This window comes from Variovorax sp. N23 (assembly GCF_025486315.1).
Lineage (GTDB): Bacteria > Pseudomonadota > Gammaproteobacteria > Burkholderiales > Burkholderiaceae_C > Variovorax.
The window spans coordinates 226,089-282,240 of the sequence record NZ_JAOOPY010000003.1 but is presented as its reverse complement, the minus strand read 5'-3'; the positions used below and the strand labels follow the sequence as shown (position 1 = coordinate 282,240).

The window sequence follows — 56,152 nt, the reverse complement described above, 5'->3', positions numbered from 1 at the left end:
AATGTAATACTTTTTATTGATTACTACAAGGCCGCAGGGCCGTCGACAACCCTCAGTCGTAGATGACAGCCGCCCTCCCGGCCTCGGCCTGCGCGGTCCAGCTGGCCAACGCGGCATCCGTCGGGAAAAATTTGGCGCTTTCGCCCAGCTGCAGCTCCACCTGCGCGCCGTTGCGCGCCAGCGAAAGGCGCACCGGCAGGCCGTTGCGCAACTCGCCCGCTTCGCTCATCTCGATGCGCGGCGGGAAGTCCTTCACCAGCCGGGCGATGTCCGGCGCCTTGCCGTTCACCGCCACCCGCAGGAACTTGCCGAAGCGGCAGCGCGCCGCCGCCAGGTCCCAGACCTGCTGCACCTGGAAGCGCGCCTCGAAGCCGCCGCGGCCGGGCTGCAGCCGCCCGCTGACGATGACGAGTTCGTCGTCCTTGAGCGTGTTGCGGTTGGCGTCCAGCACGGCCTGGTCGGCCGTTGCCTCGATCGAATCGGACTTGTCGTCGAGCTTGAAGATCGCCAGCCGGCCGCGCTGGCCGTTGATGACGCGCAGGTCGCTCACGATGCCGGCGATGACCTGCTGCTCGCGGCTGTCCATCAGTTCGTCGATCGGCCGCTTGCAGAAGCGCCGCACCTCGTGCGCCACCTCGTCGAACAGGTGGCCCGACAGGTAGAAGCCGACGGCGGTCTTCTCGTAGGTCAGGCGCTCCTTCACGCCCCAGGGCGTGGCTTCGACCAGGTCCGGCTCCTGGGTGGCCGAACCGTGTTCGCAGTCGCCGAAGATGTCGACCTGCGCCGCATTGGCTTCGGTGGCGGCCGCGAACTCGAACGCGCGGTCGATCGATGCGACCAGCGATGCACGGTTCTGCTGGATGGCGTCGAAGGCGCCGGCCTTGATCAGCGCCTCGACCGTGCGCTTGTTGATCCGCTGGCGGTCGATGCGCACGCAGAAGTTGAACAGGCTGGTGAACGGGCCGCCCTCTTCCCGCGCCTTGACGATGGCCTCGACTGCCAGTTGCCCCGTGCCCTTGACCGCGCCGAGACCGTAGCGGATCACCTTGTCGGTGACCGGCTCGAATCGGTAGCGGCCGCGGTTCACGTCCGGCGGCTCGAAGGTCATGCCGAAGTTCTTGGTCGCGTCTTCGAACAGCACCTTCAGCTTGTCGGTGTCGTCCATTTCCACGGTCATGTTCGCGCAGTAGAACTCCGCCGTGTAGTGGACCTTGAGCCAGCCCGTGTGGTACGCCAGCAGCGAGTACGCGGCGGCGTGCGACTTGTTGAAGCCGTAGCCCGCGAACTTCTCCATCAAGTCGAAGATCTCGTCGGCCTTCTGCTGCACGATGCCGTGGGTCGCGAGCGCACCGGCGCGGAACTTCTCGCGGTGCTCGGCCATTTCCTCGGCCTTCTTCTTGCCCATCGCGCGGCGCAACAGGTCGGCGCCGCCCAGGCTGTAGCCGCCCAGGATCTGCGCGGTCTGCATCACCTGTTCCTGGTAGACCATGATCCCGTAGGTTTCGCTGAGCATCTCGGCCACGGCCGGGTGCGGGTACTCCACCTCTTCGCGCCCGTGCTTTCGCGCCACGAAGCTGGGGATCAGGTCCATCGGGCCCGGTCGGTACAGCGCGTTCAGCGCGATCAGGTCTTCCAGGCGCGTGGGCCGTGCATCCTTGAGCATGCCCTGCATGCCGCGCGATTCGAACTGGAACACCGCCTCGGTCTTGCCGTCGGAAAAGAGCCGGTAGGTCGGCACGTCGTCGAGCTTGATGTTCTCGTACGCGAAATCTTCCTGGCCTTTGTGGCGCTTGGCGATGAACTCGCGCGCGATCTCCAGGATGGTGAGCGTGGCCAGGCCCAAGAAGTCGAACTTGACCAGGCCCACCGCCTCCACGTCGTCCTTGTCGTACTGGCTCACGGCCGAGTCGCTGCCGGGCTGCTGGTAGAGCGGCGTGAAGTCGGTGAGCTTGCCCGGCGCGATGAGCACACCGCCCGCGTGCATGCCGATGTTGCGGGTCATGCCTTCGAGCTTCTGGGCCAGCTCGACCAGCATGCGCACTTCCTCTTCCTTCTCGATGCGCGCGGCCAGCAGCGGCTCGGCGGCGATCGCGTACTTCTCCTTGTCGGCTTCCGACAGGTTGGGCGGCGGATACTGGATCGTCACCGGCTTGCCCGGCTTGTTCGGGATCAGCTTGCTGATGCCGTCGCAGAACATGTAGCTCATGTCCAGCACGCGGCCCACGTCGCGGATGGCGGCGCGCGCGGCCATGGTGCCGAAGGTGGCGATCTGGCTGACGGCGTCGCGGCCGTACTTGTCCTTCACGTAGTCGATCACGCGGTCGCGGTTGCCCTGGCAGAAGTCGATGTCGAAGTCGGGCATCGACACCCGCTCCGGGTTCAGGAAGCGCTCGAACAGCAGGTTGTATTCGAGCGGGTCGAGGTCGGTGATCTTCAGCGCGTAGGCCACCAGCGAGCCGGCGCCGGACCCCCGGCCCGGGCCGACCGGGCAGCCGTTGAGCTTGGCCCAGTTGATGAAGTCGCCCACGATCAGGAAGTAGCCGGGGAAGCCCATCTTCAGGATCGTGTTGATCTCGAATTCGAGCCGCTCGACGTAGCGCGGCCGCTCGGCATCGCGCTTCTTCTCGTCGGGGTAGAGGTGCGCCAGCCGCACCTCGAGGCCCTCGAAGGACGCGACCCGGAAGTACTCCTCGATCGGCATGCCGTTGGGCGTCGGGAAGTTGGGCAGCTGCGGCTTGCCCAGCACCAGCGTCAGGTTGCAGCGCTTGGCGATCTCGACCGTGTTGGCGATGGCGCTCGGCACGTCGGCGAAGAGCGCCTCCATCTCGGCGGCCGACTTGAAGTACTGCTCGCGGGTGAACCGGCGCACGCGCCGCGGGTTGCCGAGGATCTCGCCCTCGGAGATGCAGACGCGCGCCTCGTGCGCCTCGAAGTCGTCGGGTTGGGCGAACTGCACCGGGTGCGTGGCGACGACCGGCAACTTGAGCCGGGCGGCCAGTTGAACGGCCGCGATCACATGTGGCTCGTCTTCCGGCCGGCCGGCGCGCTGCAGCTCGATGTAGAAGCGATGCGGGAACAGGCCGGCGAGCTGCAGCGCAACCTCAGCCGCACGCTCCGCCTGGCCCTGCAGCAGCGCGGCGCCCAGCGGGCCGGCCTGCGCACCCGACAGCGCGATCAGGCCGCCGTTGAGCTCCTGCAGCCAGACCAGCTTGCAGGCCGGCTGCGCCTGTCCGCGACCGACGTTCTGTGTCCACGCGCGCGCCAGCAACTCGGAGAGGTGCAGATAGCCCTCGGTGTTCTGCACCAGCAGGATGATGCGGGTGAGCACGCCGGGCTCGCCCAGCCCGTCGACGAAGACTTCGGCGCCCAGCACGGGCTTGACGCCGGCGCCCCGCCCTTCCTTGTAGAACTTGACGCCGCCGAACAGGTTGTTCAGGTCGGTGATGGCCAGCGCGGGCTGGCGGTCGGCCTTGGCGGCCTCGACGACTTCGTCGATGCGGTTGGTACCGTCGACGACGGAAAATTCGGTGTGGAGACGCAGGTGCACGAACATCGCGTCATTGTAGGAAGCCGCCCGCCCCAGCGGGGTGCACCGGCCTGTGTTAAGGCCCCGCTCGACGCTGACCCATCGCGTGCCGACGTGGTCATTTCGCATCGGACGAAAGCGATACCCCCAGGGGGCGTGAACTTATGCCGAAGGCGGGCCGCACGCCCCGGCAAAGCCATCCAGAATCACCGGCACGCCGAGGCATTTTCTCGGCGCGGCGATGCGGGAAGGCGCTGCAGGTCGGCGCGGTCCAACCCACGAGGAACAGGCGATGCTCGTTCGGTGCTATTGGCTGCTGCGAACCCTCGCGCTCCACGTCGGTGGCGCCCTGGCGCTGTGCATCGCGATGCACACGCTCCTGCGCACCGCGGACGACACCTCTGCCCCGGTGCTGGGGCTCGAGCTGCTCGGCATCGGCTGCACCGCGGTGCTGGCTGTCGTCCATGGGCTGTTCTGCGCGCACGGCGATCCGAAGTCCATGACGTTCCTGCTGATGCGGGAGAACACCGCCGAATGTGCCGCCATCGTCTGGGCCCTCTTCTGCGGGCTGACGATCTGGGCCGCGCTCTACGACCCGATGGCCCTGCCGCTCACCGCGGCGTCGGCGCTGGTCGCCGTGAGCTGGTGGCGCATGGCCCGCAAGACGCACGGCCTGGTGGACAGCGCCGTGCGCACCGGCTTCGCCGTCACGACAGAAGGTTTCTGACCGCCGCGTACCGTTCGCGGCGCCGATCAGCCCGCGCCGTCGATGCCCAGCCGCGCCGCCAGGTCCGCCAGCGCCTTCCAGCTCCCCTCGCCCAGTTCGATGTACGCCGCATGCCGCTCGCGGTTGCGTGCCTCGTACTCGCCCGGGTACTGCACCCTCTCGCCGCCGGACTGCGGCGGGCACGACAGCAGGTAGTCGATGAAGGCGCCGGCCTCGTGCGCCTGCCAGGCCGCCGTACCGGCCGACGCCGGGTCGAACAGCAGGGCGAACAGGTTGTTGGTGGCGAGGCCGGTGCGCGGATGCTCGGGCTGGATGGTGCCGCCTCCCGACAGCACCCCGGCCAGCAGTTCGGCCACCACCCCCAGCGCGTAGCCCTTGTGGGCGCCGAAGGGCAAGAGCGCACCGGGCGGCTTGGCGAACATCACGGCGGGGTCGCAGGTCGGCAGCCCCTGCGCATCGATCAGCGCGCCCGCCGGCGCCGATTCACCGTTGTCGGCCAGCACGCGCGCCTTGTTGAGCGAGATGGTGCTGGTCGCCATGTCGAGGATCAGCGGCGGTCGGCCGTCCGGCAGCGGGCTGGCGAAACACAGCGGGTTGGTCGTGAGCCGCGCCTCGGCGCCGCCGAAGGGCGCGACCGTGGGTGGCCGGTTGGTCACGTTGGTGAAGGCGACGAAGACCATGCCCGCCGCAGCCGCCTGCTCGCCGTAGTGGCCCATGCGGCCCAGGTGATGGCTGTCGCGCAGCGTCACGACGCAGTGCCCGTGGCGGCGCGCGGCGTCGATGGCGGCCGCCACCACCTGCTTGCCGACATGCTGGCCGAAGCCATGATGGCCGTGCCAGGACTGGAAGGCGCCGCTGTCGGTCAGCCGTTCGGGCCGCGCCGCGCCAACGAGCTGCCCGTCGGCCAGCGCCTTGGCGTAGCCCGGCAGGATGGAGATGCCGTGGCTCGCATAGCCCACGCGGTCGGACTCGATCAGGTGCGCAGCGACATCGTGCGCGATGTCCTCGGGCACCTGCTGCTTCTGCAGGAGCTTCTCCACCAGGCGAAGGGCATCGGGAATGGCGAGGCGGATGCTCATGCAGGGATCTTCCGTGGAAAAAGAGGAATGAAGCCGGAGGCCGCCGAACGGTCACGCGGGATGCTAGGCGATCGATCGCGCCAAGGCTTGCGCACCATCAACCGAGGGGCCTGCGCCTGCGGCCCGGGTGGCGCGCGCACTTCTACAATCGCGCCCGTGCTTCCCATCCTCAACATCGCCGCTTATCTCTTCAGCGCCATCGAAGACCCCGCCACCCTGCGCACCACGCTGCTCGACGCTGCCCGCTCGCGGCAGCTCATGGGCACGATCCTCCTCGCGCCCGAAGGCATCAACCTCTTTCTCGCCGGCGCACCGGACGCGGTCCGCGGCTTCGTCGACGAACTGCGTGCCGACCCGCGCTTCGCCACGCTCGAAACCAAGGAAAGCTGGTCGGTCTCGCAGCCCTTCCGCCGCATGCTGGTGAAGGTCAAGCGCGAGATCATCCGGATGGACCACCCGGCGATCCAGCCCGAAGCCGGCCGCGCGCCGGGGGTCGAAGCCGCCACGCTCCGGCGCTGGCTCGACCAGGGGCACGATGACGCGGGCCAGCCGATCGCGCTGCTCGACACGCGCAATGCCTTCGAGGTCGACCACGGCACCTTCGAAGGCGCCATCGACTGGCGCATCTCGAAGTTCACCGAATTCCCGCCGGCTCTGCTGGCGCACAAGGACGAACTGGCCGGCAAGACGGTGGTGAGCTTCTGCACCGGCGGCATCCGCTGCGAGAAGGCGGCCATCCTGATGCGCGAAGCCGGCGTCGAGAACGTGCTGCAGCTCGAGGGCGGCATCCTCAAGTACTTCGAGGAAGTCGGCGGCGCGCACTACCGCGGCGACTGCTTCGTGTTCGACGGCCGTCGCGCCCTGGCGCCCGACCTGAGCGCGACCGGCAACGCCGCCAGCGCCCGGGCCGCCGAAGACCCGGACCTCGCGCGCAAGCACTGAGCGCGGGGGCTCAGACCGGCGTGGTGCCGGTGTCCGGTTCGGGGCTCTGCACCTTGAACGGGTGCCCCGGCAGCGGGATGAATTCGGTTTCGCCGGGCACCTGGCCCATGCGCTGGGCGGCCCAGTCGTCGCCGGCCTGCAGGATGCGTTCGCGCCGGCTCGAGACGAAGTTCCAGGTGATGAAGCGCGGGCCGTCGAGCGGCGCGCCGCCGATCACGACCAGCCGCACGGCTTGCGCGGCCGTCAGCGTGGCGCCCTGCCCGTCCGGCAGCGCGACCATGGTGTGGACGTCCACCGGCGTGCCGTCGATGGCGAGGCGGCCATCCACGACATAGATCGCAAGTTCGGCCGCCAGCGCGGGCAGCACGAAGCTGGCACCGGGCTGCAGGGCCACATCGAGGTACACGGTGGGTGCGAAGGTCTTCACCGGCGACGCGACGCCGAAGGCTTCGCCGATCAGCACGCGCACCTGCGCGCCCTGCACGTCGAGTTCGGGGATGGCACTGGCCGCCGTGTGCGCGAAGCTGGGCGCGACCTCCTCGAAGGCCTGGGGCAAAGCCGCCCACAGCTGCAGGCCATGGTTGACGTACGTGTCGCCCATGAGGCGCTCGGGCTTGCGCTCGGAATGCACGATGCCGCGGCCGGCGGTCATCCAGTTGATGGCGCCGGGCAGGATCTCCTGCACGCTGCCGAGGCTGTCGCGATGCATCATCGCGCCCTCGAAAAGATAGGTGACCGTGGCCAGCCCGATGTGCGGATGCGGCCGCACGTCGTGCTGGCTGCCGGGCGTCTCGGTGGCCGGCCCGAAGTGGTCGAAGAAGACGAAAGGCCCCACTGAACGTCGCTTCGCGGCCGGCAGCAAACGCCGAACCTTGAAGCCACCACCGAGGTCCTTGTCGTGGGGCTGGAGGACGAGCAGTTCGTTCATCATGGGGCGGCGCGGCTCGGGCCGCGCATCGAGGTGTGGATCAGCCGTGCAGCTTAGCCGCGATCGCAGCCACGCGCGCGCCGTAGAGCTTGGCGGTGTCGAGGTCGCCCTGCGGGACTTCGGCAGCGCTGGCGTCCGACGGCGACTGCACCAGCAGGCCGACCGAACCGCCCAGGTTGTTCACGTCGTTGCGCGTGGCGGCCTTGGTGTTGGCCGGCGGCAGACCCAGGCTGACCCACAGGCCACCATGCTGCGATGCCAGCGTGTTCAGGTACTGCAGCGTGACCTGCTTGTCGCCGTTGAAGCTGGCGCTGTTGGTGAAACCGCCGAAGACCTTGTCCTGCCAGCCGCGGGTGAACCAGACCTTGGACGAGGCATCCGCGAACTTCTTGAACTGCCAGCTGGCGCCGCCCATGTAGGTGGGCGAGCCGAAGATGATGGCGTCGGCTGCGTTCAGCGTCTCCCAAGCGCCTTCGGGCAGGTTGCCGTCGGCGTCGATGGCGATCAGTTCGGCGCCCGCGCCGTCGGCGACGGCTTGTGCAACGCGTTGCGTGTGGCCGTAGCCGGAATGGAAAACGATGGCGATCTTGGACATGTGTAGGTTCTTTTCGTCAAGGGTTCAGGGATTCGGTCGAATGCTCAGCGCTTGTCGATGCTCAGGCGGCCCGGGCCGAAGGCAGCAAAGGCGAGCAGGCCGCCGGCAATGGCGATGTTCTTGTTGAAGTTGATCTGCTGCATCATCTTCATCGCATCCGGTGCCGACCAGTACTTGTGGAAGAACAGCGCGGTCGCCACCGTGAACACAGCCAGCACGATGGCCGAGATGCGGGTCTTGAAGCCCAGCAGGAAGGCAATGCCGACGCCAAGCTCGATCACGATCGCGAGGGCTGCACCGACTTGCGGCAACGGCAGGCCGCTCGATGCGACATAGCCGACGGTGCCCGCGAAACCCATGAGCTTGCCGATGCCGGCGGGGATGAAGAGATAGGCGACCAAGATCCGGCCGACCAGGGCGATGACGTCCTGGGTCGAGGTGGTGGTCACGCCGGTGGTGCCTTTGGCGGTGAGAGTGGACATGGAAATACTCCTGCGGTTGATGAAATAGGGGAACAAGGAAAAGCCGCTGCCCGAAGGCAGCGGCGGGAAATCAGGCGGCGAGGTCGAACACCAGCACCTCGGCATCGTTGCCGGCGGTCAGTGCGAGTTGCGTCTCGCCTTCGAGCATCGCTGCATCGCCGGTTGCCAGCTTCTTGCCGTTGACCTCGAGTTCGCCACGCACCAGGTGCACATAGCTCTTGCGCGACGGGTCGAGCGACAGCGATGCCTTCTCGTCACCGTCGAGCAGGCCGGCGTAGAGCCTGGCGTCGGCATGCACCGTCACCGAGCCATCGCTGCCGTCGGGCGACGCCACCAGGCGCAGGCGACCGCGCTTGTCGGCCGCGTCGAACCGCTTCTGCTCGTAGCCGGGCTCGATGCCCTTCACGTTGGGCTGGATCCAGATCTGCAGGAAGTGCGTGGTCTGGTCGGCCTTGTGGTTGAACTCGCTGTGCATCACGCCGCGGCCGGCGCTCATGCGCTGGACGTCGCCGGGCGGAATGCTCTCGACATTGCCCATGCTGTCCTTGTGCGCCAGTTCGCCCGACAGCACGTAGCTGATGATCTCCATGTCCTTGTGGCCGTGGGTGCCGAAGCCCGCACCGGCCGCCACGCGGTCTTCGTTGATCACGCGCAGGTTGCCGTAGCCCATGTGGGCCGGGTCGTAGTAGCCGGCGAACGAGAAGCTGTGAAAGGACTTGAGCCAGCCGTGATCGGCGTAGCCACGTTCCTGGGATTTACGAATCGTCAACATCGTTGAACTCCTTGCCCCATCGGGGCTCTTCAGGTGCCACGCCGTATGCGTAGCGAATGGAGAGAACTTTAGGGCGGCCGACCGCACTGAAAGTGGTCCCCATTTGATGGCATCATTCTATTTTTTTGAATGAAGGATCGGCCATGCCCAGCGCCCGCGACGTGCTGACCCCCGACGCCCTCGCGATGCTCCAGACGGTGGTGAGCGCGGGCAGCTTCGCCGGCGCCGCCCGCGCGATGGACATGGTGCCCAGCGCCCTGAGCTACCGGGTGCGGCAGATCGAGGACGCGCTCGACGTGCTGCTGTTCGACCGCAGCGCACGCCAGGCGCGGCTCACCGAAGCCGGCGCCGAGCTGCTGCGCGAGGCACCGCGGCTGCTGTCGGACCTCGACGCGGTCGCCAACCGCGTCAAGCGCGTCGCCACCGGCTGGGAGCCGCTCTTCACCATCGCGATCGACAGCGTGATCGCCCGTGACCCGATGCTCGACCTGGTCGGCGCCTTCTACGCGCTGGAGCCGCCCACGCGCCTCAAGCTGCGCGATGAAACCCTGCTCGGCACCATCGAGGCGCTGGCCCGCGGCGAAGCCGACCTCGCGGTGGGCTCGGTGCTCGACGCATCGAGCCTCGGCTTCACCGCACCGGGCATCCGTACCCGGCCGCTGGGCGAACTGCGCTTCGTCTACGCGGTGGCGCCGCACCACCCGCTCGCCCGGCTGCCGCAACCGCTCAGCGACGCCACGCTGCGCAGCCATCGCGCCGTGGCCGCGGCCGACTCCTCGCGTGCCGGGCCGACGATGAACGTCAACCTGATCGGCGGGCAGGACGTGCTCACCGTGCCGACCATGCAGGCCAAGCTCGCTGCGCAACTGCACGGCCTGGGCAGCGGCTTCCTGCCCGAGCCTCTGGCACGGCCCTACATCGAGGCCGGCCACCTGGTCGAGCTGCAGACCGAACGCGCGTTGCCGGTGGGCCAGATGCACCTGGCGTGGCGGGTGCGCACCGCCGCACGGCCGGGCCGCGCACTCGAATGGTGGCTCGCGCAGTTCGAGCACGAGGGCACACGCCGCGCGCTGCTCGAGCAGCACCGGGGCCGCTGAAAGCCGATGTAGAGTCAACGGCCATTCCGCCCTGCCCGCCCGTCAAAGAAAGAGACCCGTCATGACCACGTCCGCACCGACCGCCCGCCACCGAAGCCCCAGCCCGGCGCCCAAGCACTTCGCCATCGTCGGCGCGGGCATGGCGGGCATCGCCTGCGCACGCACGCTGGTGCAGGCCGGCCACGAGGTCACCGTGTTCGAGGCCGAAGCGGGCGCCGGCGGCCGCATGGCCAGCGAGTCGACCGCCTTCGGCCGCTTCGACAGCGGCGCCCAGTACTTCACCGTGCGCGACGAGCGCTTCGCCCTGGCGCTGCAGACCGTGCCCAAGCTCTGCCGGCCCTGGAGCGCCAACCTCGTGCGCGTGCTCGACCCGCACGGCCGCGTGGCCGAAGCCGCCCTGCCATCGCTCGAACCGCACTACGTGGCCCAGCCGGGCATGGACGCGGTGGTGGCGGCCTGGGCCAAGCCGCTGGGCGACCGCCTGGTGACCGGCGTGCAGGTGACGCAGATCGAGCCCGACGCGCTCGACCGCCGCCGCTGGCAGCTGCACACCGACGGCGGCCCCGGCGTGCCGGTCCATTCCGGCTTCGATGCCGTGCTGCTGGCCATCCCGCCGGCGCAAGCGCGGCTGCTGCTGGGCCGCAGCAAGGTCTCGCCCACGCTCGAGCGCAACATCGCCAAGGTGCATGCCTCGCCCTGCTGGACATTGATGATCGCCTTCCCGCAAGCCAACCAGCCGACCATGTCGCACCTGGGCCCGCAGTGGAACGCGGCGCGCAGCACGCACCACCGCGTCGCTTGGCTGGCACGCGAATCGTCCAAGCCGGGCCGCGATCCGATCGAGCGCTGGACGCTGCAGGCCAGCCCGACCTGGTCGCAGGAACACCTGCGCGACGACGCGCCGCGTGTCGAGGCCAAGCTGCTGCGCGCCTTCGCCGAGATCACCGGCATCTACGCCACGCCCAACTACGCCCGCGCCCGCTGCTGGCCCGAGGCGCAAACGCAGGCGCCGCTGGGCAAGCCGCACCTGTGGGACGCCAAGGCGCGCATCGGCCTGGCCGGCGACTGGTGCATGGGCCACCGCGTCGAAGACGCCTTCCTCTCCGGCCTGTCGCTGGCCCTCGCTGTGGTGTGACGGGTGGCGTGACGCCGACCGGCCGGTTCGCGCCCTCGCCCACCGGACCGCTGCACGCGGGCTCGCTGGTGGCGGCGCTGGCCAGCTGGCTCGACGTGCGGGCGCGCGGCCCGCAAGCCCGCTGGCTGGTGCGCATCGAAGACGCCGACACCGAGCGCTGCCTGCCCGGGCTGGGCGAACACATCCTCGGCCAGCTGGCGGCCTGCGGCCTGGTGCCGGACGAGACACCCCTCTGGCAGACGCAGCGCACCGCGCGCTACCAGGCGGCGCTGGACGCCCTGATCGCAGCCCACCGCGCCTACCCCTGCGGCTGCTCGCGCAAGGACATCGACGCCACCCTGGCTGCCCGCGGCGTGACACACACGCGCCACGGCGAGCGCGTCTACCCCGGCACCTGCCGCCAAGGCCTGCACGGCCAGGCCGCGCGCGCCTGGCGCTTCGCCGTCGAGCCGCTGGCGCCGCCGCCCGACCTGTGCGTGCACGACCTGCACTGGACCGATCGCCGACTCGGCCCGCAACGCCAGGATGTGGCGGCCGAGGTCGGCGACTTCGTGCTGCGCCGCGCCGACGGCCCCTGGGCCTACCAGCTCGCCGTGGTGGTCGACGATGCCGACCAGGGAATCACCGACGTGGTGCGCGGCGAAGACCTGGCCGACAACACGGCGCGCCAGATCCTGCTGCAGCGCGCGCTCGGTCTGCCGACGCCCAGCTACCTGCACACGCCGCTGGTGCTCGCGCCGGACGGCCAGAAGCTCTCCAAGCAGAACGGCGCGACGGCACTCGACCTGGGCACGCCGGCCGCCGCACTGCGGGCACTCGCCACGGCCGCGCAGGCGCTCGGACTGCCCGCCACGACAGCGGCCAACACTGCCGATGCGCTGGCCGGCTGGGTGGCCGCCTGGCGCGATCTCTACAATTCGCGCCCGTGATGAACCTGCCCGCGACCGCCCCTCCTCCCGACGTACCGGGCCCCACCGACTCTGCCGACGCCGCCGACCCGGCCGCGACCACCCCGCGAAACCCACGCTATGGCCAGCGCCTCAAGAGCTTCGTGAAGCGCGGCGGCCGCACCACCGACGGCCAGCAACGCGCCTACGACGAACTCGGCCCGACCTATTTGCTGCCCTACCGCGCCGAGCCGCTCGACTTCGCCGCCACCTTCGGCCGCGAGGCGCCCACCGTGCTGGAGATCGGCTTCGGCATGGGCGAGGCCACGGCGCACATCGCCGCGCTGATGCCCGAGACGAACTTCCTCTGCTGCGAGGTGCACGAGCCCGGCGTGGGCGCGCTGCTCAAGCGCATCGGCGAGCAGGGCCTGACCAACATCCGCATCTGCGCGCACGACGCGGTCGACGTGCTCGACCACATGCTGCCGACCGGCACGCTGGCCGGCATCCACGTTTTCTTTCCCGACCCGTGGCACAAGAAGCGCCACAACAAGCGCCGGCTGATCCAGTCGCCGCTGGTGGCCAAGCTGGCCGATCGGCTGCAACCCGGCGGCTACCTGCACTGCGCCACCGACTGGCAGCCCTATGCCGAGCAGATGCTGGAGGTGCTGTCGGCCGAGCCGATGCTGCGCAACAGCGCCGACGGCTGGGCCGAGAAGCCGCACTACCGGCCGCTCACCAAGTTCGAGAACCGGGGCCTGAAACTGGGCCACGGCGTGTGGGACCTCGTTTTCATCAAGCGCTGAATTCCCGCCTGTGAAGCGGGATCGCCCCGAGGCGACGCCGCAGCAGACGGCATTCCGTGGATTTATCGGCAGCTGCAGCCAAAAGTTGAGGGGCGTCATCCCACAGCCGGCACGGTCATTGCGTACGATTTGTTACCAATAGATTCCTGGGGTCGTACATGGCTTTTTCACGCAGGCAGTGGTTGGCTTTCGGCGGCGGCTGCATCGCCTCCGGCATTGGCGGTCCACTGCGCGCGCAGACGGCGCCCGCCCCGGCGCCCCGCCGCATCGTGTGGGGCCAGTCGGTGCCCCTGACCGGCGCCGCCAGCGAAATCGGCATGGCCTTCGCCGGCGGCGCCAAGCTCTATGTCGACGCCTTCAACGACGCCAACCCGGCCCAGCACATCGAGCTGCGGCAGGTCGACGACGGCTTCGACCCAGCGCGTGCGGGCGCCAACGCCGTGAAGCTGCTGGCCGAAGGGGCCGACCTGCTGTTCGGCTTCGTGGGCACCGGCAGCAGCAATGCCGGCGCCAAGGTGGCGCAGGAGAAAGGTGCGCTCTTCTTCGCGCCCTTCGGTGCGGCGGATTCGCTGCGCGACGCAGCGCACGCCAACGTCTTCCACGTCCGCCCCAGCATGGCCGACGAGGCGTTCAAGATGGTGCGCCACTGCGCCACGATCGGCCAGTCGCGCATCGCCGTGCTGGCCGAGGACAACGCGCTGGGCCGCGCCGGCCTGCAGGCGGTGAACGACGCCATCGCCGAACTCAAGCTGCCGCCGCTGGTCGGCTCCGCCTTTGTACCGGCCGGCAGCACCCAGGTCGACGCCGCCGTGGCGAGCCTCACCAGGCTGCAGCCGCAGGTGGTGATCCAGGCCGCGCTGTTCCAGACCACGGCCGCGGTCATCCAGGAGATGCGCAAGGCGGGTTACGTCGGCCTGTTCATGAACTACTCGGTGGTCGGCCTCAACCCCCTCTTCCTGGCGCTGGGCAAGGACATCCGCGGCGTGGTCATCTCGCAGGTCGTGCCCTCGCCGCGCAGCACCTCGATCGCCGTGGTGCGCGAGTACAACGCCGCCATCGACAACTCCGACCAGACGCCGACCTACGAAAGCCTCGAAGGCTTCATCGCCGCCAAGGCGCTCGCCGAAGGCATCCGCCGCACCGGCCGCAATTTCACGGTCGCGGCCCTGCAGCGCACCCTCTCGGGCATGACGGCCTACGACGTCGGCGGCTTCCGCATCAACCTGCGCGCCGGTGCGCGCGACGCGGCCTGGGGGATCGAGCTGGTGACCGTGACGGCGGACGGGCGGGTGGTGCGCTGAGGGGATGGCTTGCACGCGACCACGCCTCGTGCGCAGTCAGAAACTTGGATCAGAACAAACAAGGAGAGTTGGATGACTAATGTAGTTCGACCGCCAGTTCGGCAAATGGTCAAAGAGGCAGTACAGCAAATAGGCGGTGAATGCTCATACCCGGCTATCAAGGCAAAAATTAGGTCAATGTATGGGGACGGCGTCAACGACAGCTCAATGACGTGCAGCATTATTTCCGGTGCTGTGAATCATCCATCTCGCATTCACTACAACGAGAACAAAAGACCTCGGATTGCTGACACCGAGTACGACTACCTATTCAACACTGGTCGCGGCAAGGTAGTTTGGTATGAGCCGGAAAAGCAAGGTGTGTGGGAAATAGCCAAGGCGACGGATGGCAGCCTCGTTGTTCGTCTCGCGGAGGGTGTGGGCGAGAACCTAGGCCCCGCAGTTGAAGCCGCCGAGCCTGCCTCTGACGCATACGGGGTGTTTGCCCTTGAAGCGCATTTGCGCGACTACCTTGCGAAGAATTTACCGAAGCTCCCTAGTCATGACGGCGCGCTCGTCCTTTATCGAACGGACGACCGAGACGGTGTGGAGTTTCAGACCGATGTTGGTCCGATCGACATTTTGGCGACTGGCAACGGCGATTTCTACGTGTTCGAGTTGAAGCTAGCTCGCGGGCCAGACTCCGCCCTTGGCCAGATCCTGCGATACATGGGCTGGGTAAAGAAGCACCTCGCTGGCGAGAACAATGTCTTCGGCGTCATAGTTGCGTCGGACATTAGCGAGAAGCTGAGGTATGCGGCGACGCAGGTTCCGCATGTTCGATTGATGGAATACGAACTCAAAGTCGATCTACATGCGGTAAGCCTTGACACTTAGCAGGCTGCTGAAATACTCCCCACCAGTCGGCCAGCGATACAGCACAAGCGTTGGAAGTTGATCCCCCGACAGTTGCAAGACAAGACCCAGACGATGCGCGGAGCCGACACCTTCACCGAGAGCCTGTTCACCATGCGCCGCCTGGAGGACTTCGTACCGGCGGATCACCCGCTGCGCCCGATCCGGGCCATGGTCAACGAAGCACTGCTCAAGATGGACGGCCTGTTTGCTGGCATGTACGAGGCCGACATCAAGGGCGGGCGTCCCAGCATCGCACCGGAGAAGCTGCTGCGCGCGATGCTCTTGCAGATTTTCTTCAGCGTGCGCTCGGAGCGCCAACTCATGGAGCAGACCCAATACAACCTCTTGTATCGTTGGTTCATCGGCTTGGCCATGGACGACGCCGTCTGGGTGCCCACGGTGTTCACCAAGAACCGCGAGCGACTCATTGCGCACGACGCCATCATCGAATTGTTCAACCACATCGTGGAGACGGCCGAGCGCAAGGGCTGGTTGTCGGGCGAACACTTCAGCGTGGACGGCACCCTCATCCAGGCGTGGGCCAGCCACCGCAGCTTCGTGCGCAAGAACGGCGCCGGCGATGAAGACGACGACGGCAATGACGACAACACCGGAGCCACCAGCTTCAAGGGCCAGACCCGCAGCAACGACACCCATGAATCCAGCACCGACGCGGATGCGCGGCTGTACCGCAAGGGCAAGACGGCCAGCCAGATGCGCTACATGGGCCATACCCTCTCTGACAACCGCCATGGCCTGATCGCCAACGCGATGGTCAGCACCGCCGACGGTCATGCCGAGCGGGAAGCTGCCAAGGTCATGATCCATGGGGCTTGCGAGGCGGCAGCCGATGACACGATCAGCATCACGCTGGGCGCGGACAAGGGCTATGACGCCAAGGAATTCATCGATGCATGCCGGGACATGGGCGTGATACCGCACGTGGCACAGAACAAGTCAGGGCGTCGCTCGGCAGTACCCGACGCCATCGCAGCCAGCGAGGGCTACGTGCTGTCGCAGCGAAAGCGCAAGCTCATCGAGCAGGGCTTCGGCTGGGCCAAGACGGTGGGGGGCATTCGCCAGGTGATGGTGCAAGGGCTCAAGCGCGTGGACCATCTGTTCGTGTTGACGATGACGGCGTACAACTTGACGCGCATGCGCTCGCTGGGGCAAATCCGCCCGCAGTCTGCGTGAGGCCCGAAAAGAAGCTCGAGAAGCTTCGGCAATCAGAAAACCGACTCGAAACGCCGTCCCGCAGCTCGCCATGTGAAAAGCAGCCCTCGCCGAAGGAACGGGCTCGTCCGCAGGGGAGTATTTCAGCAGCCTGTTAGGCCCGCGGAGCTGCGTCGGTGCTGAAGACGGTGGCCCCTAGCTGTTCAAGCTCCCTGCAACTGCACGGCGCGTGTCAACGACGTGTAGACGAACCAGTAGAGACCGCGCTGTCGCGCGCTAGATCATTCGCAGCATAGATGCAAGATTGCGCCAAGGCGGTTTCGCCATCGCCTCATCGATACCGGTTGACGGTCTCCTCGTTCGGAATCCCCTCGATCGGCGCCTCGGCCGTGCCGACGGTGCTGCGCGTGAAGGACTCCACCCGCTCGCGCGTGCCCTGCGGGTCGGCGATCCACTGGCGGTAGAACTCGTAGGGGCAGTCGGCCACGCCCTTGTCGCCGTCGCCCGAGTTGATGAGACCGGTGTAGCCGCGGTGCACCAGCTTGAAGAGGTGGTTCTCCGACTGGCCGTGCCGGCGGAAGTCGCGGATCAGGCTCTTGCTCAGCGCCGCGTACTGGATGCCCATCTCTTCCTCGCCGCATTCGCCCAGCGTGCGGCCGTCGAAACCGATCAGCGCGGAGTGGCCGAAGTACGAGTACACGCCGTCGAAGCCGGCCGCGTTGGCCACCGCCACGTAGGTGTTGTTGGCGAAGGCCATGGCCTTGCTGATGAGGATCTGCTGCTCCTTCGCCGGGTACATGTAGCCCTGGCAGCGCACGATCAGTTCGGCGCCCTTCATCGCGCAGTCGCGCCAGATCTCGGGGTAGTTGCCGTCGTCGCAGATGATGAGGCTGACCTTCAGCCCCTTCGGCCCGTCGCTCACGTAGGTGCGGTTGCCCGGGTACCAGCCCTCGATGGGCGTCCACGGCATGATCTTGCGGTACTTCTGGACGATCTCGCCCTGGTCGTTCATCAGGATGAGCGTGTTGTAGGGCGCCTTGTCCGGATGCGCCTCGTGCCGCTCGCCGGTCAGCGAGAACACGCCCCACACCTTGGCCTTGCGGCAGGCCTCGGCGAAGATTTCGGTCTCGGCGCCGGGCACGCTGGCGGCGTTCTCGTACATCTCGCCGCTGTCGTACATGATCCCGTGCGTCGAGTACTCGGGGAAGATCACCAGGTCGAGCCCCGGCAGGCCGGATTTCATGCCGACCACCATCTTCGCCATGGCCTTGCAGTTGTCGAGCACCTCGGCTTTGGTGTGCAGGCGCGGCATCTTGTAGTTGACGACCGCGACACCGACGGTGTCCTTGCTGCTTGAAATATCGCCGTGGATCATGGCATCGACCTCGTGGGGGTGGTGGGGGCAGCATCGATTCTGCGAAGGGCGCCCGCTGCGCCGAATACGTTGATTGACGTAGCGCCACAATGGCACGATGCCTTCCTCCCCCTCTTCCGAATCCTCACGCCCCCGCATCTACCTCGCCGGCCCGGATGTCTTCTTCCGCGACAGCGAGGCGCTCTTCGAGCGCCTGGTCACCTTCTGCGACACGCTCGGCCTGCAGGGCGTGCCGCCCTCCGACGGCGGCATCGCGGCCGACCGGCGCCTGGGCGACGAGGAGCGCGCCCAGCGCATCTACGAAGGCAATGTGCGCCTGATCCGCGAGGCCGACGGCGTGATCGCCAACCTCGTGCCCTTCCGCGGCCACGAGCCCGATTCGGGCACGGTGTTCGAGGTGGGTTTCGCCACCGCGCTGGGCAAGCCGGTGGTGGTGTATGGCGTCGCACCGGGCACCTACGCCGAGCGCGTGTGCGCCACCGTCGACTGCGAGACCGGCGCCGACGGCGTGATCCGCGAGCGCGCCAGCGGCGTGATGGTCGAGGGGCTGGGCCAGCGGCTGAACCTGATGCTGACGCGCTCGACCGAGATCGCCGAGTCGGCCGAGGCTGCGCTGGTGCGGCTGGCCGAGCGACTGCGCAGCGACATGCTCCCCGCCTTGCCCGCGGCCCGCTGAGCACGTCGGCGCGCGTACAGTCGCTGCTTCGCCGCCAGGCATCGCAGAACGCAAGGAGATCGACATGGGCGCGCAATGGAAAGCAAAGCACAAGGACGTGGCGGCCAACGCCAAGGGGCGGCTCTTCGGCAAGCTGGCCAAGGAAATCATGGTCGCCGCCCGCAACGGCGCCGACCCGGCATCGAACGCCCGGCTGCGGCTGGTGGTCGAACAGGCCCGCAAGGTGTCGATGCCCAAGGACACGCTCGACCGCGCCATCAAGAAGGGCGCGGGCCTCACCGGTGAGGCAGTGCATTTCGAGCATGTCGTCTACGAGGGCTTCGCGCCGCACCAGGTGCCGGTGATGGTCGAGTGCCTGACCGACAACGTGAACCGCACCGCACCGCAAATGCGCGTGCTGTTCCGCAAGGGCCAGCTCGGCACCTCCGGCTCGGTGGCCTGGGACTTCGAGCACCTGGGCATGATCGAGGCCGCGCCTGCCTCCGCCGGCGCCGACCCGGAGATGGCCGCCATCGAGGCCGGCGCGCAGGACCTGGAGCCCGGCGAGGAAGACGGCACCACTCTCTTCCTCACCGCGCCGACCGACCTCGATCTGGTGAGCAAGGCCCTGCCCGGGCAGGGCTTCCAGGTGCTGTCGGCCAAGCTGGGCTACAAGCCGAAGAACCCGATCGACCCGGCGACGCTGAGCGCCGAACAGCTGGAAGAAGTCGAGGTGTTCCTCGCGGCGATCGACGCCAACGACGACGTGCAGAACGTGTACGCGGGGCTGGCGGGTTGAGAGGCCGAGACCGGCGACGCTGAACACGCGGCACCGCACGGCGTCGCCGATGGGCGCCGGCTCAGCCTCTCAGGCCGGCGGCATCTGCAGCACGCGGCGCAGCGTGGCGATGAAGTTCTCGCTGGCGGCCGACAGCGAGCGACCGCGCTTCGTCACCACCGACACGTCGCGCGACACGCGCGGTGCCGAGATCGGCCTGATGCGCAACGAGGCATCCCCCGATGCACGCGCAAAGGCCGAAGGCATGATGGATGCGCCCATGCCGCTGGCCGTCATCCACAGCGCGGTCGCCAGGAACGAGACCTCGTTCACCACGTTCAGGCTCACGCCCGCGCGGGCCGCGGTGACGTCGATCAAGGGCCGGATGCCGTAGCCGGGCCGCACCGTGATCACGGGATGGGATGCGAGGTCGGCCCAGCGCACCGCACGCGCGCCGGCCAGCGGATGGTCCTGCAGGCACACGAAGGCCAGGTGGTCGCGCAGCAGCGGCTCGGTGTCGACCTCGGCCCCCGGCCGCTCGGGGGTGCCGACGCCGAAGTCCACATGCTCCCCGATGATCCGCGAGACGAACTGGTCCGGCGCGCAGTCGTCGATCACCACCCGCACCTGCGGATGGCTGGCCACGAAGCTGCGTATCGCGTTCGGCAGCAGGAAGGCGGCGAGCGAGGGCGTGATCGCCACGCAGACGCGGCCCCGCTCCAGCGTCGACAGCTCGCGGAAGCCACTGGACAGCGCGTCCACGTCGCGCAGGATGCGCTCCGCGGTCGCCAGCATGTCGTTCGCCGCCGCCGTCGGCTGCAGCGAGCGCGTGGTGCGGTCGAACAGCCGCGCACCCAGTCCCTCTTCCAGCTGGCGGATCAGCATGCTCACCGCCGACTGCGTCACGAACAGCTTTTCCGCCGCCGCACTGAGCTTGCGCAGCCGGTGCACCTGCACGAAGGCACGCAGCTGGCGGATGGTCGGACTGAAGTTCGCATTCATCAGACAACATCATATTTGCTTCTGAATTTATTGATTTACGAATCAATTGCTGCGTCGTCCAATGCGTGCCACCAATAAGAAGGAGACATCGCATGCATCCATTTCTCGTGCGCGTCGGGTGGCTGGCCGCCCTCTGCGTCCCGCTCGCCGGGCCGGCCGCCGCCCAGGCGCAGACCGACTTCCCCAACAAGCCCATCCGCGCCATCGTGACCTTTCCGCCCGGCGGCAGCGCGGATGCCGTGTTCCGGATGCTGGTGCCCCAGCTCAACGAGAAGCTGGGCCAGCCCGTCATCGTGGACAACCGGCCCGGCGCAGGCGGCAATGTCGGTCTCACGGTGGTCGCGAAAGCGCCCGGCGACGGCTACACCATCGGCCTCGGTGCCGCCGGCGCGCTGGCGGCCAACGTGAGCCTCTATCCGCAGATGCCCTTCGATCCGGTGAAGGACTTCAGGCCGGTGGGGATGCTCGCAGCGATCCCCTTCGTGCTCGTCGGCCATTCATCGATGGCGGCGCGCACCCAGGCCGAACTCATCTCGCAGGCCCGCAAGGCGCCCGGCAGCCTGTCGATCGGGCACGGCGGCAACGGCACCGCCATGCATCTGTCGGCCGCGTTGTTCGCCCAGATGGCCAATGCACGCTTCGTCGAGGTGCCCTACCGCGGCTCGGGCCCGGCGGCACTCGACGTGCTGGGCGGCCAGATCCCGCTGGCCATCGTCGACCTGCCCTCGGCGCTCCAGCAGATCAAGGCCGGCAAGCTGATCGCCTATGCCGTGACCAGCGTGCGCCGGCTGCCGATGCTGCCCGACGTGCCCACCGTCGCCGAGGCCGGCCTGCCGGGCTACGACTCCACCGGCTGGTTCGGCATCGTCGCACCGGCCGGCACGCCCGATGCCATCGTCGCCCGGCTCAATGCGCAGATCAACGCCGCGCTGGCCGACGGGCAGACGCAGGCCAGCATGCGCAACCTGGGCGTCGAGCCGGCACCGGGCACGCCCGCGGCCTTCGGCGCCTACATCGCTTCCGAAACCAAGAAATGGGCGAAGGTCATCCGCACCGCCCACATCAAGCTCGACTGAGGGAACCCATGCGCTTCGACAAACTGAACACCGACGTACTGATCGTGGGCGCCGGGCCGGTGGGCCTGACGCTGGCGATGGACCTCGCCTCGCGCGGCCTGCAGGTCGTGGTCGTCGAGACCCGCCATTACGCCGAGCCGCCGAACGTGAAGTGCAACCACGTCGCCGCCCGCACGATGGAGCAGTTCCGCCGACTCGGCGTAGCCGGCATGCTGCGCGACGCCGGGCTGCCCGAGGACTATCCGAACGACGTGGCGTTCCGCACCAGCGTGACCGGCCTCGAACTCACCCGCATCCCGATCCCGTGCCGGCGCGACCGCTACACCGAGACGGAAGGCCCCGACGCGTGGTGGCCGACCGCAGAGCCGCCGCACCGGATCAACCAGATCTTCCTCGAGCCGATCCTGCTGGCGCACGCCGCGGCGCAGCCCGGCGTGACGCTGCTCAACCGCACGCAGTTCACCGGCTTCGAGCAGGACGACGAGGGCGTGTCGGCCACCCTGCTGGACCTGGACAGCGGCGCCCCGCGCAGCGTGCGCTGCCGCTACCTGGTCGGCTGCGACGGCGGCAGTTCCGGCGTGCGCAAGCAGATCGGCGCGAAGCTGGAGGGCACGCCGGTGATCCAGCGCGTGCAGTCGACCTACATCCGCGCACCGCAACTGCGCGCGATGATCCCGGGCAAGCCGGCCTGGTCGTACTACGCGATGAACCCGCGGCGCTGCGGCACCGTGTTCGCGATCGACGGCCACGAGAACTGGCTGGTGCACAACCACCTGAACCCCGACGAGCCGGACTTCGACGCGGTGGACCGCGACCGCTCGATCCGCGAGATCCTCGGCGTCGGCGACGACTTCGCCTACGAGGTGATCAGCAAGGAGGACTGGGTCGGACGCCGGCTGGTGGCCGACCGCTTCCGCGAGGGCCGCGTGTTCCTGGCCGGCGATGCGGCGCACCTGTGGGTGCCCTACGCCGGCTATGGGATGAACGCCGGGATCGCGGATGCGGTCAACCTGGCGTGGCTGCTCGCCGCGCACGCGCAGGGCTGGGGCGATGCGTCCATCCTCGATGCCTACGAGGCCGAGCGCCAGCCGATCACCGAACAGGTGTCGCAGTTCGCGATGGCGCACGCCCAGAAGATGATCCGCGCGCGCGGCGCCGTGCCGCAGGACATCGAGGCGCCGGGCCCGGCCGGTGACGCGCTGCGCGAGGCCATCGGGCACGAAGCCTACGATCTCAACGTCCAGCAGTTCTGCTGCGCCGGCCTGAACTTCGGCTACTACTACGCCGGCTCGCCGATCATCGCCTACGACGACGCACAGCCGCCGGGCTACTCGATGGGCAGCTTCACGCCCTCGACGGTCCCGGGCTGCCGGGCGCCGCACTTCTGGCTGCCCGACGGGCGCTCGGCCTACGACGCGTTCGGCCCCGGCTACACGTTGCTGCGCCTGGACCCGACGGTCGACGCCAGCGCGCTGCAGCACGCCGCGCGCCGTGCCGGCATGCCGCTGCAACTGCTCGACGTCGAGGCCGCGACGCTGCCGCCGGCCTATGCGCACCGGCTGGTGCTCTGCCGCGCCGACCAGCACGTGGTCTGGCGCGGCGACCGGCTCCCGGCGCAGGCCGAGGCGCTGGTCGCCATGCTGTGCGGCCGCGCAATGGCGGCCGTCAGTGGCTGATCATCCAAGGCCGCCGGCTCGGCGCGCCCTTCACGCCATTGGTGGCGGTCACCGTCGCCCCGCGCTTGGTGCTGCAGCATCCGCAGCCCGACGGGTGCTTCAGCCGCTGGTAGTCCTTCGAACTCTTCGGCTCGTGCCGTGCGCGCTCGTTGGTCTCGATGGCGCTGCGGGTGCTGCCGGCCATCAGCGCCAGGCGCGGCGCGGCCGACATCACGCGCGGCGACGCCGCACCGCAGGCCGGACAGGCGGCGGGCTCGTCGCGCCGGCTCACGCTGCGCAGTGCATCGAAGCCGCCGCAGGCGCGGCATTCGTAGTCGTAGGTCGGCATCGGCTCAGACGTCCTGCGACAGTGGCATGTCGATGCTGCCGTCGATGAACTTCGTCGGCCCGCTGGCGTTCGGGTTGATGTCGAAGTCGAAGATCTCGGTCGGCAGCCACAGCGTGGCGCAGGAGTTGGGCACGTCGACCACGCCGCTGATGTGACCCTGCACCGGCGCCGTGCCGAGGATCGAATAGGCCTGCGCGCCGGAGTAGCCGAACTTCTTCAGGTACTCGATGGCGTTCAGGCAGGCCTGGCGGTAGGCCACGTTCACGTCGAGGTAGTACTGCTTGCCGGCCTCGTCGACCGAGATGCCTTCGAAGATCAGGAAGTCCTTGTAGTTCGGCGTCATCACGCTGGGCTTGAAGATCGGGTTCTTGATGCCGTACTTGGCCATGCCGCCCTTGATGAGCGTGACCTTCATGTGCACCCAGCCGGCCATCTCGATGGCGCCGCAGAAGGTGATCTCGCCGTCGCCCTGGCTGAAGTGCAGGTCGCCCACGGAAAGGCCCGCGCCATCGACGTAGACCGGGAAGAAGACCTTCGAGCCACGTGACAGGTCCTTGATATCGCAGTTGCCGCCATGCTCGCGCGGTGGCACGGTGCGGGCGCCTTCGGCCGCGGCCTTGGCACGCGCCTCGCCGGTCATCTTGCCCATGTGGGCGGTGCCGGCCGAGGGCGGGTTCGCCAGGCCGGGCACGCGGGTCGGGTCGGTGTCGATGAGTTGCTGCTCGCGCGCGTTCCACAGGTCGAGCATCGGCTTGTCGGGCAGGCAGCCGATCAGGCCGGGATGGATCAGGCCGGCGAAGTTCACGCCCGGCACGTGGCGCGAGCTGGTGAACATGCCCTTGAAGTCCCAGATCGACTTCTGCGCCAGCGGGAAGTGGTCGGTCAGGAAGCCGCCGCCGTTCTTCTTCGAGAAGAAGCCGTTGAAGCCCCACAGCGAATCGGGCTTGGCACCGATGTCGAGCAGGTCGACCACCAGCAGGTCGCCGGGCTCCGCGCCCTTCACGCCCACCGGGCCCGACAGGTAGTGCACGGTGGTGAGGTCGATGTCGCGCACATCGTCGGCGCTGTCGTTGTTCTGGATGAAGCCGCCGGTCCAGTCGAAGGTCTCGAGGATGAAGTCGTCGCCCGGGTTGACCCAGCAGGCCATCGGAATGTCCGGATGCCAGCGGTTGTGGATCATCTCGTTTTCGGTGGGCGACTTCGTCAGGTCGACCTTGATCAGCGTGTCCGTCATGTGCAGTGGCTCCAAAGGGTTGTGGTTAAACAGAGAGATAGGCTTTGATTTGGTTGACGTCGGTCTTGTCGCGCGCGGTCTCGTGCACCAGGCGGCCGCCTTCGATGACGAAGAGCCGGTCGGCCACGTCCATCGCGAAGCTCAGCACCTGCTCGGACACGACGATCGTGATGCCGCGCAGCTTGCGGATCTCGTTGAGCGCCTTGGCGATGTCCTTGATGATCGAAGGCTGGATGCCCTCGGTCGGCTCGTCGAGCAGCAGCACCTTGGGATTGGTGACCAGGGCACGCGCGATCGCGAGTTGCTGCTGCTGGCCGCCCGAGAGGTTGCCGCCCTTGCGCCGCTTCATGTCGAAGAGCACGGGGAACAGCGCGTAGATTTCTTCGGGGATGTGCCGGCTCTTGGCGTTCTCCAGCCCGGTCTGGATGTTCTCTTCGACCGTCAGCGTCGGAAAGATCATCCGGCCCTGCGGCACGTAGGCGATGCCCTTGGCCACGCGCCTGAAGCTCTCGTCGTGCGACACATCGTTGCCCGCGACCTTGATGCTGCCGCTCTTGATCGGCAGCACGCCCATCAGGCTCTTGAACAGCGTGGTCTTGCCCATGCCGTTGCGGCCCATGATGGCGATGGTCTCGTTCGCCATGCCGTCGAAGGAGATGCCGTGCAGCGCCTCGCTCTGGCCGTAGGCGGTGTGCAGGTCTTTGACTTCCAGCATCACGTTGCTCATTGCAATGACTCCAGGTTCAGGGACTGCAAGGTCGGGGTACGTGCCGAGGCCACCGGGTACCTCCCTCCGCGAATGTCCCCCGCCTTCGGCTCCTCCTTTATTTCGCTGCGGGAGGCACCCGATACCCTCGGCACGAGAGACGCCGCGCGAGTTCTATCGGTGAAACACCGCCCTTTCGGATCACGTCGATGGCGTGCTCCCCGCAGCGAAATAAAGGAGGAGGCCGAAGGCCGGGGGACATTCGCGGAGGGGAGTACGCCGTCGGCGTGAGCCCGCCCCGAACGACAAGCGATGGGTTCCATGTCAATGCCCCAGGTAGACATCGATGACCCGCTCATCCGCCTGCACCTTCTCCATCGGCCCTTCGGCCAGGATCTTTCCCTGGTGCATCACGGTGACCTTGTGCGCGATCTGCTTGACGAATTCCATGTCGTGTTCGATCACGATCACCGCGCGGTTCTTGCAGATGCGCTTGAGGAGGTCGGCCGTCAGCTCACGTTCGCGGGAACTCATGCCCGCGATGGGTTCGTCGAGCATCAGCAGCTCAGGCTCCTGCATCAGCAGCATCCCGATCTCGAGCCATTGCTTCTGGCCGTGCGACAGCAAGCCGGCTTCGGTGCCCAGCTTGTCGACCAGCCCGATGTCTTCGGCCACGGCCTGCACCGCGGCCTTCACCTGGTCCGTGCACTTGAAGGCCAGCGCACCGAAGACCGAGCGACCCGAGGGGTACGACACCTCCAGGTTCTGGAACACGCTCAGGTTCTCGTAGATCGACGGCGTCTGGAACTTGCGGCCGATGCCCAGGCGCACGCGCTTGTGCTCGGCCATCTTCGTGAGCTCGGTGTTCTTGAACTTGATGCTGCCGCTGCTGGCCTTGGTCTTGCCGCAGATCAGGTCGAGCAGCGTGGTCTTGCCGGCGCCGTTGGGGCCGATGATCACGCGCAGCTCGTTCTTGTCGATGTAGAGCGTCAGGGCGTCGATGGCCTTGAAGCCATCGAAGGACACCGTCAGGTCTTCGACCGCCAGTGCGAAATCGGTGTTGCTCATGGAACGGTTCTCGGGTTCAGACGCGCTGGCCGCTCACGCCATCGGGCAACTCGCCCAGGTCGGGGCCAGGCGCGGGGTCGACGATGCGTGGCGGTTGCTGCGGCGTGCCGGTCGACGGAGTCTTCACCGACGCATCGCGCAAGGCTTGGCGGCGGTTCTTCCACCACGGCGCGATGTGGCTTTCCCACAGGCCGGCCAGCCCCATCGGGAAGGCCATGGTCACGCCGATGAACAGCCCGGCCATCAGGAACAGCCACAGGTCGGGGAAGCTCTCGGAGAAGAGCGTCTTGCCGGCATTCACCAGCAGCGTGCCGTACACCGCGCCGACCAGGCTCATGCGGCCGCCGACCGCCGCGAAGATCACCATCTCGATCGACGGCACGATGCCGACGAAGCTCGGCGACATGAAGCCCACCTGCAGCGAAAACAGCGCACCACCGATGCCCGAGAGGCCGGCCGCCAGGCAGAAGGTGAACACCTTGAAGTTCGACACGTCGTAGCCCGAGAAGCGCACCCGGTCTTCCTTGTCGCGCATGGCCAGCAGCAGCGTGCCCAGCTTGCTGGTCTGGATCCAGCGGCACAGCACGATGCTGGCGATGAGCAGCGCCACGCAGACGTAGTAGAGGATGTACTTGGCGCTGTCGGTGCGGGTGTCCCAGCCCAGCAGCGTCTTCAGGTCGGTCATGCCATTGACGCCGCCGGTGTAGCCCTGCTGGCCGATGATGAGCACGGTGACGATCAGCGCCACGGCCTGCGTGATGATCGCGAAGTACACGCCGCCCACGCGGCGCTTGAACATCGCGTAGCTGATGATCCAGGCCAGCAGCGTCGGCACCGCGATCACCAGGATCAGCGTGAGCGGGAAGCTCTTGAACGGCAGCCACATCAGCGGCAGCTCGGTGATCTGGTTCCAGTCCATGAAGTCGGGGATGCCCGGCGTCGACTGGATCTTGGTGGTGATCGGGTCCGAGGCTTCGAGCTTCAGGAACATCGCCATGGCGTAGCCGCCCAGGCCGAAGAACACGCCCTGCCCCAGACTCAGCACGCCACCGTAGCCCCACACCATCACCAGCCCGACGGCGACGAAGGCGTAGGTGAGGTACTTGCCCACCAGGTTGAGGCGGAAGATGTCGAGCGACAGTGGCAGCACGACCGCCAGCAGCAGCGTCAGGATGACCAGGCTGGCCAGCTGATAACGCGTGATCAAGGACTTGAGGGTGTTCATGTTCAGCGGCGGACTTTGGAGGCGAACAGGCCCTGTGGGCGAATCATCAGGATCAGCACGATGAGCGAGAGCGTCAGCACCTTCGCCATCGACCCCGTGATGAAGAACTCGGCGATCGACTGCGTCTGCGCGATGCCGAAGGCCGACACCACGGTGCCCAGCAGGCTGGCAGCACCGCCGAAGGTGACGACCAGGAAGGCGTCGACGATGTAGAGCGACCCGGACGTCGGCCCGGTCGAGCCGATGGTGGTGAAGGCCGCGCCGGCCACGCCGGCTATGCCGCAGCCGATGGCGAAGGTCAGGCGGTCGGTCTTCTTGGTGTCGATGCCGGTGGCGTTGGCCATCGTGCGGTTGGCCACGGTGGCGCGCACCCGCAGGCCCCAGCGGCTCTTGTGCAACGCGAGCAGCACGCCGACGGTGACGAGCGTGGTCAGCGCCAGGACGAACAGGCCGTTGATCGGGATGTCCAGCCCCTCGGCCGGCGCCCACGAGCCCATCAGCCACTCGGGCAGCGTCGGGCTCACCTCCTTCGGGCCGATGAAGGTGCGGAAGATCTGCTGCAGCCCGAGGCTGATGCCGAAGGTCGCGAGCAGCGTGTCGAGCGGCCGCTTGTAGAGATGGCGGATCAGCGCCCATTCCACCAGCCAGCCGGCGATGAACGCGAGGATGAAGGCCAGCCCGATGGCCAGCGGAAAGTAGTACGGCATGAAGGCCGGCGCCAGGTGCTCCGTGAAGCGCGCGGCCATGTAGATCGTGTAGGCGCCGATCGTCATGAACTCGCCATGCGCCATGTTGATCACGCCCATCTGGCCGAAGATGATCGCCAGGCCCAGGCCCATCAGCAGCAGCACCGCGAACAGGCTCAGCCCCGCGAAGCCCTGCATGAGGCCGATGTTCCACATGTCTGAAATGCTCATGAAGGCTCCGGGGAATGGGTTGGGCTGGGGTCTGCGGCTTACTGGTAACCCTTGGGGAACGGGTCCGGTTTGATGAGATCTGGCGATTCCGCCACGACCTTGAACGAGCCGTCGAGCTGCCCCTGCCCGATGCGCGCCTTGCTCCACAGGTGGTGGTTCGCGTCGAGCTTCACGTAGCCTTCGGGTGCGTTCTTCAGCTCGATGCCCGGCGATGCGGCCACGACCTTGTCGACGTCGAAGCTGCCGGCCTTCTCGACCGCCGCCTTCCACAGCCACGGGCCGAGGTAGCCGGCCTGGGTCACGTCGCCGATCACCGCGTCCTTGCCGTACTTGGCCTTGAAGGCCGCGACGAACTTCTTGTTGTTCGCGTTGTCGAGGGACTGGAAGTACTTCATCGACGAGTAGAAGCCCGCGAAGTTCTCGCCGCCCACGCCGGTCATCTCGTCCTCGGTCACGGCCAGCGTCAGCAGGAACTGCTTGTCGCCGGTGATGCCGGCGGCCTTGAGCTGCTTGTAGAAGGCCACGTTCGAGCCGCCCACCACCGCCGCAAAGATGCAGTCGGGCTTGGCGACCTTGATCTTGTTGATCAGCGAGTTGAAATTGGTGTGGCCCAGCGGGTAGTACTCCTCGCCCTTGACCGAGCCGAGCTTGCCCACCGTCTCGATGTGCTTGCGCGCGATCTTCATCGAGGTGCGCGGCCAGATGTAGTCGGAGCCGACCAGGAAGAAGGTCTTGGCCTTCTTCTCCTTGTTCGCCCAGTCCAGGCCCCAGATGATCTGCTGCGTGGCTTCCTGCCCGGTGTAGAACACGTTCTTGCTCTGCTCCAGGCCTTCGTAGAAGGTCGGGTAGTAAAGCAGGCCGTTTTCCTTCTCGAACACCGGCAGCACCGCCTTGCGCGAGGCGCTGGTCCAGCAGCCGAAGACCGCGGCGCAATGGTCGTTGACCAGCAGCTTCTTGGACTTCTCGGCAAAGGTCGGCCAGTCGGACGCGCCGTCTTCCTTGATCACCTTGATCTTGCGGCCCAGGATGCCGCCCATCGCGTTGATCTCGTCGATGGCCAGCTGCTCGGCCTGGATCGAGCCGGTTTCCGAGATGGCCATGGTGCCGCTGGACGAATGCAGCTGGCCGACCGTCACTTCGGTGTCGGTCACCGCCAGCTTGGTCGTGTTGACCTTGGCCGTCGGGAACTGCTGGCCGAAGGCGAGGCCGCTCAGGCCCATCACCGGCAGCGCGGCGGCGCCCTGCAGCAGGCGGCGGCGCAGCGCGAGCTGCTGCTGTTCGGCGAGGGACGGATCTTGATCACGGGCCATGGGGGAATCTCCAGTCGAAGGTTGAAAGGTTGCGGAGCAGGGACCAAACGGTGTCCCGGCGCACCACCGCTGTGCGGCGTGTGGCGCACCGAGCACCATGGCCGCCACTGTAGGAACGGGCCGACGTAGGCCGAATACGTCAATCAACGTAGAGGCTGCCGCGGTGTGCGCGGCGAGACTGGGCGCCCGTTGCTACCCACCGGACGGACAAGGAGCGCTTCTTGCAACGAGACAGGCACACCCTCTTCCAGAGAGAACGGAACATGGCGCCCGTCACCGGTCAGAAGATCTTTCGCATCCGCCGCGACTACAACACCTGGGTCTCGAACGAGACGCTGGAGGACTACGCGCTGCGCTACACGCCGCGCAGCTTCCGCAAGTGGTCGGAGTTCCGCGTGGCCAACGCGGCCTTCGGCGCCACCTCCTTCCTGGCGCTGGAGGCCATCGGCGGCGCCATCGCGCTGAGCTATGGCTTCGAGAACGCGCTGTGGGCGATCCTGGTGGTGGGGCTCATCACCTTCCTCACCGGCCTGCCCATCTGCTACTACGCCGCGAAGTACGGCGTCGACATGGATCTGCTCACGCGCGGCGCCGGCTTCGGCTACCTGGGCTCCACCCTCACCTCGCTCATCTACGCGAGCTTCACCTTCATCTTCTTCGCGCTGGAGGCCGCCATCCTGGCGCTGGCGCTGCAGATGTACTTCGACTGGTCGCTGGCGGTGTGCTACCTGGTGTCGTCGATCGTCATCATCCCGCTGGTGATGCGCGGCATCACGATGATCTCGGCGCTGCAGCTCTGGACGCAGCCGATCTGGCTCACGCTTTTCGTGCTGCCCTTCGTCGCGGTGCTGTGGAAGAACCCGCAAGCCTATGCCGACTTCACCGGGCTGGTCGGCCGCATCTCCGGCACCAACAACTTCGACCCGCTGATGTTCGGCGCCGGCGCCACGGTCGCCTTCTCGCTGGTGGTGCAGATCGGCGAGCAGGTCGATTACCTGCGCTTCCTGCCCGAGAAGACCGCCGCCAACCGCGCCAAATGGTGGGCCGCGGTGCTGGTGGCCGGGCCGGGGTGGATCGTGCCGGGCATGCTCAAGATGCTGGGCGGCGCCTTCCTCGCCTTCCTCGCGCTGCAGCACGAGATCCCGGCCGCGCATGCGGTCGAACCGACCCGCATGTACCTGGCCGGCTTCGCCTATGTCTTCAGCGACCCGGCCTGGGTGCTGGGCATCACCGTGCTCTTCGTGGTGGTGTCGCAGATGAAGATCAACCTGACCAACGCCTACGCCGGCTCGCTGGCCTGGTCGAACTTCTTCGCGCGGCTCACGCACAGCCACCCCGGGCGCGTGGTGTGGCTGGTGTTCAACGTGCTGATCGCCCTGCTCTTGATGACGCTGGGGGTTTTCGCAGCGCTGGAGAAGGTGCTGGGCCTGTACAGCAACATCGCCATCGCCTGGGTCGGCGCGCTGGTGGCCGACCTGGTCATCAACAAGCCGCTGGGCTGGAGCCCGAAGTCGATCGAGTTCAAGCGGGCGCACCTGTACGACATCAACCCGGTCGGCCTGGTGTCGATGGTCGTCGCCGCCACGGTGGCGATGGTGGCGTATGCCGGGCTGCTCGGGCGCTGGGCCGAGTCCTTCTCGCCCTTCATCGCGCTGCTGACGGCGCTGGTGGTGTCGCCGCTGCTGGCCTGGAAAACGAAGGGCCGCTACTACCTGGCGCGCACCGACCTGCAGCACTGGGCGCCCGGCCAGATGGTGCGCTGCTCGGTCTGCGACAACCCCTTCGAGTCGGAAGACATGGCGCACTGCCCGGCCTACAGCGCACCGATCTGCTCGCTGTGCTGCACGCTCGAATCGCGCTGCCACGACGGCTGCAAGAAGAACTCGCGCGCCTCCGAGCAGATCGGCGTGTGGATCAAGGCGCTGCTGCCGCCGGCGCTGGCGCTGCGGCTGAACTTCCGGGTGGCGCACTACATGCTGGTCGCGACCTCGCTCATCGCTCTGTTGGCGACCGTGCTGGGCATCGTCTATGCGCAGGAGGGGCTGCTCAACGCGCACGCCACGCACGTCTTCCTGCGCTCGCCCTTCCTCAAGGTCTTCGCGCTGCTGTCGATGGTGGCTGCCGTCGCAGCCTGGTGGGTGGTGCTGGGCAGCGAGAGCCGCAAGATGGCGCAGGAGGAATCGAACCGCCACAACCACCTGCTCACCCTGGAGATCGAGGCGCACCGCCGCACCGACGCCGCACTGCAGGCCGCCAAGGAGGCGGCCGAGGCCGCCAACCAGGCCAAGACCCGCTACGTCGCCGGCATGACGCACGAGCTGCGCACGCCGCTCAACAGCATCCTGGGCTATTCGCAGATCCTGCTGAAGAACGACGATGCCACACACCCGCCGCGCGCCGCGGTGCAGACCATCCACAAGAGCGGCGAGCACATGCTCGGACTGATCGACGGCCTGCTCGACCTGGCCCGCATCGAAGCCGGCCGGCTGCAGCTGGAGCCGATGCCGCTCGCCCTGCCCGGCTTCCTCGACGAGGTGGTGCGCATGGTCCGCCCGCAGGCCGAGGGCAAGGGCCTGGCCTTCGTCTACACCCACAGCGGGCGCCTGCCGGCCTGGGTGCATGCCGACGCCAAGCGGCTGCGCCAGATCCTGATCAACCTGCTGACCAACGCGGTGCGCTTCACCGAGGCCGGCACTGTGACCTTGCACGTCGACGCCACCCGCGAGGTGCTGCGCTTCGACGTGATCGACACCGGCATCGGCGTGGCGCCGCAGGACCACCAGCGCATCTTCCTGCCCTTCGAGCGCGGGGCCGCCGGCCGTCGCCATGGCGAGCCGGGCACCGGCCTGGGCCTGACCATCACCGGCCTGCTCACGTCGCTGATGGGCGGCGAGCTGCGGCTGGCGCAGACCTCGGGCCGGGGCAGCACCTTCAGCGTGCGCGTGTACCTGCGCGAAGTGGCCGACCCCGGCCCGCAGGCCGAACCGCAGCGCCCCATCTCCGGCTACTTCGGTCCGCGCCGCACGCTGCTGGTGGTCGACGACCAGCCGGTGCAGCGCCAGATGCTGGCCGGCATGCTGATGCCGCTGGGCTTCGACGTGCGCGAAGCCGCCAGCGGCACCGAATGCCTCGACAGCCTGCGCGAACACGTGCCCTCGGCCATCCTGCTGGACATCAGCATGGACGACATGGACGGCTGGGAGACCGCCACGCGGGTGCGCATCGCCGGCTTCGAGCACGTTCCCATCCTCATCGTCTCGGCCAACGTCTTCGAGAACCAGGCCGACCGGCTGCAGGCCACCGGCTGCCAGGCCTTCATCGGCAAGCCGGTGATCGAATCGGAGCTGATCGCCACACTGGAACGCCACCTGGGCCTGCAATGGCTGCAGCACGCGCCGCCACCGGCGGCACCCGATGCGGCACCGCCGCTGGCCGAACCGATCTCGCTGCCCGAGGAGGCGCGGCTCGAGCTGATGCGCCTGGTGCAGGTGGGCCACGTGCGCGGCCTGCAGCAGGCGCTCGACCGGCTCGCCGCCGGCGACCCGGCGCTGGCCGCCACCTGCACCCAGCTGCGCGGCATGCTCGCCCGCTTCGACCTCGACCAATTCAAGAACGCACTCACGGAGGATGCCGATGCCCCCAGCCCCTGACACCGAACGCCCGGTGGTGCTCGTGGTCGACGATGCGCCCAGCAGCCTGGGCATGCTGTGCGACACGCTGGAGGCCAGCGGCTACACCGTGCTGGTCGCGGCCGATGGCGAATCGGCCCTGCAGCGGCTGGAGCTGGTGGTGCCCGACGCGATCCTGCTCGACGGGGTGATGCCGGGGCTGTCGGGCTTCGAAACCTGCCGGCGCATCAAGGCCAACCCGGCGCTCGCGCACATCCCGGTGCTCTTCATGACCGGCATGGCCGAGACGCAGGACGTGGTCGAGGGCTTTGCCTGCGGCGGCGTCGACTACGTGGTCAAGCCGATCCGCGCGCAGGAGGTGCTGGCGCGCTTGCACACGCACACACGCAACGCGCGCATCACCCGCATGGCGCGCGACGCGGTCGACGTGGCGGGCATGGGCGTGGTCTTCGTCGACACGCACGGCCGCGTGGCCTGGCGTTCGCCGCAGGCGGCGCTGTGGCTGCATGCGCTGGGCGAACCTGCCGCACCGGGCCAGTTGCCGATGGCGCTGGCGCCCGCGCTGGCGGACGGCTCGACCATCGCTACCACCACCGCGGCCGGCACCCGCCTGTCGGTGCGCAACATGGGGTCCGCGACGCTCGGCGAGACGATGCTGCTGTTGGCGCTCCAGCGCGAAGGCCCGGCCCTCGCCTCGCGCGTGACCGACGCCGCGCTGACGCCGCGCGAGACCGAGGTGCTGTCGTGGCTGGCCAAGGGCAAGACCAACCGCGACATCGCCGAGATCCTGGGGATGAGCCCCCGCACGGTCAACAAGCACCTCGAACACATCTTCGAGAAGCTGGGCGTCGAGACGCGCTCGGCCGCCGCGGCACTGGCGACAGGTCACATGGCGCTGTAGGGGGTCAGCGCCGTGACGGCGCTGCAGGCGTCAGCTGAAAGACGCCCACGAGCTGCGACAGGCTACCCGCCTGCTCCTGCAGCGAGCCGGCGGCCGCGGCCGCTTCTTCCACCAACGCGGCGTTCTGCTGCGTGACCTGGTCCATCTGCGTGATGGCCTGGTTGATCTGCTCGATGCCCGTGGTCTGTTCCTGGCTGGCGGACATGATCTCGCCCATGATGTCGGTCACGCGCTTCACGCTGGCCACGATCTCCTCCATCGTCTGGCCCGCCTCGGCCACCTGGTGGCTGCCGGCAGCGACCTTGCCGACGGAGTCGTCGATGAGCACCTTGATCTCCTTGGCCGCTGCGGCCGAGCGCTGCGCCAGGCTGCGCACTTCCGACGCCACCACCGCAAAGCCGCGGCCCTGTTCACCGGCGCGTGCAGCTTCGACGGCAGCGTTCAAGGCCAGGATGTTGGTCTGGAAGGCGATGCCGTCGATGACCGCGATGATGTCCACGATCTTCTTGCTCGAGGTGTTGATCGCGCTCATCGTGTCGACCACCTGGCTGACCACGCTGCCGCCGCGCACGGCCACTTCCGACGCCGAGACCGCGAGCTGATTGGCCTGGCGGGCGTTGTCGGCGTTCTGCTTGACCGTCGAGGTCAGCTCTTCCATCGAGGCGGCCGTCTGCTCCAGCGAGCTGGCTTGCTCTTCGGTGCGCGAGGACAGGTCCTGGTTGCCCGAGGCGATCTGGCTGGAGGCGGTGGCGATGGTGTCGGTGCCCTGGCGGACTTCGCCGACCACCTTGGCCAGGCTGTCGCGCATGGCCTGGATGGCGTGCAGCACGCTGGTCTCGTCGCCCTTGCGCAGCTCGATCGCCACGCTCAGGTCGCCCTCGGCGATCCGGCGCGTGATGCCGGCGGCGCGCTCCGGCTCGCAGCCCATCTGGCGCACCAGCCCGCGCGAGATGAACCACCCGAGAACAAGCAGCGCTGCCGCCAGTGCCAATGCACCACTGCCGAAGCCGAGCATCCGCCCGAGGGTGGCAGCGTCGACGCTGTCGACGTACACGCCCGAGCCGATGATCCAGCCCCACGGCTTGAAGCCCATGACGTACGACACCTTCGGCACCGGCTTCTCGCTGCCGGGCTTGGGCCAGAGATACGACACGAAGCCGGCGTTCTTTTCTTTCACGATGTTCACGAACGCCATGAAGAGAGGCTTGCCCGTCGCGTCCTTGTTTTCCGCCAGATCCTTGCCGTCCAGCGCGGGGTTGATCGGGTGCATCAGCATGCGCGGCTGCATGTCGTTGAGCCAGAAATACTCGCTGCCGCTGTAGCGCATGCCCTTGATCGCCTGCATGGCCTGCTGCTGCGCCTCGGCGTCGCTGAGCGTGCCCTTCGCCGCCAGGCCGTGGTAGTAGGTCAGCACGCCGTGGGCGGACTCGACCACCTGCCGCACGCTGCTCTGGCGTTCGGCCAGGATGAGCTGGCGTTCCGATACGAGGAACACAGCGGTCAGCGCGAGCACGCCGACGATGGCGCTGAGGGTGAGAAGGGCCAGTTTCCTGGCGATGGTCATGGAGCGAAGTTCGGGTGCGGACATGATCGACAGTCAGTGAGGTTGGGAAAGAGGCGGACGACATCGAACCGACGCGCCCACCTCGACCCGGTCGACGGGGTGACGCGATCGCACGCCTCGCGGCATGCTTCCCCTGGCTATCGGCAGACGAATGGCTTCCTCGATCCCGGGAAAACCCGGGCGCCGGCGTGCGCCGTGACCGAATGCGCAGTTCCCCCTCCGGGAAAACGCGCATCCGCGCTGTCGGCACCACGACAGCGCGACGTCGCCGGCGGCGCAAGAATGGCGGCACCACGATCAGGAGACCCCCATGAGCGCCCCCTTCCCCGCCGAAACCTCCTCCCTTCGCGAACGCGTCAGTGCCCAGGAGTGGCAACTGCGCGTCGACCTCGCTGCCTGCTACCGGCTGGTGGCACTCTATGGCTGGAGCGACCTGGTCTTCACGCACATCAGCGCGCGGGTGCCGGGGCCCGAGCACCACTTCCTCATCAACCCGTACGGCCTGATGTTCGACGAGATCACCGCGTCGAGCCTGGTGAAGGTCGACGACCAGTGCCGAAAGGTGATCGAGTCCCCCTACCCGGTGAACCCGGCGGGCTTCGTGATCCACAGCGCGGTGCACGCCGTGCGGGACGACGTCCAGTGCGTGCTGCACACCCACACGCGCGCCGGCATCGCGGTCAGCGCGCAGAAGAACGGAGTGCTGCCAATCAGCCAGCAGTCGACCTTCGTGCTGGCCTCGCTGGCGTACCACGGCTACGAGGGTGTCGCGATCCGCGACGACGAGAAGGCGCGCCTGCAGGCCAACCTGGGCCAGGCGAACTTCCTGATGCTGCGCAACCACGGGCTGCTGACCGTCGGCAAGACCATCGCCGACGCCTTCCTGGCGATGTACACCTTCGAGAACACCTGCCAGATCCAGATCGCCGCGCAGTCCGGTGGCGGCGAACTCACGCAGGTCGACCCCCGCATTCTCGAAGGCGTGGGCCACGCGATGAAGGTGCAGACCGGCGGGCTCGGCGGCGCCTTCGTCTGGCCGTCGCTGATCCGAAAGCTGGACCGGATCGACCGTAGCTACGCCAGCTGATCGCCGCGCGCTCAGTACGTCTTGTACGGCAGGAACTTGCCCGACAGCACCACCTTCACGCGGTCGCCCTTGGGGTCGGCCTGGCGGTCGATGTCCATGCTGAAGTCGATCGCGCTCATGATGCCGTCGCCGAATTCCTCGTGGATCAGCTCCTTGATGGTGGTGCCGTAGACGTTGACGATCTCGTACCAGCGGTAGATCAGCGGGTCGGTCGGCACGGCGCTCGGCAGCGAGCCCTTGTAGGGCACGACCTGCAGCCACTTCTGCTCTTCGGCGGTGAGGCCAAAGATCTCGCCGACGACCTTGGCCTGGGCGGCGTCGAGCGTCATCTGGCCGAGACAGGCCGCGGTGGTCCACTCCTTCGAGAGGCCGACCTTCCTGGCCACGTCGGCCCACTGGATGCCCTTGGCCACCTTCACGGTGATGATCTTCTCGGTGACGTCGTTGCGGTTCATTTTCGGGTTTGCTCCTGTTTGGACGAAATTTCTGAGGGGGATGAAACGGTCAGCTCGCACTGGCTTTGGTGACCAGGAAATCGACGATGTGGTTGCGCAGCGCGTAATAGCCGTCCAGGTGATGCAGCCCGGCACGGGTGCGCTCGCGCGGCAGCGGGTTCACCACGCTCTCGGCGATGTTGCCGGGCACGTAGCCGCCGGACGCCTCGCTGCCGTTGCGCATCAGCAGGATGCGGTCGGCCAGCAGGATGGCTTCGTCCACGTCGTGCGTGATCATGAAGACGGTCTGCTGCGTCTGGCGCACGATGCGCATCAGTTCGTCCTGGATAGTGCCGCGCGTCAGCGCGTCGAGCGCGCCGAAGGGTTCGTCGAGCAGCAGCATGCGCGGCTGGATGGCGAAGGCGCGCGCGATGCCCACGCGCTGCTTCATGCCGCCCGACAGCTGCGACGGCTTCCTGTCGATGGCTGCGCCCAGGCCGACCAGTTCGACGAAACGCACCACTTGTTCATCGACCTGCTTGCGCGACCAGTCGGGCCAGCGCGATTCGACCGCGAAGGCGATGTTCCTGCGCACCGTGAGCCACGGCATCAGGGCGTGGCTCTGGAACACCACGCCGCGCGTCAGGCTCGGGCCGACGATCTCCCGGCCATCCATGAAGGCATGGCCGCCGGTGGCGGTGTCGAGGCCCGCCAGCACGTTGAGGATGGTCGTCTTGCCGCAGCCCGAGTGGCCGATGATGCAGACGAACTCGCCGCGCTCGATCGCGAAGGAGACATCGGCAAACACCGGCTTGGCCGGCGCATAGGCCTTGGCCAGGCCCTCGACCCGCAACAGCGTCGCACCAGGGTCGGTGGGGGGAACGGGCGGCACAGGTGGAGTGGGCGGCATGGCCATCCTTTGGGGAGAGAAGTCACTCCACATACGTCACCTTCCGCTGCAGCCCCGCGAAGGCCAGGTCGAGCAGCATGCCCACCACGCCGATCAGCAGGATCGCGAAGATCACGTTGGTGAGCGACAGGTTGTTCCATTCGTTCCACACGAAGTAGCCGATGCCCGTGCCGCCCACCAGCATCTCGGCCGCGACGATCACCAGCCAGGCGATGCCCATGCTGATGCGCATGCCGGTGAGGATGGTCGGCGCGGCGGCCGGCAGGATCACGCGAAAGGCGCGGCGCAGCGGCTTCACCTCGAGCGTGCTGGCCACGGCGAGCCATTCGCGCTTGACCGAGGCCACGCCGAAGGCGGTGTTGAGCAGCATCGGCCAGACCGAACAGATGAAGATCACGAAGATGCCGCTCGTCGACGAATCCTTGATGGTGTAGAGCGCCAGCGGCATCCACGCCAGCGGCGAGATCGGCTTGAGCACCTGGATGAAGGGGTCGAAGGCCTTGTGCAGCAACGGCGACATGCCGATGACGAAGCCCAGCGGCACCGCGACCAGGCAGGCCAGCAGGAAGCCCAGCCCGACGCGGCCGAGCGACCAGGCGAGCTGGATCGCGATGCCCTTGTCGTTGGGGCCGTTGTCGTAGAACGGGTTCGACAACTGCCGCCATGCGGTCGCCCCCATGTCTGCGGGCGTCGGAAAGCCCGAGGCCTTGGCCTGGCCGCCCGGCTCCGGGTTCTTGCCCAGCATCTTCTGGTACTCGATCTGCTCCGGCGTCAGCGTGGGCTGCGCGGCGGCCGGTGCGGTCGTCATCGTCGCCACCTGCCAGATGCCGAGAAGCACGGCAAGCAGCAACAGCGACAGCAGCGCGGCCTTGAGGTTGAGCGATGGACGCATGGTGGCCCGGCGCTCAGGCGGCCATCTTGCGGATGGCGAAGCTCTTCACGTACGCATCGGGTTGGGTCGGGTCGAAGACCTTGCCCATGATCGTGAACTTCGGGTAGGCGCCCTCGGGCGGCGTCTGGCCGATCTCCTTCATGCGCTTCTTGGCGTCGGTCAGCAGGAAGACCTTCTCTGCCATCTGCTTGTAGTCGACCTCGCCCTTCACGTAGCCCCAGCGCTTCATCTGCGTGAGCATCCAGACGGCCATCGACTGCCACGGGATCGGATCGAAGTCGGCGCGGTCGGGCACGGTCCTGATGTTGCCCAGGCCGTCGGCGAAGCGGCCGGTGAGCACCTGCGAAATGACCGTCTCGGGCTGGTTGAGGTACTGCGCCGGGGCGATCACCTTGGCGATGAGCTCGCGGTTCTCGGGCTTGCGCGCCATGGCCGATGCGGTGAGCACAGCGCGATAGAGCGCCGCGAAAGTGTTGGGGTTCTTCTGGATGAACTCTGTCGACGAGCCGAAGGCGCAGCAGGGGTGGCCGTTCCAGATCTCCTTGGTGAGGATGTGGATGAAGCCCACCTCCTCGAACACGGCGCGCTGGTTGAACGGGTCCGGGCCGAGGTAGCCGTCGATGTTGCCGGCGCGCAGGTTGGCAACCATCTCGGCCGGCGGCACCACGCGGATCTGGATGTCGGTGTCGGGGTTCAGGCCCGCTTCCGCCACGTAGTAGCGCAGCAGGAAGTTGTGCATGCTGTATTCGAAGGGCACCGCGAACTTGAAGCCCTTCCACAGCTTCGGGTCGCGCTTGTCCTTGTGCTTGTTGGCCAGCGTGATCGCCTGGCCGTTGGTGTTCTGGATGGTGGCGACGTTCATCGGCGTCGCGTTGGAGCCGGCGCCCATCGAGATGGCCAGCGGCATCGGCGACAGGAAGTGCGTCGCGTCGTACTCCTTGTTGAGCATCTTGTCGCGGATCAGCGCCCAGCCCGCCGTCTTGACCACCTCGACGTTCAGGCCCTGCTGTTTGTAGAAGCCCAGGGGGTGCGCCATGATCAGCGGCGTGGCGCAGGTGATCGGGATGAAGCCGATCTTCAGGTCCTTCTTCTCGAGCGGGCCCTTCTCCTGCGCCATGGCCTGTAATGCGCCCAGCGGCAGCACCGACATGATCGCCGCACGCGCCGTGTTGGCGCCCACGGCGCGCAAGAAGTTGCGGCGCACGCTGTCGACCGGAAACAGCGCCTTGATCAGGCTGGCTTCGAGCTTGTCGTCCGACAGCGCCATCGCGCTCGCATGCTGGTCGGGCGCATGGTCCTGGCCGCAGGCGCAGCGCAGCATCAGGGGCCGGTCGGCGTCGTACGGGTCGTTCGCTGTCGATTCAGGCAGTCGGGACATGGGTAGCACCTCGTTGAAAAGATGCAGACGCATTGCAAGCCGCGGGCCGGTTGTGGGCCAGCGCAGGCCCGGCCCATGAAATCGCGCAGCGCGGATCGATGGCTTGTAGTGCTGGCCCTACAAGGCGGTCGTCGCAGCGCGTGTTTTCAGGCGGCCGGCGCCGATTTGCCGTGCCGCTCGGCGTACAGCGCGAGCTCGACGTCGTTCTTCGCGCCGGTCTTCTCGAGGATGCGTGCCCGGTAGGTGCTCACCGTGTTCGGCGCCAGGCCGAGCTGCGCACCGATTTCGCTCACGCTGTGCCCGGCCGTGAGCAGCCGGAACACCTGGTGCTCGCGGTGCGACAGCGCCTCGGTCGCCGACACCTTGCTCACGGCCGCCGCCAGCGCCTCGGCCGTGGCCGCCGACACGTAGATGCCGCCGGCCGCCGCCTTGCGCACTGCCGCCACCATCGCATCGGCGTCGGCGCTCTTGTTGAGATAGCCGGCCGCGCCCAGCTTGATGCAGCGCACCGCGTACTGGCGCTCCGGGTAGGTCGAGAGCATCAGCACCGGCAACGCCGGCCACGCCGCGCGCAAGGCCTGCAGCACGTCGAGCCCATCGCGCTCGGGCAGGGCGATGTCGAGCAGCACGACGTCGATGCCTTCCTCCCCCTCCCTGCCTTGCAGCGCCTCCACGCGTTCGAGCACCTCGGGGCCGGTCTGCGCCTCGGCGCAGACGACGATCTCCGGCGCGCCGTTCGACAGGTCACCGAGCACCTGCTTAAGGCCTTCGCGCACGATGCGGTGGTCGTCGCCGATGAGGACGCGGATGGGGGGTGTCATGGCATCAGTGCGAGATCGAAAGCGGAAGACGGAGTCGGAATGTACTGCCCTGCCCCGGCTGGCTCGCGATCTCGAGGCTGCCGCCGAAGTGCAGCGCCCGCTCCCGCATCCCCCGCACACCGTACGAAGTCGGCGCACCGAAGGCCTGCGGTGCGGCGCCGATGCCGTCGTCCTTCACGCGCAGCTCGAGCACGCCATCGTCGGCGCGGATGCGGATGTCGACGCGGGCTGCCCGCGCATGGCGGCCGACGTTGCTAAGCATCTCCTGGAAGATGCGGAACACCGCCATGGCCGCGGGCTCGGGGAGTTCGAGGGACTCGTCGACCTGCAGATCCCAGCCGAGCTCGAGCTCGGCCGACTGCACGAACTCGTGGGCCTGCCACTCGAGCGCGGCCCACAGGCCCTGGTGGTCGAGGATGCTCGGGCGCAGGTCGGTGATGATGCGGCCGACGTTGTCGACCGCGCGCTCGATCAGCGCGCCCATGTTGTCGCACTTGCCACGCATCTGCTGGCGCATCGCCTGCGCCGCGTCGGCATCTCGCGACTGTTGCTCGCCCAGGCGCTTGCCGATCCAGTTGACGTCCATCTTGAGCGCCACCAGCAGGCTGCCGAGCTCGTCGTGCACCTCGCGCGCGATGCGGGTGCGCTCTTCCTCGCGCACCGAATCCATCCAGGCCGACAGCTCGCGCACCTGTTGCAGCGCCGCGCTGAGTTCGGCGGTTCGCTCCGTCACGCGCAGCTCGAGCTGGTCGCGCGATTGCTGCAATGCGGCGGCCGCGCGCTTGCGTTCGGTGATGTCGACGAAGGCGATCACGGCGCCGCGCACGGTGTCGCCGTCGACGATCGGATGGCTCGAATACTCCACGGCGAACGAACTGCCGTCACGCCGCCAGAACACCTCCGTGTCGATGCGGCACGGCAGGCCACGACGGAAGGCGTTGAAGATGGGGCAGTCGGTGTCGGGGTAGTGCGAGCCGTCGGCGTGCGAGTGGTGCGTCAGCTCGTGCATGTTGTGGCCGAGCACCTCGGCTGCGGGCCAGCCGAGCAGTTGCGCGCCGGCCCGGTTGATGAACATGCAGTGGCCGTCGAGATCGATGCCGAAGATGCCCTCGCCGGTCGATTCGAGCAGCAGGCTCAGCTGATGCCGCCACAGCGGGTCGACGCCGGCTTCGGCCGCGCTGGGCAGGGTCAGGGCCTGGTCGTGCATGCCGGCGGTGCATGCAACGGCCGTGCCATGCGAGTCGGCGCCTACAGACCCAGGTCGCTCAAGCTCGCGTGATCGTCGGGCCGGCGCCCCGGCGGCCAGTGAAAGAGCCGATCCTTCTCGGCGATGGGCAGGTCGTTGATGCTGGCGAAGCGGCGCTGCATCAGGCCCTGTGGGTTGAATTCCCAGTTCTCGTTGCCATAGCTGCGGAACCACTGGCCGGAATCGTCGCGCCACTCGTAGGCGAAACGCACGGCGATGCGGTGGTCGATGAAGGCCCACAGCTCCTTGATGAGCCGGTAGTCCAGCTCGCGCGCCCACTTGCGCTGCAGGAAGGTACGCACCGCTTCGCGGCCGACCGGGAACTCGACGCGATTGCGCCACAGCGTGTCTTCGGTGTAGACGCCCGAGACGCGCTCGGGGTCGCGCGAATTCCAGGCGTCTTCGGCGCCACGCACCTTCTGCGTGGCGCTTTCGAGCGTGAACGGGGGAACGGGCGGGCGGGTTTCCATGGCGGCTCCTGGGTGGTCGGGTTCGATCGGCGGATTGGGCATCCACGTAGACCGATCTGTCTACATGGCGTGACGCGAATCTATCAGGCATAGACAGACCTGTCTACAATCGGGCGGCATGGAAGCCGCCCCCCTCTCCGCCCGCGACCGCATCCTCGCCACGGCGCACGACCTGTTCTATCGCGACGGCATCCGCGCCACCGGCATCGACCGGCTCATCGCCGAGTCGGGCGTGACGAAGGTGACCTTCTACCGGCACTTCCCGAGCAAGAACGACCTGGTGCGGGCTTTCCTCGATCTGCGCCATGCGCGCTGGATGGCCTGGTTCGTCGATGCGCTGGGCCGGCGCGGCGCCGACATGCCAGCGGCGGACGGCAGCAGCCTTCTGTTGCTGGCCGATGTGCTGCAGGAGTGGACCGAGATGCCGGTCTTCCGCGGCTGTGCCTTCATCAACACGGTGGTGGAGATCGCCGATGCGCTGCCCGAAGCGGTCGAGGCCGCCCGGCTGCACAAGCAGGAGATGGCCGAGGTCATTGCCGAACTGCTGCCACCGGGCCCTGCCCGGAGCACCCAGGCCCGGGCGGCCGCCTTGGCCTTCGACGGCGCCATCGTTCACGCGCAGATGGCGCGGGACGCAGCCGAGCGGCGGACGGTGGTCGCACTGCTGCGCAGCCTGCTCCAGGGTCTGCACGCGCCCTGACCTGACAAAGGGCGTCGGCCGACTCTCACAGCGCGCGGACACGGGCGCCATGAACCTGCCGTTCCGGCCCACCGCCCGGCAGGCCGTTCGCCATCGACATCAGGAGGACCAGGACATGGCCACCAGCAGCGTGACAGGCAACCACGACAGCGCCGCGGACACCGCGGACGACAGCACCCGCATCCTCGGCCCCAGCGACAGTTCGGACAGCGGCAGCGACACGCTGGGCCAGCGTGCCGACCTGGCGCAACCGGACGACAGCCTGGGCAGCGGCGCGCTCGAGCCGCTCGACGGCGGCAGCGACGCATCGGGCACCGGCGAACGCGCCAACGTCGAAGGCGACATGGCGCCCGACGGCGAGGACATCCTGCCCGACCGGATCATCGGCCCGGGCGGCGGCGCCATCGATGCCGCGCAAGTGCATCTGCGCAGCGGCAGCCTGGCCGCGGACGAGGACGACGACAGCGCCGACGACGAGGAAGATTGAGCGGCTGCTTCGCGCCGACGCCTCAGCCTCTCAGAGGCGCTCGGCGACCCAGGCCTGCACCGACGCCAGGGCCCGGGGCAGGCCCGCGGCATCCGTGCCGCCGGCCATGGCCATGTCGGGCTTGCCGCCGCCCTTGCCGCCCACTTGCTGGGCGACGAAGTTGACGAGTTCGCCGGCCTTGACCTTGCCCATCACGTCGGGGGTCACGCCTGCGGCGATCTGCACCTTGGCGCCATCGACCGCCGCGAGCACGATGGCAGCGGTCTTGAGCTTGTCCTTGAGCTTGTCCATGGTGTCGCGCAGCGTCTTGGCATCGGCACCGTCGAGTTGCGCCACCAGCACCTTGATCCCGTTGATCTCGATCGCCTGCGCCAGCAGTTCGTCGCCCTTGGACGAGGCCAGCTTGCCCTTGAGCGAGCCGACTTCGCGCTCCAGCGCGCGCACCTGGTCGAGCACCTGGCCGAGGCGGCCCTGCAGTTCGGCGGCAGGCGCCTTCAGCGCGGCGGCCATGCTCTGCACGGTCGACTCGAGGTCCTGCAGGTAGCTCAGCGCGTTGGCGCCGGTGATCGCCTCGATGCGGCGCACGCCGGCGGCCACACCGCTTTCGCTGGTGACCTTGAACAGGCCGATGTCGCCGGTGCGCTGCACGTGCGTGCCGCCGCAGAGTTCGCGGCTGGAGCCGATGTCGAGCACGCGGACGCTTTCGCCGTACTTCTCGCCGAACAGCATCATCGCGCCGGTCTTCTGGGCCGACTCGATGTCCATCACGCGCGCCTGCGTGGCGGCGTTGGCCAGGATCTCGGCGTTCACGCGCTTCTCGATCTCCAGGATCTGGTCACGCGTGACCGGCGCGTTGTGCGCAAAGTCGAAGCGCGTCTTGTCGGCGTCGACCAGCGAGCCCTTCTGCTGCACGTGCGTGCCCAGCACCTCGCGCAGGGCCTTGTGCATCAGGTGGGTCACGCTGTGGTTGCGCATGGTGGCGGCGCGGCGCTCGCCGTCGACCGCGGCCTTGACCGTGTCGCCTACCTTGAGCGTGCCCTGGGTCTGCGTGCCGTGGTGGCCGAACACGTCGGCCTTGATCTTCTGCGTGTCTTCCACGCCGAACTGCACGCCCTCGGCGCTGATGAAGCCCTGGTCGCCGACCTGGCCGCCGCTCTCGGCATAGAAGGGCGTGGTGTCGAGCACCACGATGCCGGGCTGGCCTTCCTTCAGTTCGTTCACCGCCATGCCTTCAAAGTACAGCGCCTGCACCTTCGCCGTCTCTTCGAGGTGCTCGTAGCCGGTGAAGGTGTTGCCCGCGCCGGCGTACTCGACGTTGCGGTCCATCTTGAACTTGCCGGCGGCGCGGCCCGCGGCCTTCTGCTTTTCCATCGCGGCGTTGAAGCCGGCCTCGTCGACGCCCACGCCGCGCTCGCGGCAGACGTCGGCCGACAGGTCGAGCGGAAAGCCGAAGGTGTCGTGCAGCTTGAAGGCGACGTCGCCCGGCAGCACCTTGGCACCGCCGGCCAGCGCGGCATCGAGGATTTCCATGCCGTTGGCCAGCGTCTCGAAGAAGCGTTCTTCCTCGGCCTTCAGGGTGTCGGTGACGTGCTTCTGGTCGGCCACCAGCTTCGGGTAGGCCTCGCCCATCAGCGCGACCAGGTCGGGCACCAGCTTGTGGAAGAAAGGCTTCTTCTGGCCCAGCTTGTAGCCGTGGCGGATGGCGCGGCGGATGATGCGGCGCTGCACGTAGCCGCGGCCCTCGTTCGACGGGATCACGCCGTCGGCCACCAGGAAGGCGGTGGCGCGGATGTGGTCGGCAATCACCTTGAGCGAGTTGTTCGCCAGGTCTTGCGTGCCGGTCTCGCGCGCGGCGGCCTTGATCAGCGCATCGAAGATGTCGATTTCATAGTTGCTGTGCACGTGCTGCAGGATGGCCGCCAGGCGCTCCAGGCCCATGCCAGTGTCGACGCAGGGGGCCGGCAGCTTCTTCACGGAGCCATCAGGCTGCATGTCGAACTGCATGAACACGTTGTTCCAGATCTCGATGTAGCGGTCGCCGTCCTCGTCGGGGCTGCCGGGCGGGCCGCCGGCGATCTCGGGGCCGTGGTCGTAGAAGATCTCGCTGCACGGGCCGCAGGGACCGGTGTCCGCCATCATCCAGAAGTTGTCGGACATGTAGCGCCCGCCCTTGTTGTCGCCGATGCGCACCACGCGCTCGGGCGGCAGGCCGATGTCCTGAGTCCAGATGTCGTAGGCCTCGTCGTCCTCGATGTAGACGGTGGCCCAGAGCTTGTCGGCGGGCAGCTTGTAGACCTGCGTCAGCAGTTCCCAGGCCCACATCAGCGATTCGCGCTTGAAGTAGTCGCCGAAGCTCCAGTTGCCCAGCATCTCGAAGAAGGTGTGGTGGCGCGCGGTGTAGCCCACGTTCTCCAGGTCGTTGTGCTTGCCGCCGGCGCGCAGGCACGCCTGGACCGAGGTGGCGCGCACGTAGGGGCGCTTGTCCTCGCCGAGGAACACGTCCTTGAACTGAACCATCCCCGAGTTCGTGAACATCAGCGTCGGGTCGTTGCCCGGCACCAGCGGGCTGGACGGCACGACCGTGTGGCCCTTCGAGGCGAAGAAGTCGAGGAAGGTCTTGCGGATGTCCGCGACCGTGAAGGTGGGCTGGCTCATGGGATGGAAATAGCTCGCAAAAGGCTCGCAAGGGGCTCGCACAGCGGAACGATGCACCCGCTAACTGCTTGATTTGATTGGCCTATCGATTATAGGTTTGGGCCAGTCTGCGCCCTGCCGCCCGGCGTGATGCACCCTGGCGGGTGGGTCCGTCGCCCCCTGTGTGTGCGCGGCGCCTCAATCCGGTGCCGGGTGACGCCGCCGCCGCCTCGAAAAACCTCCCGAAGCCCCCGATCAAGCATGCCCAGCGCTGGCACGCAATCTGCTAATACCCTGATCAGATATTTCCAATATCTCACTAATATATTTATAGAGTCGATCGGGCACAGGCCCGGGCGGCCCCCCCCTCTCTTCCAACCTCATCCTTCAGGAGCACCGAATGACCAATCCCCGCTGGCAAGGCATCTTCCCCGCCGTCACCACCAAATTCCACGCCGACGAAAGCATCGACGCCGAAGGCACGGCCCGCCACATCGACTTCCAGATCCGCAACGGCATCCATGGCCTGGTCACCTGCGGCTCGCTGGGCGAAGCCAGCACGCTGAGCCTCGAAGAGAAGCTGCAGGTCGCCAAGATCGCCCTCGAAGCCGCCGATGGCCGCATCCCGGTGCTGGCCAACGTGTCGGAGACCAGCACCCGCGAGGCGCTGCGCTACATCGACGGCGGCAACAAGCTGGGCGTGGCCGGCTACATGGTGATGCCCTCGGTCATCTACGTGGCCGATGCGCGCGAGGCGATGGCCAACGTGCGCGCCATGGCCAAGGCCGCGCAGAAGCCGCTGATGGTCTACAACAACCCGGTCGCCTACCGCGTCGACCTCAAGCCCGAGCACATGCTGGAACTGGCCGACTGCGAATGGCTGGTTGCCGTCAAGGAGAGCACGGACAACATCCGCCGCATCACCGACCTGCGCAACCTGCTGGGCGACCGCTACCAGATCTTCTGCGGCGTGGACGACCTGGCCTACGAAGCGATGGCGCTCGGCGCCGACGGCCTGCTGGCCGGCGTGGGCTGCGCGTTCCCGCGCGAGACCGTGGCGCTGTACGACCTGATGAAGGCCGGCCAGTTCGCCGAGGCGCTCAAGCTCTACCAGTGGATGACGCCGATGCTGCACCTGGACGTGTCGACCAAGCTGGTGCAGAACTTGAAGCTCATCGACCTGCTGGTCGGCGTGGGCACCGAGCACATGCGCCGCCCGCGCCTGCCGCTGATCGGCGAGGAACGCGCCTTCATCGAAGGCGTGGTCAAGAAGGCGCTGGCCACGCGACCCGTGCAGTACCAGTCGGTCGCCTGAGCGCGAGCCGCGCCCCCTCACCCGTCACCCGGCGAACACACCATGCAAGAAAAAGCCAACGGACCGGCGGGCCTCACCCGCTGGGTGCTCGACACGTCGGACGGCGTCCTCCGCTGCGAACGCCATCTGCTCACCGGCCTGATGGGCCTGCTCATCGTGCTGGTGCTGCTGAACGTGGTGACGCGTTACGGCGGCATTCCGCTCTACTGGGTGGACGAGGCATCCGTGTACTGCGTGGTCTGGCTGACCTTCATCGGTGCGTCCGCGATGACCCGGCTTCGGCTGGACTTCGCGGTCACGCTGCTGACCGACAAGCTGGGCGCCAACGCGGTGCGCATCGCCAAGGCCGCGGCCTCGGGCGGCGTGCTGCTGCTCGGCCTGGCGCTACTCGCGATGTGCTGGATCTACATGGACCCGGTGGGCCTCGCGCGCTACGGCTTCGATGCGAAGGAATTCGCCGCGGAGTCCTTCAACTTCCTCTACACCGAGCGCACGCAGACGCTGAACTGGCCGGTCTGGGCGATCCAGCTGATCCTGCCGATCTTCTCGGTGACGCTCAGCGTGCATGCGCTGTCGAACCTGATCGAAGACCTCGGCCTGCAGCCCAAGCGCAGCCATGCCGGGTTCAACATCGCCAACGCGGACGCGGTGAACTGACATGCTGACCACCGGATTCTTCCTCCTCATCATGCTGGTCGGCGTGCCGATCGGCGCCTGCCTGTGCCTGTCGGGCATCGTCTTCATCCTGAACTCGGGCGACACGGTGCTGTTCCAGTCCTTCCCGACGCAGATGTTCGGCGGGGTCGACAGCTACAGCCTCATCGCGATCCCGTTGTTCATCCTCATCGGCGAGATCATGAACGGCGGCGGCATCACCAAGCGCCTGGTCGACCTGGCACTGGCCTTCATCGGCTCGGTCAAGGGCGGCCTGGCCTACGTGAACATCCTGGCCAACATGCTGGTGTCGTCGATCATCGGGTCCGCCACCGCGCAGGTCGCGATCATGAGCCAGATCATGGTGCCGGAGATGGAGAAGCAGGGCTACGACAAGACCTTCGCCGCCGGCCTCACGGTGTACGGCGGCATGCTCGGCCCGATCATCCCGCCCTCGGTGATGTTCGTGGTCTACAGCGTGCTCGCGCAGGTGGCGGTGGGCGACATGCTCATCGCCGGGATCATCCCCGGCGTGATCCTCACGGTGCTGTTCTTCATCGTGATCGCCTGCATGGGCTTCATCTACAACTACCCGCGCACCGAGAAGCGCACGCTCCGGCAGCGCGCGCACACCGTGCTCACTTCGTGCCCGACGCTGCTCATCCCGATCGTGATCGTCGGCTCCATCCTCGGCGGCTTCGCGAACCCGACCGAGGCGGCCGCCGTCGGCGCCGTGGCTGCGGTGCTGGTGGGCCGCTACGTGACCAAGGAATTCCGCTACGGGATGGTTCCGCAGATCCTGCTCAAGTCGGCGATCTACTCGGCGGTGGTGCTGTTCCTGGTGGCAGCGGCCGCGGTGTTCTCGTGGCTGCTGATCTACGGCAAGGTGCCGCAAGCCACCGCCGCGTGGATCCAGACGGTGGCGAAGGACCCGGTCACCTTCCTGCTGCTGACCAACGTGATCCTGCTGGTGATCGGCACCGTGATCGACGGCATCCCCGGCCTGATCATGACAGTGCCCATCCTGCTGCCCATCGCCACCGAGATCTACGGCATCGACCCGCGCCACTTCGGCGTGGTGGTGGTGATCAACCTGGTGCTCGGCCTCATGACGCCGCCCGTGGGCCTCAGCTTCTTCGTGGCCTCGGCCGTCACCGGGGCCAAGCCCGGAAAGATGTTCCTCGTCACGCTGCCCTTCTTCGCCATCTGCTGCGTGGCGCTGGTGATTCTTTCGCTGTTCCCGAGCCTGTCGCTCGCCCTCTTGAAGTAGTTCTTCGAGCCGTCCCCCTCAACCTCAACCGGAGCTTCGCATGTCCCTCTCCCGTCGCCAGTTCGTCCAGGCCGCCGCCGGCACCGCCGCATCGTCCGCCCTCTTCGCGCCGATGGTGCGCGCCGCCACGGCCAAGGAATTCCGCCTGGGCCTCATCACCCCGGCCGGCCACTCGTGGAACCGCGCCGCCGTGGCTTTCGGCGAGTCGCTCAAGAAGGCGACCGACGGCCGCCTGAGCGCCACCGTCTTTCATTCGGGCCAGCTCGGCAACGAGTCGGCCATGATGCAGCAGCTGCAGTCGGGTGCGCTCGACATGGGCTGGATCCAGGCGGCGGAGCTGGGCTCGCGCGTCTCGAGCGTGGCCGCCATCAACGCGCCCTACCTGGTGCGCTCGACCACCAACGTCGCCTCGCTGGTGCGCACGCCCGCCGCGCTCAAGCTGCTCGACGTGCTGCCGCGCGAGACCGGCACCGTCGGCCTGGGCTGGGGCATCACCGGCATGCGCGTGGTGTTCGCCACTAAAGACATCTCGACGCCGACCGATCTCAAGGGCATGAAGCTGCGCATCAACCCGACGCCGGTCTACCGCGACTTCTATCAGATGCTCGGCGCCGCACCGACGCCGATCCCCACGCCGGCCGTGTTCGACGCGATGTCGAACGGCCAGGTCGACGGGCTGGAAGCCGACATCGAGTTCTCGTGGAACGCGCGCTTCGACAAGGTCGCGAAGGTCATGCTGCCGATGAACGCGCTGTTCATGCCCTTCGCGCCGCTGGTGTCGGGCCGCATCTGGCAGACGCTGGACGCCAAGGACAAGGCGCTGATCACCGACCTGGTGAAGCAGTCGCTCGACGCGCAGATCAAGGACATCGTGACCACCGAGCTCGGCCTGATCGACAAGTTCAAGGCCACCAACCTGGTGATCAAGAACGACACGGCCTTCAACCCCGCGCCACTCATCGCCGAGTTCGACAAGATCTGGCTGCCCAAGGCGCCGGCCATCGCCGAGCTGCGCAAGATCGGCGCCACGCTCTGAACGCAGCCGACGCGGGCGCAGTCTCCCGTCGGCGATGGGAGAATGCGCCCGCCCTGGTGCCCTTTCGCGAAACCCATTCCACGATGCCTGCCGCAGTTACGTCTTCTTCGGGCAGTGCGCCCCGGCGGCGCGCCGCCGACATGGCCTATGACGCGATCGAGACGCTCATCGCCACCCTGCAGCTGGAACCCGGCAGCCCGGTGGTCGAGGCCGAGATCGCCGAACGCACCGGCCTCGGGCGCACCCCCGTGCGCGAGGCGCTGTTGCGCATGACCTCCCTCGGGCTGATCGACCAGCAGCCGCGGCGCGGCCTGCTGGTGTCGAGCATCGATCTGGCCGACCACCTCGACGTGATCCAGACGCGGCGCGTGCTCGAAACCCTCATCGCCTCCTGCTCGGCGCGGCGCGCCACGGCGGCGGAGCGCAAGGAGATCGTGCGCTGCGCCGAAAAGATGGTGAAGGCCGCCGCGCGCGGCCACCTCGACGACTACATGGCGGCCGACCACGAGCTCGACCGCGTCAACCACCGGGCCAGCCGCAACCAGTCGGCGGTGATGGGCGTGTCGCCGCTCATCGTGCAGTGCCGGCGCTTCTGGTATGCCTACCAGCACGAGGGCGACATCGTCGAGGCCGCCGACGCCCACATGGAACTGGCCCAGGGCATCGCCACCGGCGACGAGGCGGCCGCCGTCGCGGGCGCGAACCGGCTGATGGACTACCTCGAGCGCTTCGCGCGGCGGGTCATCGACAACTGATCGCGCGACACCGACGGCCTCCGCAGCCTGCTCGACGTCGTCAGGCGGTCCTCATCGAACTTCCTTGCGGTTCATTGAGATGGCACAACACGGGCTGGGCGCAGGGGATCAATATATTGACAGACAATATATCTGTAAATATATTATGATTTACCTAAAGGAGCCTCTTCATGACATCTCTTCCGGCCACCACCGCCCAGCGTCAAGTGCATGGCATGTTCGATCCCGCCACCTGGACGGTGACCTACGTCGTTCACAGCGGCCAGGGCAGCGATTGCGCGATCATCGATTCGGTGCTCGACTACGACCCGAAGTCGGGCCGCACGCGGCACACGTCCGCCGACAAGGTGATCGAGTACGTGCGTGCCAACGGCTTGAAAGTGCAATGGATCCTGGAGACCCATGCCCACGCCGACCACCTCTCGGCCGCGCCCTACCTGCGGGCCCAACTGGGCGGAAAGATCGGCATTGGCGGCCACATCACCCAGGTGCAGAAGGTGTTCAAGGGCGTCTTCAACCTGGAGCCCGGCTTCAAGCAGGACGGCTCGCAGTTCGACCACCTGTTTCAGGAGGGGGAGGTCATCCCGTTGGGCGCACTCGCCGGTCAAGTGATGTTCGTGCCCGGCCATACACCGGCCTGCGCCGCCTACCGCTTCGGCGACGCCGTGTTCGTGGGCGACACGCTGTTCATGCCCGACGTGGGCACCGCGCGCTGCGACTTCCCCGGCGGCGATGCTCACGCGCTCTACGCCTCCATTCGCAAGCTGCTGAGCCTGCTGCCGGAAACGCGCCTGTTCATGTGCCACGACTACCCGCCCAACGACCGACCGGTGGCTTTCGAGACCACGGTGGCCGAACAACGCGCGACGAACATCCACGTGCACGACGGTGTGAGCGAAGACGAGTTCGTGGCCATGCGCACGAAGCGGGACGCCACCCTGGAAATGCCCACACTGATCCTGCCGTCGGTGCAGATCAACATCCGCGCGGGCGAGCTGCCGCCCAAGGAAGACAACGGCGTGGCCTACCTGAAAATCCCGCTCAACGCGCTCTGACCGACCCTCCGCACTCACCCAAGGCAGCACCATGACGACCGTTTCCGTTTCGCTCCAGCAGCAAGCCGACTATCGCTTCGAGATCAGCTTCGGCAACGGCATTCCGGGCCTGATCGCCGACGAGCCCGCACCGCTGGGCAAAGGCGAAGGCCCCTCTCCCGCGCAGTTGCTGTGCGCCGCCGTCGGCAATTGCCTGGCCGACTCGCTGCTGTTCGCCTTGCGCAAGTTCAAGCAGGCCCCCGAGCCGCTGCGCTGCGAGGTCCAGGCCGAGGTGGGGCGCAATCCGGAAGGCCGGCTGCGGATCCTGCGCCTGCACGCCACCGTCGGACTGGGTGTGGCGGCGAGTTCGCTGGAACACCTGGACCGGGCGCTGGGGCAGTTCGAGGAGTTCTGCACCGTCACGCAAAGCGTCCGTCAGGCACTGCCCGTGCGGGTGACCGTCATCGACGCCGATGGCCTCACGCTGCGGGACCAGACCTGAGCGGCTGAGTCGGCGCGAAAGATCCGCCGGCGCAAGCTGCGGACACCCTCCTGACGGCGCCTCCCCACGACCATGCGCACCAAGCACACCGCACCGCTCGGCGATCCAGCGCAGACCGGCAACCAGCAGCCCACCGACGACCGTGCCAGAAACCGCCTGGGCAGCGTCCTGGTCGCGCTGCAGTTCACGCTGATCGCCCTGCTGGCCTGGCTGGCATGGCCGGCCTTCCTGTCAGGCCAGGCCCCGGCCGGGGCCTGGGCCAGCGCCGCACTGGGCGTGCTGCTGGGTGTGTGGGCGCTCTGCGCCAACCGGCCGGGCAACTTCCACATCAGGCCCTCGCCACGCGCGGGGGCCCGGCTGGTTCAGCAAGGCCCCTACCGGCGGATCCGCCATCCGATGTACACCGCCGTCATGGCTTGTGGATGCGCGGGCGCCTGGGCCAGCACCACCTGGGTCGTCTGGCTGGCAATGGTTGCACTGGTCGCCGTGCTGGTCGTCAAAGCTGTCGTCGAAGAGCGCTGGATGCTTCAGGTGCATCCGGGGTATGCAGCCTATCGGCAGGGCACCCGGTGGTTCCTGCCGTGGATCGGCTGAACGCCGCCGCCACCCCCGGCTACCCCTCGTGCGCCGTTCGCGAAGTCGCCCTGCTCGCCAACCTCACCCAGGATGATTGCCCGCACCTGTCGGGCGCCATCGACATGCCCGAAGCCGCCCCCTGCGGGCCGGCGACGTCGGGCGGCCATCGGGACGGAGGCTAGAATCCATGCCTGCCGCGGGTGTAGTTCAATGGCAGAACGGCAGCTTCCCAAGCTTCATACGAGGGTTCGATTCCCTTCACCCGCTCCACCCCTCCAGACTCCCGGGGCCGGCCGGATCCGCTGACCGATCCCGCATCGCCGCCCATGCCCACCCTCCTCAGTTCTCCCCCCTCGCCCTTCGGCCGCAAGGTCCGCATCGCCATCGACGTGCTCGGCATGGCCGACCGCATCGCGGTGCTGACGGCCGACACCAGCAACCCGGACGACCCGGTGCGGCGCCACAACCCGCTCGGCAAGATCCCCACGCTGCTGCTCGACGATGGCGAAACGCTGTTCGACTCGCGCGTGATCGTCGAGTACCTCGATGCGCTGGACGGGCGCAGTCTGCTGATTCCTGCCGCCGGCCCCGAGCGCATCGGCGTGCTGCGCGAGCAGGCGCTGGCCGACGGCATCCTCGATGCGGCCCTGCTGCAGGTGTACGAGCGCCGCTACCGGCCGGCCGAGCACCACGTCGAATCGTGGCTCGAGCTTCAGCGCGGCAAGGTGTCGCGCGCACTGGACGCGTTTTCGGCGCGCCTGCCGGTCGCGCGACCGGCGGGGCCGAGCATCGGCGAGATCACCCTGGCCTGCGCGCTCGGCTACCTCGACTTCCGCCTGGCGGGCAGCTGGCGCGCGACGCATCCGGCGTTGGTGGCGTGGCTCGACGGCTTCGCGCAGCGGGTGCCGGCCTTCGGGCGCACCGCGCCCTGACGCGGCCTGGCGGCGCGCCGTTCAACGGCCGCCGACCGGCAGGTCTGCCCGTGCCTCGGGCCGCCGCATCGACACGCCGAGCCGCCTGGCGAGCCGCACCAGGTTGCCACGGTCGATGCCGAGCGCACGCGCTGCGGCCGCCCCGTTGAAGTCGTGCGCCGCCAGCGTGTCGACGACCAGCGTGCGCTCGAAGGCCTGCACGGCATCGCGCAGGCTGTGGCCCTCGCCCTGCCGCAACGCTGCGGTCGGCGGCGACGCGGCGACGGCATCGTCGGCCACGTCGACCAGCGCGCCACCGGCCTGGCCCGGCAGGTCCATGTCGACCGCCTCCAGGCTGAGGATGCGCGGCCGCTGCGCGTGGCGCCCCAGCGCCTTCAGCACGCTGCGGCCGAGCAGATGCTCCAGCTCCCGCACGTTGCCCGGCCAGTCGTAGGCGAGCAGCGCGGCCTGCGCGCCGGCGTCGAGCCGCAGCCCGCCCAGCCCGAGGCGTGATCGGCTCTCCTCCAGGAAGAAGCCGGCAAGCAGCAGCACGTCGCGCCCGCGCTCGCGCAGCGGTGGCACCGGCAAGGGATAGACGCTGAGCCGGTGGTAAAAGTCGGCGCGCAGCCGCCCGGCCCGCACCTCGTCGGCCAGGTTGCGGTTGCTCGCCGCGATGAGGCGCACGTCGACGTGGTGGTCGCGGTCGGAGCCCAGCCGCTGCAGCTGCCCGCTCTGCAGCACGCGCAGCAGCTTGGCCTGCACCGGCAGCGCCAGTTCGCCGACCTCGTCGAGGAAGAGCGTGCCGCCATGGGCCAGCTCGAACTTGCCGGGCCGCTCGCCCACTGCCCCGGTGAAGGCGCCGCGCACATGGCCGAAGAGCTCGCTCTCGACCAGCGTGTCGGGCAGCGCGGCGCAGTTGAGGCTGATCATCGGCCGCGCCGCGCGCGACGACGCGGCGTGCAGCGCCTCGGCGACCAGTTCCTTGCCGACGCCGGTCTCGCCCTGGATGAGCACCGGCAGGTCGCTGCCGGCGACCAGCCCGATCTGCTTGAGCAGTTCGCGCAGCGCCGGGCTGCGGCCGATCAGGCTGCGGGCGCGTGGCGCTGCGGCCTGCCGGAAGCCCTCGGCGCGCAGGCTCTCGCGCTCGACGCGGGACTGGAGTTGCGCGATGCGGCCGGCCACGCTGACCGTGGCGGCGGCGAGATGGCCGAAGGACTGCAGCGTGGCCAGGTCGGCCTCGGAGAATCGG

General features: G+C 67.7%; 52 protein-coding genes and 1 tRNA gene (1 of these 53 running past the window's edge). 28 read left to right on the top strand and 25 right to left on the bottom strand.

Annotated elements, in window-relative coordinates; all coding sequences use genetic code 11:
• Positions 1-52 precede the first annotated feature (52 nt).
• On the bottom strand, positions 53-3,553 hold the full coding sequence (gene dnaE / locus N8A90_RS06515; RefSeq protein WP_262073857.1) for a DNA polymerase III subunit alpha: 3,501 nt from the start codon (positions 3,551-3,553) through the stop codon (positions 53-55).
• Between the two features lie 265 nt (positions 3,554-3,818).
• On the opposite strand from dnaE, the gene N8A90_RS06510 reads away from it, so the two are divergent.
• Entirely contained in the window at positions 3,819-4,253 is a 435-nt protein-coding gene (locus tag N8A90_RS06510; protein WP_262073856.1) for a hypothetical protein, read from the top strand.
• A 26-nt stretch (positions 4,254-4,279) separates the two neighbouring features.
• Here N8A90_RS06510 and N8A90_RS06505 read toward each other — a convergent pair whose 3' ends face one another.
• Positions 4,280-5,326, bottom strand: coding sequence for an Ldh family oxidoreductase (locus tag N8A90_RS06505; RefSeq protein ID WP_262073997.1), 1,047 nt, complete (start codon positions 5,324-5,326; stop codon positions 4,280-4,282).
• Between the two features lie 162 nt (positions 5,327-5,488).
• Here N8A90_RS06505 and N8A90_RS06500 point away from each other — a divergent pair, with 162 nt between their 5' ends.
• Positions 5,489-6,274: a sulfurtransferase gene (locus N8A90_RS06500; protein WP_262073855.1), complete on the top strand. Its 786-nt coding sequence runs from the start codon at positions 5,489-5,491 to the stop codon at positions 6,272-6,274.
• 10 nt (positions 6,275-6,284) lie between these two features.
• Here the strand turns inward: N8A90_RS06500 and N8A90_RS06495 are convergent, their stop codons facing one another.
• The 4 genes from N8A90_RS06495 to N8A90_RS06480 form a co-directional block, all read right to left on the bottom strand.
• On the bottom strand, positions 6,285-7,202 hold the full coding sequence (locus tag N8A90_RS06495) for a pirin family protein (protein WP_410087642.1): 918 nt from the start codon (positions 7,200-7,202) through the stop codon (positions 6,285-6,287).
• 40 nt (positions 7,203-7,242) lie between these two features.
• A complete protein-coding gene (locus N8A90_RS06490; RefSeq protein ID WP_262073853.1) occupies positions 7,243-7,797 on the bottom strand; it encodes a flavodoxin family protein in 555 nt (184 codons plus the stop codon).
• A 44-nt stretch (positions 7,798-7,841) separates the two neighbouring features.
• Positions 7,842-8,279, bottom strand: a complete 438-nt coding sequence (locus N8A90_RS06485; protein WP_262073852.1) for a DoxX family protein — start codon at positions 8,277-8,279, stop codon at positions 7,842-7,844.
• A 70-nt stretch (positions 8,280-8,349) separates the two neighbouring features.
• Positions 8,350-9,051, bottom strand: a complete 702-nt coding sequence (locus tag N8A90_RS06480; protein WP_262073851.1) for a pirin family protein — start codon at positions 9,049-9,051, stop codon at positions 8,350-8,352.
• Positions 9,052-9,194: 143 nt separating this feature from the next.
• Here N8A90_RS06480 and N8A90_RS06475 point away from each other — a divergent pair, with 143 nt between their 5' ends.
• From N8A90_RS06475 to N8A90_RS06445, 7 genes are all read left to right on the top strand, one after another.
• Complete coding sequence (locus N8A90_RS06475; RefSeq protein WP_262073850.1) at positions 9,195-10,148, top strand: LysR family transcriptional regulator; 954 nt, start codon at positions 9,195-9,197, stop codon at positions 10,146-10,148.
• Positions 10,149-10,209: 61 nt separating this feature from the next.
• On the top strand, positions 10,210-11,283 hold the full coding sequence (locus N8A90_RS06470) for an NAD(P)/FAD-dependent oxidoreductase (RefSeq protein ID WP_262073849.1): 1,074 nt from the start codon (positions 10,210-10,212) through the stop codon (positions 11,281-11,283).
• Between the two features lie 8 nt (positions 11,284-11,291).
• Positions 11,292-12,212, top strand: a complete 921-nt coding sequence (gene gluQRS / locus N8A90_RS06465) for a tRNA glutamyl-Q(34) synthetase GluQRS (RefSeq protein ID WP_262073848.1) — start codon at positions 11,292-11,294, stop codon at positions 12,210-12,212.
• Positions 12,212-12,976 carry a tRNA (guanosine(46)-N7)-methyltransferase TrmB gene (gene trmB, locus N8A90_RS06460; protein ID WP_262073996.1) on the top strand — a complete coding sequence of 255 codons (765 nt, stop codon included), beginning with the start codon at positions 12,212-12,214 and terminating at the stop codon, positions 12,974-12,976. Before gluQRS ends, trmB begins: the two co-directional genes overlap by 1 nt.
• A 158-nt stretch (positions 12,977-13,134) precedes the next feature.
• Positions 13,135-14,277, top strand: coding sequence for an ABC transporter substrate-binding protein (locus N8A90_RS06455; RefSeq protein WP_262073847.1), 1,143 nt, complete (start codon positions 13,135-13,137; stop codon positions 14,275-14,277).
• Between the two features lie 207 nt (positions 14,278-14,484).
• Positions 14,485-15,153, top strand: a complete 669-nt coding sequence (locus N8A90_RS06450) for an endonuclease NucS domain-containing protein (protein ID WP_262073846.1) — start codon at positions 14,485-14,487, stop codon at positions 15,151-15,153.
• A 93-nt stretch (positions 15,154-15,246) separates the two neighbouring features.
• The gene (locus N8A90_RS06445; protein WP_262073845.1) at positions 15,247-16,368 is read left to right on the top strand and encodes an IS5 family transposase; all 1,122 of its coding nucleotides are present in this window, start codon (positions 15,247-15,249) and stop codon (positions 16,366-16,368) included.
• A 310-nt stretch (positions 16,369-16,678) separates the two neighbouring features.
• Here the strand turns inward: N8A90_RS06445 and N8A90_RS06440 are convergent, their stop codons facing one another.
• Complete coding sequence (locus N8A90_RS06440; RefSeq protein ID WP_262073844.1) at positions 16,679-17,722, bottom strand: aliphatic amidase; 1,044 nt, start codon at positions 17,720-17,722, stop codon at positions 16,679-16,681.
• Between the two features lie 97 nt (positions 17,723-17,819).
• Between N8A90_RS06440 and N8A90_RS06435 the strand changes: the two genes are divergently transcribed.
• Together N8A90_RS06435 and N8A90_RS06430 are read left to right on the top strand one after the other, a co-directional pair.
• Positions 17,820-18,398, top strand: a complete 579-nt coding sequence (locus N8A90_RS06435) for a nucleoside 2-deoxyribosyltransferase (protein WP_262073843.1) — start codon at positions 17,820-17,822, stop codon at positions 18,396-18,398.
• A 64-nt stretch (positions 18,399-18,462) separates the two neighbouring features.
• Positions 18,463-19,176: a YebC/PmpR family DNA-binding transcriptional regulator gene (locus tag N8A90_RS06430; protein WP_262073842.1), complete on the top strand. Its 714-nt coding sequence runs from the start codon at positions 18,463-18,465 to the stop codon at positions 19,174-19,176.
• A 69-nt stretch (positions 19,177-19,245) separates the two neighbouring features.
• On the opposite strand, the gene N8A90_RS06425 is transcribed toward N8A90_RS06430, so the two are convergent.
• Positions 19,246-20,157, bottom strand: a complete 912-nt coding sequence (locus tag N8A90_RS06425) for a LysR family transcriptional regulator (RefSeq protein WP_262073841.1) — start codon at positions 20,155-20,157, stop codon at positions 19,246-19,248.
• 92 nt (positions 20,158-20,249) lie between these two features.
• On the opposite strand from N8A90_RS06425, the gene N8A90_RS06420 reads away from it, so the two are divergent.
• Positions 20,250-21,233: a Bug family tripartite tricarboxylate transporter substrate binding protein gene (locus N8A90_RS06420; RefSeq protein ID WP_262073840.1), complete on the top strand. Its 984-nt coding sequence runs from the start codon at positions 20,250-20,252 to the stop codon at positions 21,231-21,233.
• An 8-nt stretch (positions 21,234-21,241) separates the two neighbouring features.
• Positions 21,242-22,909 carry an FAD-dependent oxidoreductase gene (locus N8A90_RS06415; protein ID WP_262073839.1) on the top strand — a complete coding sequence of 556 codons (1,668 nt, stop codon included), beginning with the start codon at positions 21,242-21,244 and terminating at the stop codon, positions 22,907-22,909.
• Here the strand turns inward: N8A90_RS06415 and N8A90_RS06410 are convergent.
• The 7 genes from N8A90_RS06410 to urtA all read right to left on the bottom strand — a co-directional run bounded on the left by N8A90_RS06410 (position 22,899) and on the right by urtA (position 29,697).
• Positions 22,899-23,237 carry an FmdB family zinc ribbon protein gene (locus tag N8A90_RS06410; protein ID WP_262073838.1) on the bottom strand — a complete coding sequence of 113 codons (339 nt, stop codon included), beginning with the start codon at positions 23,235-23,237 and terminating at the stop codon, positions 22,899-22,901. The two genes, N8A90_RS06415 and N8A90_RS06410, sit on opposite strands and share 11 nt — an antisense overlap.
• Positions 23,238-23,241: 4 nt before the next feature.
• Positions 23,242-24,471 carry a formamidase gene (fmdA, locus tag N8A90_RS06405; RefSeq protein WP_262073837.1) on the bottom strand — a complete coding sequence of 410 codons (1,230 nt, stop codon included), beginning with the start codon at positions 24,469-24,471 and terminating at the stop codon, positions 23,242-23,244.
• A 25-nt stretch (positions 24,472-24,496) separates the two neighbouring features.
• Positions 24,497-25,186: an urea ABC transporter ATP-binding subunit UrtE gene (gene urtE / locus N8A90_RS06400; protein WP_262073995.1), complete on the bottom strand. Its 690-nt coding sequence runs from the start codon at positions 25,184-25,186 to the stop codon at positions 24,497-24,499.
• A gap of 315 nt (positions 25,187-25,501) precedes the next feature.
• Positions 25,502-26,245, bottom strand: coding sequence for an urea ABC transporter ATP-binding protein UrtD (urtD, locus tag N8A90_RS06395; protein ID WP_262073836.1), 744 nt, complete (start codon positions 26,243-26,245; stop codon positions 25,502-25,504).
• 16 nt (positions 26,246-26,261) lie between these two features.
• Positions 26,262-27,470, bottom strand: a complete 1,209-nt coding sequence (urtC, locus tag N8A90_RS06390) for an urea ABC transporter permease subunit UrtC (protein WP_262073835.1) — start codon at positions 27,468-27,470, stop codon at positions 26,262-26,264.
• Between the two features lie 2 nt (positions 27,471-27,472).
• Positions 27,473-28,387, bottom strand: a complete 915-nt coding sequence (urtB, locus tag N8A90_RS06385) for an urea ABC transporter permease subunit UrtB (RefSeq protein ID WP_262073834.1) — start codon at positions 28,385-28,387, stop codon at positions 27,473-27,475.
• A gap of 38 nt (positions 28,388-28,425) precedes the next feature.
• Entirely contained in the window at positions 28,426-29,697 is a 1,272-nt protein-coding gene (gene urtA / locus N8A90_RS06380) for an urea ABC transporter substrate-binding protein (protein ID WP_262073833.1), read from the bottom strand.
• 263 nt (positions 29,698-29,960) lie between these two features.
• On the opposite strand from urtA, the gene N8A90_RS06375 reads away from it, so the two are divergent.
• Positions 29,961-33,347 (top strand): ATP-binding protein, encoded by a 3,387-nt coding sequence (locus tag N8A90_RS06375; protein WP_262073832.1) that lies wholly within the window; start codon positions 29,961-29,963, stop codon positions 33,345-33,347.
• Positions 33,331-34,227: a response regulator transcription factor gene (locus tag N8A90_RS06370; RefSeq protein ID WP_262073831.1), complete on the top strand. Its 897-nt coding sequence runs from the start codon at positions 33,331-33,333 to the stop codon at positions 34,225-34,227. The genes N8A90_RS06375 and N8A90_RS06370 overlap by 17 nt, the downstream gene beginning before the upstream one ends.
• A 4-nt stretch (positions 34,228-34,231) precedes the next feature.
• On the opposite strand, the gene N8A90_RS06365 is transcribed toward N8A90_RS06370, so the two are convergent.
• The gene (locus tag N8A90_RS06365) at positions 34,232-35,815 is read right to left on the bottom strand and encodes a methyl-accepting chemotaxis protein (RefSeq protein WP_262073830.1); all 1,584 of its coding nucleotides are present in this window, start codon (positions 35,813-35,815) and stop codon (positions 34,232-34,234) included.
• Between the two features lie 286 nt (positions 35,816-36,101).
• On the opposite strand from N8A90_RS06365, the gene N8A90_RS06360 reads away from it, so the two are divergent.
• Positions 36,102-36,878, top strand: coding sequence for a class II aldolase/adducin family protein (locus N8A90_RS06360; RefSeq protein WP_262073829.1), 777 nt, complete (start codon positions 36,102-36,104; stop codon positions 36,876-36,878).
• Between the two features lie 11 nt (positions 36,879-36,889).
• Here the strand turns inward: N8A90_RS06360 and cynS are convergent, their stop codons facing one another.
• The 7 genes from cynS to N8A90_RS06325 all read right to left on the bottom strand — a co-directional run bounded on the left by cynS (position 36,890) and on the right by N8A90_RS06325 (position 43,029).
• The gene (cynS, locus tag N8A90_RS06355; RefSeq protein ID WP_262073828.1) at positions 36,890-37,333 is read right to left on the bottom strand and encodes a cyanase; all 444 of its coding nucleotides are present in this window, start codon (positions 37,331-37,333) and stop codon (positions 36,890-36,892) included.
• Positions 37,334-37,382: 49 nt separating this feature from the next.
• The gene (locus N8A90_RS06350; RefSeq protein WP_262073827.1) at positions 37,383-38,222 is read right to left on the bottom strand and encodes an ABC transporter ATP-binding protein; all 840 of its coding nucleotides are present in this window, start codon (positions 38,220-38,222) and stop codon (positions 37,383-37,385) included.
• A 22-nt stretch (positions 38,223-38,244) separates the two neighbouring features.
• The gene (gene ntrB / locus N8A90_RS06345) at positions 38,245-39,114 is read right to left on the bottom strand and encodes a nitrate ABC transporter permease (protein WP_262073826.1); all 870 of its coding nucleotides are present in this window, start codon (positions 39,112-39,114) and stop codon (positions 38,245-38,247) included.
• Between the two features lie 13 nt (positions 39,115-39,127).
• A complete protein-coding gene (locus N8A90_RS06340; protein WP_262073825.1) occupies positions 39,128-40,492 on the bottom strand; it encodes a CmpA/NrtA family ABC transporter substrate-binding protein in 1,365 nt (454 codons plus the stop codon).
• Between the two features lie 146 nt (positions 40,493-40,638).
• Complete coding sequence (locus N8A90_RS06335; protein WP_262073824.1) at positions 40,639-41,313, bottom strand: response regulator; 675 nt, start codon at positions 41,311-41,313, stop codon at positions 40,639-40,641.
• Positions 41,314-41,317: 4 nt separating this feature from the next.
• Positions 41,318-42,520, bottom strand: a complete 1,203-nt coding sequence (locus N8A90_RS06330; protein WP_262073823.1) for a PAS domain-containing sensor histidine kinase — start codon at positions 42,518-42,520, stop codon at positions 41,318-41,320.
• Between the two features lie 41 nt (positions 42,521-42,561).
• The gene (locus tag N8A90_RS06325) at positions 42,562-43,029 is read right to left on the bottom strand and encodes a nuclear transport factor 2 family protein (protein ID WP_262073822.1); all 468 of its coding nucleotides are present in this window, start codon (positions 43,027-43,029) and stop codon (positions 42,562-42,564) included.
• Positions 43,030-43,147: 118 nt separating this feature from the next.
• Between N8A90_RS06325 and N8A90_RS06320 the strand changes: the two genes are divergently transcribed.
• Positions 43,148-43,729 (top strand): TetR/AcrR family transcriptional regulator, encoded by a 582-nt coding sequence (locus tag N8A90_RS06320; protein ID WP_262073821.1) that lies wholly within the window; start codon positions 43,148-43,150, stop codon positions 43,727-43,729.
• Positions 43,730-43,844: 115 nt separating this feature from the next.
• Positions 43,845-44,216, top strand: a complete 372-nt coding sequence (locus tag N8A90_RS06315) for a hypothetical protein (protein WP_262073820.1) — start codon at positions 43,845-43,847, stop codon at positions 44,214-44,216.
• 30 nt (positions 44,217-44,246) lie between these two features.
• On the opposite strand, the gene alaS is transcribed toward N8A90_RS06315, so the two are convergent.
• Positions 44,247-46,871, bottom strand: a complete 2,625-nt coding sequence (gene alaS, locus N8A90_RS06310) for an alanine--tRNA ligase (RefSeq protein ID WP_262073819.1) — start codon at positions 46,869-46,871, stop codon at positions 44,247-44,249.
• Positions 46,872-47,250: 379 nt separating this feature from the next.
• Between alaS and N8A90_RS06305 the strand changes: the two genes are divergently transcribed.
• The 10 genes from N8A90_RS06305 (at position 47,251) to N8A90_RS06260 (ending at position 54,924) form a co-directional block, all read left to right on the top strand.
• A complete protein-coding gene (locus tag N8A90_RS06305) occupies positions 47,251-48,165 on the top strand; it encodes a dihydrodipicolinate synthase family protein (protein ID WP_262073818.1) in 915 nt (304 codons plus the stop codon).
• Between the two features lie 42 nt (positions 48,166-48,207).
• A complete protein-coding gene (locus tag N8A90_RS06300) occupies positions 48,208-48,822 on the top strand; it encodes a TRAP transporter small permease (RefSeq protein ID WP_262073817.1) in 615 nt (204 codons plus the stop codon).
• Between the two features lies 1 nt (position 48,823).
• Positions 48,824-50,089, top strand: a complete 1,266-nt coding sequence (locus N8A90_RS06295; RefSeq protein ID WP_262073816.1) for a TRAP transporter large permease — start codon at positions 48,824-48,826, stop codon at positions 50,087-50,089.
• Between the two features lie 40 nt (positions 50,090-50,129).
• Positions 50,130-51,125 carry a TRAP transporter substrate-binding protein gene (locus tag N8A90_RS06290; protein WP_262073815.1) on the top strand — a complete coding sequence of 332 codons (996 nt, stop codon included), beginning with the start codon at positions 50,130-50,132 and terminating at the stop codon, positions 51,123-51,125.
• 83 nt (positions 51,126-51,208) lie between these two features.
• On the top strand, positions 51,209-51,880 hold the full coding sequence (locus N8A90_RS06285; protein ID WP_262073814.1) for a GntR family transcriptional regulator: 672 nt from the start codon (positions 51,209-51,211) through the stop codon (positions 51,878-51,880).
• A gap of 170 nt (positions 51,881-52,050) precedes the next feature.
• Complete coding sequence (locus tag N8A90_RS06280) at positions 52,051-52,935, top strand: MBL fold metallo-hydrolase (protein WP_262073813.1); 885 nt, start codon at positions 52,051-52,053, stop codon at positions 52,933-52,935.
• A 31-nt stretch (positions 52,936-52,966) separates the two neighbouring features.
• A complete protein-coding gene (locus N8A90_RS06275; protein ID WP_262073812.1) occupies positions 52,967-53,416 on the top strand; it encodes an OsmC family protein in 450 nt (149 codons plus the stop codon).
• Between the two features lie 72 nt (positions 53,417-53,488).
• Complete coding sequence (locus N8A90_RS06270; protein ID WP_262073811.1) at positions 53,489-54,010, top strand: methyltransferase family protein; 522 nt, start codon at positions 53,489-53,491, stop codon at positions 54,008-54,010.
• A gap of 178 nt (positions 54,011-54,188) precedes the next feature.
• Positions 54,189-54,262 (top strand) — tRNA-Gly (locus N8A90_RS06265).
• 56 nt (positions 54,263-54,318) lie between these two features.
• The gene (locus N8A90_RS06260) at positions 54,319-54,924 is read left to right on the top strand and encodes a glutathione S-transferase N-terminal domain-containing protein (RefSeq protein WP_262073810.1); all 606 of its coding nucleotides are present in this window, start codon (positions 54,319-54,321) and stop codon (positions 54,922-54,924) included.
• Between the two features lie 21 nt (positions 54,925-54,945).
• Here the strand turns inward: N8A90_RS06260 and norR are convergent, their stop codons facing one another.
• Positions 54,946-56,152, bottom strand: partial view of a nitric oxide reductase transcriptional regulator NorR gene (gene norR / locus N8A90_RS06255; RefSeq protein WP_262073809.1) — the 3' portion only. It continues 416 nt past the right edge of the window; only the last 1,207 of its 1,623 coding nucleotides appear in the window; its start codon lies off the right edge, out of view — the gene reads right to left on this strand; its stop codon occupies positions 54,946-54,948.

Excerpts from the sequence above, each read along its gene's own strand:
- dnaE (WP_262073857.1), bottom strand. The coding sequence starts at position 3,553 with ATGTTCGTGCACCTGCGTCTCCACACCGAATTTTCCGTCGTCGACGGT.
- N8A90_RS06510 (WP_262073856.1), top strand. The coding sequence starts at position 3,819 with ATGCTCGTTCGGTGCTATTGGCTGCTGCGAACCCTCGCGCTCCACGTC.
- N8A90_RS06495 (WP_410087642.1), bottom strand. The coding sequence starts at position 7,202 with ATGAACGAACTGCTCGTCCTCCAGCCCCACGACAAGGACCTCGGTGGT.
- N8A90_RS06490 (WP_262073853.1), bottom strand. The coding sequence starts at position 7,797 with ATGTCCAAGATCGCCATCGTTTTCCATTCCGGCTACGGCCACACGCAA.
- N8A90_RS06485 (WP_262073852.1), bottom strand. The coding sequence starts at position 8,279 with ATGTCCACTCTCACCGCCAAAGGCACCACCGGCGTGACCACCACCTCG.
- N8A90_RS06480 (WP_262073851.1), bottom strand. The coding sequence starts at position 9,051 with ATGTTGACGATTCGTAAATCCCAGGAACGTGGCTACGCCGATCACGGC.
- N8A90_RS06475 (WP_262073850.1), top strand. The coding sequence starts at position 9,195 with ATGCCCAGCGCCCGCGACGTGCTGACCCCCGACGCCCTCGCGATGCTC.
- N8A90_RS06470 (WP_262073849.1), top strand. The coding sequence starts at position 10,210 with ATGACCACGTCCGCACCGACCGCCCGCCACCGAAGCCCCAGCCCGGCG.
- trmB (WP_262073996.1), top strand. The coding sequence starts at position 12,212 with ATGAACCTGCCCGCGACCGCCCCTCCTCCCGACGTACCGGGCCCCACC.
- N8A90_RS06455 (WP_262073847.1), top strand. The coding sequence starts at position 13,135 with ATGGCTTTTTCACGCAGGCAGTGGTTGGCTTTCGGCGGCGGCTGCATC.
- N8A90_RS06450 (WP_262073846.1), top strand. The coding sequence starts at position 14,485 with ATGACGTGCAGCATTATTTCCGGTGCTGTGAATCATCCATCTCGCATT.
- N8A90_RS06445 (WP_262073845.1), top strand. The coding sequence starts at position 15,247 with ATGCGCGGAGCCGACACCTTCACCGAGAGCCTGTTCACCATGCGCCGC.
- N8A90_RS06440 (WP_262073844.1), bottom strand. The coding sequence starts at position 17,722 with ATGATCCACGGCGATATTTCAAGCAGCAAGGACACCGTCGGTGTCGCG.
- N8A90_RS06435 (WP_262073843.1), top strand. The coding sequence starts at position 17,820 with ATGCCTTCCTCCCCCTCTTCCGAATCCTCACGCCCCCGCATCTACCTC.
- N8A90_RS06430 (WP_262073842.1), top strand. The coding sequence starts at position 18,463 with ATGGGCGCGCAATGGAAAGCAAAGCACAAGGACGTGGCGGCCAACGCC.
- N8A90_RS06425 (WP_262073841.1), bottom strand. The coding sequence starts at position 20,157 with ATGAATGCGAACTTCAGTCCGACCATCCGCCAGCTGCGTGCCTTCGTG.
- N8A90_RS06420 (WP_262073840.1), top strand. The coding sequence starts at position 20,250 with ATGCATCCATTTCTCGTGCGCGTCGGGTGGCTGGCCGCCCTCTGCGTC.
- N8A90_RS06415 (WP_262073839.1), top strand. The coding sequence starts at position 21,242 with ATGCGCTTCGACAAACTGAACACCGACGTACTGATCGTGGGCGCCGGG.
- N8A90_RS06410 (WP_262073838.1), bottom strand. The coding sequence starts at position 23,237 with ATGCCGACCTACGACTACGAATGCCGCGCCTGCGGCGGCTTCGATGCA.
- fmdA (WP_262073837.1), bottom strand. The coding sequence starts at position 24,471 with ATGACGGACACGCTGATCAAGGTCGACCTGACGAAGTCGCCCACCGAA.
- urtE (WP_262073995.1), bottom strand. The coding sequence starts at position 25,186 with ATGCTGGAAGTCAAAGACCTGCACACCGCCTACGGCCAGAGCGAGGCG.
- urtD (WP_262073836.1), bottom strand. The coding sequence starts at position 26,245 with ATGAGCAACACCGATTTCGCACTGGCGGTCGAAGACCTGACGGTGTCC.
- urtC (WP_262073835.1), bottom strand. The coding sequence starts at position 27,470 with ATGAACACCCTCAAGTCCTTGATCACGCGTTATCAGCTGGCCAGCCTG.
- urtB (WP_262073834.1), bottom strand. The coding sequence starts at position 28,387 with ATGAGCATTTCAGACATGTGGAACATCGGCCTCATGCAGGGCTTCGCG.
- urtA (WP_262073833.1), bottom strand. The coding sequence starts at position 29,697 with ATGGCCCGTGATCAAGATCCGTCCCTCGCCGAACAGCAGCAGCTCGCG.
- N8A90_RS06375 (WP_262073832.1), top strand. The coding sequence starts at position 29,961 with ATGGCGCCCGTCACCGGTCAGAAGATCTTTCGCATCCGCCGCGACTAC.
- N8A90_RS06370 (WP_262073831.1), top strand. The coding sequence starts at position 33,331 with ATGCCCCCAGCCCCTGACACCGAACGCCCGGTGGTGCTCGTGGTCGAC.
- N8A90_RS06365 (WP_262073830.1), bottom strand. The coding sequence starts at position 35,815 with ATGTCCGCACCCGAACTTCGCTCCATGACCATCGCCAGGAAACTGGCC.
- N8A90_RS06360 (WP_262073829.1), top strand. The coding sequence starts at position 36,102 with ATGAGCGCCCCCTTCCCCGCCGAAACCTCCTCCCTTCGCGAACGCGTC.
- cynS (WP_262073828.1), bottom strand. The coding sequence starts at position 37,333 with ATGAACCGCAACGACGTCACCGAGAAGATCATCACCGTGAAGGTGGCC.
- N8A90_RS06350 (WP_262073827.1), bottom strand. The coding sequence starts at position 38,222 with ATGCCGCCCACTCCACCTGTGCCGCCCGTTCCCCCCACCGACCCTGGT.
- ntrB (WP_262073826.1), bottom strand. The coding sequence starts at position 39,114 with ATGCGTCCATCGCTCAACCTCAAGGCCGCGCTGCTGTCGCTGTTGCTG.
- N8A90_RS06340 (WP_262073825.1), bottom strand. The coding sequence starts at position 40,492 with ATGTCCCGACTGCCTGAATCGACAGCGAACGACCCGTACGACGCCGAC.
- N8A90_RS06335 (WP_262073824.1), bottom strand. The coding sequence starts at position 41,313 with ATGACACCCCCCATCCGCGTCCTCATCGGCGACGACCACCGCATCGTG.
- N8A90_RS06330 (WP_262073823.1), bottom strand. The coding sequence starts at position 42,520 with ATGCACGACCAGGCCCTGACCCTGCCCAGCGCGGCCGAAGCCGGCGTC.
- N8A90_RS06325 (WP_262073822.1), bottom strand. The coding sequence starts at position 43,029 with ATGGAAACCCGCCCGCCCGTTCCCCCGTTCACGCTCGAAAGCGCCACG.
- N8A90_RS06320 (WP_262073821.1), top strand. The coding sequence starts at position 43,148 with ATGGAAGCCGCCCCCCTCTCCGCCCGCGACCGCATCCTCGCCACGGCG.
- N8A90_RS06315 (WP_262073820.1), top strand. The coding sequence starts at position 43,845 with ATGGCCACCAGCAGCGTGACAGGCAACCACGACAGCGCCGCGGACACC.
- alaS (WP_262073819.1), bottom strand. The coding sequence starts at position 46,871 with ATGAGCCAGCCCACCTTCACGGTCGCGGACATCCGCAAGACCTTCCTC.
- N8A90_RS06305 (WP_262073818.1), top strand. The coding sequence starts at position 47,251 with ATGACCAATCCCCGCTGGCAAGGCATCTTCCCCGCCGTCACCACCAAA.
- N8A90_RS06300 (WP_262073817.1), top strand. The coding sequence starts at position 48,208 with ATGCAAGAAAAAGCCAACGGACCGGCGGGCCTCACCCGCTGGGTGCTC.
- N8A90_RS06295 (WP_262073816.1), top strand. The coding sequence starts at position 48,824 with ATGCTGACCACCGGATTCTTCCTCCTCATCATGCTGGTCGGCGTGCCG.
- N8A90_RS06290 (WP_262073815.1), top strand. The coding sequence starts at position 50,130 with ATGTCCCTCTCCCGTCGCCAGTTCGTCCAGGCCGCCGCCGGCACCGCC.
- N8A90_RS06285 (WP_262073814.1), top strand. The coding sequence starts at position 51,209 with ATGCCTGCCGCAGTTACGTCTTCTTCGGGCAGTGCGCCCCGGCGGCGC.
- N8A90_RS06280 (WP_262073813.1), top strand. The coding sequence starts at position 52,051 with ATGACATCTCTTCCGGCCACCACCGCCCAGCGTCAAGTGCATGGCATG.
- N8A90_RS06275 (WP_262073812.1), top strand. The coding sequence starts at position 52,967 with ATGACGACCGTTTCCGTTTCGCTCCAGCAGCAAGCCGACTATCGCTTC.
- N8A90_RS06270 (WP_262073811.1), top strand. The coding sequence starts at position 53,489 with ATGCGCACCAAGCACACCGCACCGCTCGGCGATCCAGCGCAGACCGGC.
- N8A90_RS06260 (WP_262073810.1), top strand. The coding sequence starts at position 54,319 with ATGCCCACCCTCCTCAGTTCTCCCCCCTCGCCCTTCGGCCGCAAGGTC.